Raw genomic sequence first — 56438 nt, 5'->3', positions numbered from 1 at the left:
CAGCTCCTCGTTCTGGCCGGTGAGCTGCCGCAGCTGGTTCTGCAACCGCTCGATCTGCAAGCCCTGATCGGCATCGTCGTCGCCCGACTGCTGGCCGTAGCCCTGCTGACGGGGGGCCGGTTGACCAAACAACTGCGCCCAAACCGGCGAAGCCGTGACGAGCAGCATGGAGACGAGTGCAGCGCCGGCGAGCGAATGAGATCTGGATGACATTTGAGCCTGAAAATGACCGGTTTCGCGCCCCATCGGCGCGCATCACGATGAGGATTTCACTACGCCAAAAATGTGACTTTCGACAGCGACAAAGGCGCCCGTTGAAAACAAAAACGGCGCCTGCCCCGGGGGCAGACGCCGTTTTGTTTGATATCAGACGTCGCTTACGCGCCGGCGTTCAGCACGGTGACCGCACGGCGGTTCTGCGACCAGCACGAGATGTCGTTACACACCGCGACCGGACGTTCCTTGCCGTAGGAGATGGTGCGCATCCGGCTGGCATCGATCCCGCGCGAGGCCAGGAAGGTGCGAACCGACTGGGCACGGCGAGCGCCGAGGGCAATGTTGTATTCGCGGGTGCCGCGCTCGTCCGCATGACCTTCGATGGTGAAGGAGTAGCGGTTGTACTGCTGCAGCCACTGCGCCTGCTTGTCCAGGGTCGCGATCGCCTGCGGCGACAGTTCGGTCTGATCGCTCTCGAAGAACACGCGATCGCCGACATTGACGACGAAGTCCTGCTGGCTGCCCGGCGTGGCGGCATTGGCCATCGCGCCATCGGCACCCAAACCATTCTTGTTGGCGCAGGCGCCCATCGACAGCGCCACGGCCAGCACTGCAGCCAGTTTTAATCCCTGGAGGATACGCATCTGATGCTTCATTCCCGGAGCCTCCACGCTCACGCTTTACCCAACTGTCATTCGGTCTACAGGGCGTTGGTTAAGCGAACGTTCCGTCAACCTTGATGAGGTGTTGCCAAAACCGATCAAAAGCCACAGGCCGCGAAAAAGCAACGACGTGGTTAATGGTTGGCAAATGTGGCGCGACGGTGAAGGTTCTGAGAAAGCAGCTGGTTTTAGGCAGAATCCCGCTGCAGGGACTGCTGAGAAAGTCAGCAATGACCGGCGACCGGACTGTCGCCCCCCTTCGCCTTCAGGTGCGGGGCAACACCGCGGCCTGGGCGATATGGAACTCGGATGAATGGAGATCCGGCGCCAGGGGCTCGCTCTTGCGCTCGAACAGAGCCCGCTGCTCGAAGAGACTGGAGCGGAAATGTGGGTAGCGCATGAAAATGCGTTCGCGCACCGCGGCGTAGTCGGCCGCCATCAGGCATAGCGGCTTGGTCAGCGTTGGATAGGGCCGCGGCTCGCACATCGGCGTCTGCAGGAAAACCTTGCGATAGAACGCGCGATGCTCGGCGCGCACGGTCGCCGTCCCGATATCGGCTTTGAAATAGCCGCAGGCGACATAGCCCAGCCGAACCGTCATATAGGGCAGTTCAGGAAACTTGGTGCGGTTGTTCGGGTCGGCCACGAAGCGGTTCGGGTCGACGATGATCTTCCCCTTGTCCAGCTCGGGACGCAGCAAGTCTCCGAATGCATCGACGGCAGGCGTTTCCGGATTGTCCGGCGTCGCTACGCTAACGCGCAGCGAACTGGCGAGCTCGCCATCAACGAATATCCCGAAAGTCCATGAATTCGGCAAATCATCGAAACGGTCGGCGAGACGGCGATCCGCCCGAGGCTCGATGGCCCCCTCATGGAGATAGGCTCTATAGCGCAGGCTATAGATCGCCTCTTTCTCAGCTTCGGTTTCGGCAAGACGGTAGTCAACCCGGTCGAGAATATCGCTGCGCTTCGAAGCTTCAGTCGCTTGATCGGCCGAAGCCATCATTCCGTCTCCTACGCACCAACGCCATGACTACGCGAGTAAGGAAAGGTTAAAGCTTTCTTAAAAGTTGTCAAAGGTTCTGCCACAATGTGGTTAACCCTTTTGGCCTATTCGGCGCGCGAAACGAATGGAAATGGAAATTCGAGAGTGTGGCCCGCGGCTGGTCAGGCCGGTGCGCGCGTGGCCTCGACATTGGCGCCGGGCTCGATCACGCGACGTCCGTGGGATGCGTCCAGGAGCTGCCTGATCCGGGTCGCAGGCACCGGGCGGCTGAACAGATAGCCCTGCGCCTCGCTGATCGTGCCGTCGGCACTGATCAGCTCGAGTTGCTCGTTGGTCTCGATGCCTTCGACGACAACCGTCATTCCCAGATCGGCACTGAGGCGCGCAACGCCGCGCAGCAGCGTCAACGGACGGTCCGTATCGATCCCTTCGAGGAATGAGCGATCGATCTTCACCTTCTGCAGCGGGAAATTGTGCAGATAGCTCAGGCTCGAATAGCCGGTACCGAAATCGTCGAGCGAAATCCGACAACCTGCTGCGTGAAGCTGCGCGAGGGCATCGTGGGTCCACTGCGTATTACGCAGCAGCGACGATTCGGTGATCTCGATCTCGAGACGACGCGCCGGCAGCCCGGACACGTCGAGGGCGTAGCGTACCTCGCTCAACACATCGCGCTGATGAAACTGCTGCGACGAGAAGTTGACGGCGACGCTGACCGCGTCCGGCCACTTCATGCATTCGATACAGGCCTTGCGCAAAATCCAGCGGCCAAGATCGACGATCAGGCCCATGTCTTCTGCGACGGGAATGATATCGACCGGCGAAACAGTGCCGCGGACAGGATGATTCCAGCGCAGCAGCGCTTCGCAGGTCGAGATGCGTCCCGACTTCAGATTGACCAGCGGCTGGTAGTAAATCTCGAATTCTTCATTGGCGAGCGCCTGGCGCAGATCCAGTTCGAGCACGCGGCGCGCCTCGACCGTCTGGGCCATCTCGTCGCGGAAGAAGCAGAAGGTGCCACGGCCTGAGGCCTTCGCACGATACAACGCCATATCGGCGTTCTTCAAAAGGTTGTCAGCGCTGACATCGGGTTCCGTCAAGGCGATGCCGACGCTGGCGCCGATCTCGACCTGATGATTGTCGACCTCGTAGCGCTCACTGAGCCGTTCGACGATGCGACGCGCCAGATCGGCTGCATCATGATTTGTCTTGATGGCACGTTGGAACACGACAAATTCGTCACCGCCAAAACGAGCCACGAAGTCATCCGCGCGCAACATTTCGCGCAGCCGATCGGCGACCATGCACAACAGCTGATCACCGCATGGATGACCAAGCGTATCGTTGACCTGCTTGAACTGATCGAGATCGACGAACAGCAGGGCCGACAGCGTGGATTGGTCCGAGCTCTTCAGCATGCGGCCGATTTCGTTCCGGAAACTGACCCGGTTCGGCAGCCCCGTCAATTCGTCGAAACGCGCCATGTGGCTGATACGCGCTTCGGAATTGCGGCGCTCGGTAATATCTTCAAGCAGAACGACCGTGCCGCCGCCGACCATCGGCTGAAACTTCCACGACAATGCACGTTCACTCTCGTGGGCATGATCAAGGGTCGTGATTTCGGCTGCCTTCGAGCTTTCAATCTCGGTGATGATGGTCATCGCGCTGGCCGATGACACTGTCCCTGCATTGACGCAGAGCGAGACGACTTCGCGAGCAGTCACGCCGCGCTGCACGAGATCCTCTGAAATCTCCATCATCGCGGTAAAGCGATTGTTGAGCACCGCCAACCGACCATCGGCGCCGAACATGCACAGGCCGTTGGGCATATTGTTCAGCGCCGTATCGAACTGGCCGGCGATGGAGCCGACCCGCTCGGTGGCCAGCAGCGCTTTGACGTAGACGTCATGCAGACGAAGCGTGATCCGGCGCAGGCCGACAAAGAACAGGACGTTCAGAAACGCAAAGCCGATATAGTAGAAGTCACCGTGGATAATCAGCGCCAGCGCCATCGGACCGCACGCCAGCAGCACCTGCAACTGCGCGATCTTCGGACGGCCATAAGTTCGGCCGGCACCGGCCGCGATATAGGCGACGGTGACTGCCGTACCCAGCATATGCGCGACCGGATCATCGCTGCCGAGCAGAACGACCCAGCACCACAGGCCCAACGCGGCTGCATAGAGCGAGCCGCCAACCATGTAATTGAATTCCCAGCGGATCGCCTCGTCAGGCGTCAGCGCGGTCTCGCGCTTTTCATAGCGGCTAAGCTGAAGGGCCCGCAAAGCGCCAATGACGATGATCAGGGCGGCGCATGGCCACAGCAAAGGGTTGCCGGTCTTCACCGCAGTCATGACTGCGCCGGTCCCGGCGCAGACCGCACCGGCCAGCATCGGAATCGGGTTTTCGAACAAGGAATCGACGAGCGCCGTGTAGATCGACGGCGACATCGATTTGCTGTTCGTCCGGTTGTGGTCGGCGAGCTGCATCGGGCGTAAATGCGTCCTGTTCAGGCGCACATTGGTACCGGGTCCTGATGAAGTCTTTCTGAGGGAACATCGTTAGCGAACTGTTTACGCATTCGCATAAACAGCAAATCTGCTCGTGATTTCAGCGCGGTGGGCAAAGTTTGCCGGGAATAGCCGGTAATCCGCCGGTCGCCGCCAATCGTTTGTTTACGATAGCAACGGCGACCAGGCCGGGTCGGACGCGAAGCCGGGCGTCGGGACCTTGAGTTCGTTACGACCCGAAACGTCGACCGTAAACAGGGACGGGCCCCCGCCCGTATCGCGGAAGAACATGATCACGCGGCCATTGGGCGCGAAGGTGGGACCCTCATTATGATAGCCGGACGTCAGCAGCCGTTCGCCGGAGCCATCGGGCTTCATGATGCCGATCGAGAACTGACCACCACCCTGCTTGGTAAAGGCGATATAGTCGCCGCGCGGCGACCAGACCGGGGTCGAGTAGCTGCCTTCGCCGAACGAGATGCGCTGGGCACCGCCGCCGGTTGCCGCCATCGTATAGATCTGCGGCTTGCCGCCGCGATCCGATTCGAAGCAGATCTTCGAGCCATCCGGAGAATATGACGGCGAGGTGTCGATCGCCGGCGTATCAGTCAGGCGCGTCGTGGACTTCGACCGCAGGTCCATGACGAAGAGGTTGGAATTGCCGCCCTGCTGCAGGCTCATGATGACGCGCTGGCCATCCGGCGAGAAACGCGGCGAGAACGACATGCCCGGGAAGTTGCCGACGACCTCGCGCTGGCCTGTCTCGATGTTGAAGAGATAGACCTTGGGATCACCCTGACCGAATTCCATGTAAGTGATCTCTTGCGTCGACGGCGAGAAACGCGGCGTCAGCACCAGATCCGCCCCGCGCGTCAGGTAGCGCACATTGGCACCGTCCTGATCCATCAGGGCCAGTCGCTTGACGCGGCGCTCCTTGGAGCCCGTCTCGTCGACAAAGACCACGCGGCTGTCGAAATAGCCCTTCTCGCCGGTCAGGCGCTCATAGATCTGGTCGGAAATGATATGGGCGATACGACGCCAGTATTCCGGCGAGGTGAAATATTGCTGGCCGGCCAATTGCTGACCCGTGGCGACGTCCCACAGCCGGAATTCGGCCTTCAGGCGACCATCGCCCTGCCGGGTCATGCGGCCAGTGACCAGCGCCTGTGCATTGACGGTCTTCCAGTTCACGAAGTTCGGCGGCGCGTCGATATTGATGGCCTTCTCGACGAAGGCCGCCGGATCGATCGGCGCGAACAGGCCGCTGCGCTTCAGATTGTTGGTGATGACCTGGGAGACGCCGACGCTGACTTCGTTATCCGCACCGGTGCCGGCGGAGAAGTTCGGGATCGCGATCGGCAGCGGCGCGACATTGCCTTCCGTGATCTGCACGCGCGCCTGCCCGAAGGCGGTTCGCGCACTGGTGCCCATCAGCAGACCTGTCGCCGCCATTCCTGTGATGATCTGTCGGCGGCTCGGGCGAAACAACATCGGGGGCAATCCATTCTTGTCGGTCATTATTGCGGGCTTTGCTCGGTATTCGTGATCGTCACCAGGAGTGACGTGCTCATGACCGTCGTTCGGTGAAAACGGGTTCGAAAAACTTCCACTCGTCAAAAAACGCCGTAGGCAGTTTATACGGCGCGCATTCGATGATCGCACGCAGTGCGCTCTCCTGATAGACGCGGAAATACGGCGTCGATGGATTGCTGATGGCAACCGGCGTCGTCTCCAACGACCCATCACGCCTCAGCTTGACGCTGAAAATCGACTCGGTCATCTGCGCTTCGATGCCGCCATAGGGCTTCTTCCAGCAGCGCTCGACCTGCGACTTGAACATTGCGCCCCAAGTGGCGACGTTGTTGCTCGCATTGCCTTTCGCCAAACCCAGAGCCTCGTTCGGATTGAGGTCGGACCCTGTCACCGAATTCCGGGTCGGATCGCGCTTGTCGATCAGCGCCGCGATCTTTGACTGATCGAACACGCGCTCGGCCTTCTTGGCCTCTGCTGCCTTGGCCTGTGCTTCGGCCTTGGCTTTCGCTTCGGCATCAGCCTTGGCTTTGGCCTCAGCCTTCGCTTTGGCTTCTGCTTTAGCCTTGGCTTGCGCTTCGGCCTTCGCCTTGGCTTCCGCCTGCGCCTTGGCGTCAGCCTCGGCCTTCGCTTCAGCCTCTGCCTTGGCGTCGGCAACCGCCGCCGCTTTGGCTTCTGCCTTTGCCTTGGCATCGGCCGCGGCTTTCGCTGCAGCCTCGGCTTTTGCCGCAGCCTCCGCCTTCGCTGCTTCGGCCGCCGCTTTCTCGTCAGTCTTCGGCTGTTCCTTCGGCGCCGTCTCGGTGATTACCGGCGGCTTCTTGTCGTCGATCTTGCCGACCGTATCCTCGACCGGCGGCTTGGCCTCGGCGACCTTCTCCACCTTCGGCTTCGGATTTTCCTTCTTGCCGGTCTTTTGACCGACCATGGACTGGCTTTCGACGCTGATGTCGACCCCGACGGAATCCTCCGGCATCACTTCCAATGCCTTGGAAGAGAACGTGAGAAGTCCCCACCCGATCACGATGACGTGCAGGGCTACCGATGCGATGAGTGTCTTGTCGACCTTCACGATCAGATTTCCAATCCTGCTCCTGCCCAGATCAACCGGCTGTTCCACGAGCTTACGTCCCCTGCTCCGGCAGGATCACGATATTGGCCTTGAATCCGGCAGAGCGAACAGTGCCGAGCAATTTCATCATGTCCGTGTAACAGACGTCCTTGTCACCACGGAGAAACACGGTGTTGTCTGTCTCCGAACGCGTCGCCCGGATCGCCTTGATCTTGGCGTCGAGCTCACTCACCGGCACCAGGGCGTCGCCGACATACATTTCGACCGCCGAATTACAGCCACCGCCGGTGCGCTTCACCGACACGGTGAGCGGCGGAGCATTCTGCGATATCGACTTGCCGCCGCTCGCGATCGGCAGGTCGATATCGATGGTCGAGGTCATCAGCGGCGCCGACACCATGAAGATGATCATCAATACGAGCATGACGTCGACCATCGGGGTGACGTTGATCTCGGCCATGACGGCAGCACGCCGACGCCCGCGCCGACCTCCGCCACCACCGCCCGAGCCCATATTCATCCCCATGACAGGGTGCTCACTTCAAGGTTCAATTCGTCACCCATCAGACGCGCTCGTCGATCTGGCGCGACAGGATCGCTGAAAACTCGTCGGCAAACCCCTCCAGGCGCTGGGCCTGTTTGTTCACTTCTGACGTGAATTTGTTGTAGAAAATAGTCGCCGGGATGGCGGCGATAAGGCCGATGGCCGTGGCAAACAGCGCTTCCGCGATGCCCGGTGCGACCACCGCCAGCGATGTGTTCTTGGACGCAGCGATCGCCTGGAAGCTCGACATGATGCCCCAGACGGTGCCGAACAGGCCGACGAAGGGGCCGGCCGAACCGACCGTCGCCAGCACCAGAAGCCGGCGCTCAAGGCGCTCGACCTCGCGGGCGATGGAAACGTTCATCACCTTGTCGATGCGCATCTGCAGACCGGTGAAGGAGCGCGCCTGGCTTTCGAAAGACCGCTTCCACTCGCGCATCGCCGCGACGAAACACGCCGCCATCGACTGCGTCGGCTTGGCGGAGAGCGCGCGGTACAGATCCTCGATGGACTCGCCGGACCAGAAGGCCTGTTCGAACCGGTCCATGGCGCGGCGTGTGCGCGAATACAGGAACATCTTGTCGATCGCGATCGCCCAGACCCACACAGAACAGCCCAGCAGTCCCAGCATGACCGCTTTCACGATCCAGTGGGCCTGCAGGAACAGCGCGATCAGCGAAACGTCGGATGAAGCCAGCGGCAGGGCTGACTGCGCCACATCGGCCGGATTCATGAACGGTATCCTCTCAACGCAAAAATCCTCAATTTGCCAGCGACTTGCTCATCGCTGGTGCCGCGGCCACGCATCGCGCGCGGCGCGGAACGCCAGTGCAATGTTCTTGTTGTGTCGCATGGAGGGCTTGTCCGAAGCCGAGCCCTAAATTCCCTGCCAACATGTCAAAACAAGGGCTTGCACGCGTATCTGCCGCTTTTACCAGACGCCAGTCATGGTTAATGCGGAGTTACCAAAGCGTGTTTTGGCCGAGAAATGAAGCGGTATTCGCTTGTTCGTGAAGGGCCCGTGACAAAGCAAAACCGCCCGCCTGAATGATCAGACGGGCGGCGATGTCGGCATCGGGCGAAGGGGGCGCTACCGCCTGACGCCTATCAGTTTGGGGCTGTTAGCCCTGCGGCTGATTGTTATCCGATGGCGGGGTCGGCTTCGGGCGGTGCTGCGCCATGAACTGGTCGAACTCTTCCTTGTCCTTGGCGTGACGCAGACGATCGAGGAAGTTCTTGAACTCGTGCTGTTCTTCCTCAAGGCGGCGCAGGGTTTCGACACGATATTCGTCGAAGGCGCGGTTGCCCGAGGTCGGCGGGCCGAAGCCGAAGCCCGATCCGAAGCCTGAGCGCTCCATGCGGCTGCGCATGCGCTCCATCTTGTACTGCATCCGCTCCATCTTGTTCTCGAAACGGCCGTTACGATCCCAGCAACCCATTTTTCTGCTCCCGAGTGTGAAGAAGAGAAGTGCGAGGCCAACCGGCCACCAGATGATAAAACCGAGCACGATCAATACGATGTGCCATGGTGAGCGCATCTGGTAGGACACCCGATCATCGGCGGGTGGACCCCATCGATTGTAATCTGCAGCGTTGGCCATTTTCCTCTCCATCAGCGGCACCATGCCGCTTGTGAATGTAAATAACATTTACATACGTAGCTCACGGCCGGATTTTGTCAAGGCGACCGCAAGGGGAGCGCCGCGAATTATTTTGGGGCGGTTCCCCAAGGACCCGATTTGGGCGCTGTAGTTGTGTCGGACTTGTGGACGTTTTGGTCGGTTGGAAAGCCCAGTCCGCGCAAATAAATCAGCGCGCCGGCTTCCAGCAGGTCGTCCGGCGACATCGGCAGCTTGCGCCGCGCGGCATCGCCGCGGCCAAACAGCGAGGCCACGCCGTGCGCCAGCGACCAGATATGCAGCGCCATCATCATCGCCGGCGGACGCGTCACACCGGGCGGCGTCAAGGCGGCCAAACGTTCTGCCGCCGCACGGATCACACCGAAGGCACGTTCTCCCGCCGCGGCCAGTTCAGGACTGGAATCTACGGGGATTCCGGATTCGAACATCGCCGAATAGAAGGCCGGTTCAGTGCGGGCGAAAGCGAGATACGCCTTGCCGATCCGCTCGAAGGCCGTGACCGTATTCGGCCGGCCATCGTCCCACGCCGCCGTCAGCACCAGCTCGAACTGCTCGAAGCCACGCTGCGCGATGCTGGCGAGGAGGTCGTCGCGATCGCGGAAATGGCGATAGGGCGCAGCCGCGCTGACGCCGGCCGTGCGCGCGGCATCGGCGAAGGTGAAGCCCGCAGGCCCCTTCTCCGCAATCAGCCCGAGCGCTGCCTGCAGCAGGGCCTCTTTCAGATTTCCGTGGTGATAACCGCGCTCGCCGCGGCTGTCTTTGCGCCAGCTCATGTGAATGGCTTTAACATGAGCCGGGCCAAAAGGTCACACCAAAACGGTGTGACCGGCGCAAATTCCCTCAACAAATCAACGCCCGCCGCATGCGGAAATCCTGCGGCAGGCATGCGGCCGTGTTGCGACACGACCGTTTCATCCCCGTCGCAGTGATTTTGCCTCAGCCGAGCCGCTTTGCGGTGGTCTGCATCTCCTCAAATCCCGAGGCGACGGCCTGCACGTCCTCCGGATAATCGGCCATTTCCTGCACCTGGCGGATCTCGATCACCTCGTTGGGCGTCGCCGGGCAGCGACTGGCCCAGGCGATGGCCTCATCGCGCGAGGCGACGTCGATCATCCAGTAGCCGCCGAGCACTTCCTTGGATTCCGCGAACGGCCCGTCGGTCACCACCGGCTTGCCGGATGGAAAGGACACCCGCGCGCCCATCGATGGCGGGTGCAGTCCGTCGCAGGTGATCAGCACACCGGCATCCATCAGCGCCTTGTTATAGGCCATCATTGCGGCGACGCGCTCGACGTCCTCCGGCACGGTACCCGGCGCCGCAGTCTCATAGCCGCCGGGGATCATCAGCATCATGAATCGCATGGTCATTATCCTCGTTGATCTCGTCGCTTATTTCTTGGCGGCTTGCGCGCGCAGGCGCTCTTCCTTCTCGCGCAATTCGGGTGTGAGGGCGTCGCCGAAATCCTCGGCCGCAAACACCTGACGGATCTCAATCTCGTCGCCGGCCGCGAACGGCGCCCGCTTCATCCACGCAATCGCCTCGTCCTTCGAGGCAACGTCGATCAGCCAGAAGCCCGCGATCAGATCGCGCGTCACATCGAACGGCCCCTGCTTCACCACTGGCTCACTGCCGGTGAAGGCGATGCGCGCGCCCTTTGAGGTCGGATGCAGCCCCTCGCCGGCCTGCATTACGCCGGCATTGCACATCTCTTCATTGAACTTGCCCATCGCGGTCAGCAGTTCCGTCGTCGGCATCACGCCGGCTTCGGTGTCCTTGTTCGCATGCACAATCACCATGAAACGCATCGGTCTTTCTCCGTTGGAAGGTTCGACTGCAAGGATGACGAAGCAGCTTTTGCCAGTCCGACATGACCGGTGAAATTATTTCAGACGTCATGACCAATGGATTTTTTCCTTCAACCATGGTCCAGGCTTCTACAATTACCGGATCACAACTGGCCGCCCGTGTGGCTCTCCCGGACGCAATCATCGCTCAACAGCATTTCGAATGATCGACTAGCGCGACGCCCGATCATCTTTCAGCGCATCTGCGAATTCGGTCACGATTGCCTTTATCAGGCGACCGCTGAACCTATCCTTTTGCCACAGCGCCGTCATTTCGACAGGAGATGGCTCCCAACCTGTCAGGACGCGAATAAGCGCACCGGATGTCAGTGCGGCTTCAACCAAAAAGAATGGCAGGTTGGCAATCCCGAGGCCCGCAATTGCGGCGTCCACCAATATCGTCTGCCGGTTGGCCGCAAAGCTGATTTTGGGATGGATAGTCGCGGTCACGCCTTTGTCGTTTCGCAGATCCCATTCGACCAGATCGCGACGGATCGCAAGCGCGGGAATTTCCCTGAGGTCCTGCGGCTCTTTCAAACCGGAGTGTGCCGATAAAAAGTCCGGGCTGGCGACCAGCACTCTCGGCAAGGTGGCAATTCTCCTGAAGATGAGTTCGGAGTCCGCGACCGGCCCCATCCGAACCACCAAATCGTATCCTTCCTCAATCAGCGACACTCTGCGATCGGCAAGGGTTATCTCAATCGCGACATCGGGATGTCTGGCCCCGAACCGGATCAACGCAGGCGCAAGCACTGCAGTGGCGATATCGGGCGGCAAGGAAAGACGAATGTTGCCCGACAGGGCTGCGCGCTCGTCCTGAACCTCGGCTACGGCCTCTTCAGCGAGCGAGAAGGCCGCACGGCTTCGTTCGAAAAGTTGCTGCCCCTGCTCTGTGAGCACGACGCCCTTCTTCGTTCGCCGGACGAGTCGGACGTTCAAGGTATTTTCCAGCACCGACAGTCGCCGGGACAGCGTCGCTTTCGGAATGCCCGTCGCACGCTCGGCCGCCGCAAGCCCTCCGGCCTCGACGATACGAGTGAACAGCGCAAGGCCGTCGAAATCTCCGAAGACTGTCATGTTCCATTTATGAAACATGATGAGGTCATTTTTCAAGCCTGCCGCTGGCTTTGTTTCATTTCTACACTTATGGGCGAGCAATGACGCTCTTTGAGCCAAACGAGGTCAGATCATGCCCAATTACTTCACCCCGGAAAATTCCGCGCTTCTGCTCATCGATCATCAGATCGGCACGATGCAGTTGATCAAGAACATCGACGTCGCCAGAGCCAAGCGCATGTCGCTGGCACTGGCGAAAACAGCGAGCATCCTGAACATTCCGACCGTCCTGACGTCGAGCCAGGAAGATCGCCTGCAGGGGCCGCTGTTGCCGGAGCTGCAGGAGATCCTGCCAGACGCCTTCAAAGCGCGCGTCAAGCGCGAAGGCATCGTCAACGCCTGGACCGACGTCAACTTCAAGGCGGCGGTGGAAGCAACGGGACGAAAGAATCTGATCATGGCCGGTGTCACGACCGATGTCTGCCTTGTCTTCCCGGCGATCGATGCGGTGACCGAAGGCTACAGCGTCCAAGCGGTCATGGACGCTTCGGGGTCTCCATTCGAGCTCTCCGAGGATATGTCCCGCCGGCGCATGCAGGATGCTGGCGTTGTTTTAACAGCGACCAACACGATGATCGCCGAACTCGCTCAGAACTGGGGAACGCCCAATGGGCAAAAACTCATCCAGTTGCTGTTCAGCGAAGTGCTTCCGCCGATCAATCCGTAACGCCATCGCGCCCGCCGAAGCTGGAGCCTCATTGGTTCTGATGGAAGCAGAACCGAGCTCCAGCTTTTTGTTTGAAGCGTTTTCTTGACGCGAACCGGCATCCACTTCGCTCGAAAACGCGATAAGGAGAAAAAACATGACCTCAGCACCAACTATCGCAGGGATCGGTGTCGTCTCGCCTGAAAGCCATCAGGTGCGGTCGCAAGGGCCATTCCAGTTGCGTCGCATCCGTCCCGGCATCGCTCTGGGACAGCCAAACGACGCAGGCTTCGGCGGGCTTGGCGTTATCGACCACGCCCGGCTGCAACCCGGCCTCGTCGTGAGGATGCACGAGCATCGCAATGACGAGATCATAAGCTACATGCGCGCAGGCCGCATGCAACACACCGACTCCGCCGGAAAGAGTGAACTTATATCGCCCGACCGGTTGATGGTGATGAACGCAGGCCGCGGTTTTCATCATGAAGAACGAGTTGTCGGAGACGACCAGATCGAAATGCTGCAGATTTTCGTTCGGCCTGAAGCCGCAGACGAAGAGCCAATCGTTCAATTTGTCGAACTCGATGAGATCGAGCGAAACGATCAATGGCGGTTGCTGACCGGACCGAAAGTATCCGACGCACCGACCTTCGTACGTCAGGCCGTCTATTTGTACGATACCCACCTATCGGCGGGTCGAAGCATCGACCTCCCGTCCAAACCCGGGTTCGATCGTTGGCTATACGTTTTTCAAGGCAGAATATCTGCGGGACAGCACGACGTCGGAACGCACACCGCGCTGATGCTTGCCGCGGATCAGGCCGAGATGAACGTTACCGCCGTCCAGGAAACGGACCTCGTTGTTTTCCTCGTCGATCGGAGCGCTAAGTTCTCGCGTGGAGGGACTATCAGCGGCTGATCCGAATGGATGGTTCGGATCTTGTCCGCACTCGTATGATTACGCCCTTACGACACCTGCTTCTGAAACACCCCGTTCTTGTAACTCGCGCCGAAATACACATCGATCGACCGGATGAGATCGCCCTCGAAGCCGAAGACTTCGGTGTTGCGAAAACTCTTGCCGTCCTTCGCCACGCAACGATAGGTCACGAACGCCGTATCGCCATCGACGGCGATACGCTCAAGATCATGCTGCGCGATCCAGTCGGCAACACGCCAGCAGCGGGCGAAATAGGTCGCCTTGTCGATCCCGTCATCGAACGGGCTCGTAAAGGTGAAGTCGTCCGTGAACGCATCTTCGACGGCCCCGCGGTCATTGCGCAGATAGGCTGCAAACAGGTCTCGGATGGCGTGGGTCTTGTCAGCGCTCATATGGATCACTCCTGCGGAAACATGTGCGCGTAGGGCTCCGCCTCCTTCACCACCCGTGCGAATGATGGACGCGCCAGCAGCCGGCCAAGATAGGCCGAGACGTTGCGATGCGCGTCTCCGAACGGATGCACCTTGTTCGCGTAGTACAACGCCGGAGCCGCGGCGCAGTCGGCGAGCGTGAACGCTGCGCCCATCGCCCACGCGTTCGTCGCCATCTGCTTGTCGATCATGCCGTAGGATGTGGTGAGCAACGCCCGCGCCATGGCCACACCATGCGGATCCTTCTTGTCGGCCGGCACCAGACGGTCGCCGACGATCTTCTGCGTCGGCGTGTGCACGTAGAGATCATAGAAGCGGTCGCGTAACCGCATCTGCAGGCCGGCGTCGCCATCGGGGATGAAACGCGTGCGGCCGGGAAAATGCCGGTCGAGAAACTCGATGACAATGGAGGACTCCGGCACGATCGCGCCGCGCTCATCATCTTCCAGCACGGGGAATTTGCCGATCGGCCACAGTTTCAACAGCGCCGCGCGCTCAGCTTCGTCGCCGAGATTGACCATATGCGGCGTAAACGGCGTGTCGTTCTCGTACAGCGCGACCAGCGCCTTCCAGCAATAGGACGACAGCGGATGGAAATGCAGTGTGAGGGACAAGGGAACCTCCTGTCGGGATGGATGAAATACATCGCCGCTACATGAGCCAGGCGAATGACGTCAACCAAGGACGAATGGGCTCTGCGTATCCCGACAACTACTGGCCCATTTTCGCTACAGAGGAGCCAAAATCCATCCATACAGGCCTTGGGCATATTCAGAGATCGAAAAGTAGAACGATACTAAACTGGCAACCTGTGGAAATGGCCATTTGCCGTTCACACCGCTTCACGCGCGCGTTACCGACTTAGCTGAAAATTAGCTAAGGAGCGTAAGCGTGGCCATTTCCCAAACCTCACAGCGACTCTTCGGAGCGTCTATCGCAGTTCTTATGACCTTCGCGATCGAAGCTCCGGCGCAGGCGCAGAGCCAGCTTCCGCCCGTCGTTGTCGAGCAGGCCAAACCGCGCGCCACGCCGGCACGTCCGCAGCGGTCGCAGGCGGCGCGCTCCGCCGCCAGCCGTCGAACTGCAACGCGGGGCCCGACGGCGCCGGCCGCGACCGCCGCTCCGGCTGCTGCAGCTTTCGAATCCGGCACGGGTCCGGTCCAGGGCTACCTCGCCGGGCAGAGCACCACCGGCATGAAGACCGACACGCCGCTGCGCGAAACCGCGCAATCGATTTCCGTGGTGACCGCCGATCGCATGACTGATCAGGGCGTCACCAACATCCAGGAAGCGCTGCGCTATGTGCCCGGCGTGTTCGCCGACGCCTATGGAATGGACTCGCGCGGCGATTATCCGCGCATCCGCGGTCAGGATCCCAACATCTTCCTCGACGGCACCCGCGTCGTGAACAGCTACAAGTTCAGCGAATGGCGGCAAGACCCCTATATGCTCGAGCGCGTCGAGGTGTTTCGTGGCCCTTCCGTGCTGTATGGCGACACCTCGGTGGCCGGCCTGATCAACCTGATCTCGAAGCGGCCGCGGGCAGACGGCTTCAATGAGATCGGCGTGCAGTTCGACAATTTCGGACGCAAGCAGATCCAGCTGGATACGACGGGCAAACTGACCAAGGACGGCGAATGGTTGTATCGTTTCGTCGGCGTGTTCCGGGACGGCCACTTGCAGACCGATTTCACGCCGGATGACCGCATTCTGCTCGCCCCGTCGCTCACCTGGCGGCCGACCACAAACACCAACTGGACCGTTCAGGGCTTCTACCAGAAAGACAAATCCAGCACGGCGACCGGGTTCCTGCCGCATGAAGGCATGCTCTATCCCGGCCCCAACGGCCTCATCCCGATCACTCGCTTCACCGGCTATCCCGGCTACGATCTGTACCAGACCGAAACCGCCGGCATCGGCAGCATCTTCGAGCATCATTTCAACGACGCGGTGAAGTTCACGCAGAATCTGCGCTACGCCCATGTCGAAGGCATCTACCGCACCGGCTATTCGGACAGCTTCTCGAACCCCGCCGATCCCTTCCTAGATCCCGAGCGGCGGACGGTGGCGCGCTTCATCTCCAATCAGGAGACGATCCGCGACCAGTTGACCATGGACAACAATCTCCAGTTCAAGTTCCTCACCGGTCCGGTCAGTCACAAGGTGCTGGTGGGTGCTGACTATCGCGAGATCAACGAGCGCAGCCGCACCGGCGGCGCTTTCGATCCGACACCGTTCGATCTCTATTCGCCGGTCTACACGACGACGATCGCGCCCGAACTGTTCGACGATCCCCGCGTCCGGCAGAACCAGCTCGGCCTCTATGCGCAGGACCAGCTCCGCTACGGTCCATGGCTCGCCACTCTCGGCATCCGGCAGGACTTCGTCGGCAACCGCGTCGTCGGCAGTCCCGACGAGGACACGCGGGCGACGACCGGGCGCGCCAGCTTGATGTATGAGACGCCATTTGGCTTCAATCCCTATGTGACCTATGCGACGTCGTTCAATCCGGTGTTCGGCGCCAATGTTTGCGCAGATATCTGCAAGGCACAGCAAGGCGAAATCTACGAGGTCGGCTTCAAGTACAATCCATTCCCGGGCACCGCGATCAACGGCGCTATCTTCGACACCGTCGAGAAAAACCGGCTCGCCTCCGACCCGACCAATCCGCTGATCTCGATTCAGACCGGTCAGGTTCGCATCCGCGGCGTCGAGCTGGAAGTCATCACCAAGGTGACGCCGGACCTCAACCTGATCGGCGCCTATACCTATCTCGATGCCAAGGTCGAGAGCGGCGACAATGCCGGGAAGCATATCGAGACTGTGCCGGAACAGCAGGCCTCGCTGTGGGGCACCTATCGGCTGTCCGCGTTCGGCTTGCGAGAGGTCACCATCGGCAGCGGCGTGCGCTATATCGGCGTTTCCTGGGATGGCACCGACACACTGCAGACGCCGGATTACACGCTGTTCGACGCCATGATCAAATACGAGACCGGTCCGTGGCGGCTGCAGATCAACGCCAGCAACCTCGCCGACAAGCGCCACATGACCACCTGCCTTGCCCGTGGCGATTGCTTTCCGGGCATGGGACGGACGGTGCTGGGCTCCGCAACCTATCGGTTCTGAACTCGGCACGTCACGTGAACGAAGAGCGGCCGGGCTTGTCCCGGCCGTTTGCGTTCTCTAAACAGCCCTGCAACGATCAAGACGACAGGGCAGGACATGACCAAGGCTGACGGCAAGGAACAGATTCGCAAGGTTGCACTCGTCACCGGCGCCGCACGCGGCATCGGCCTTGCCGTGGCCAAGCGCTTTCTCGGCGAAGGCTATCGTGTCGCGCTGCTGGATATCGAGCGCGAGCTGCTCGACGCCAGCGTCAAGGCACTGAACGATCCCGACAACACGCTGGCGCTGCATACGGATGTCTCCGACACCGCTGCTGTCGACAAGGCCTTTGCCGCCACGCAGGCCCGCTTCGGCCGGCTCGATGCGCTGGTCAACAATGCCGGCATCGCGAATTTCAAGCCTCTGCTCGAGACGACGCTGGAGGAATGGGAACGCATCATGGCCGTGAACCTTACCGGCCCGTTCCTGTGCACCAAGGCGGCGGTCCCCTTGATGCGCGAGCATGGCGGCGGCGCCATCGTCAACATCGCCTCGATCTCGGCGCTGCGCGCGTCCACCCTGCGCGTCGCCTACGGCACCAGCAAGGCCGGCATCATTCACTTCACCAAGCAGTCCGCCGTCGAACTCGCGCTGCTCGGCATCCGCGTCAATGCGGTGGCGCCGGGCCCGGTGGAAACCGCGATGGCCAAGGCCGTGCATACGCCGGCGATCCGCGCCGATTATCACGATGCGATTCCGCTGAATCGCTATGGCGGCGAGGACGAGCTCGCCGACGCGATCTTCTTCCTGTGCAGCGACCGGTCGAGCTATATCACTGGCCAGATGCTGGCGGTCGACGGCGGTTTTGACGCCACGGGCATCGGCCTGCCGACGCTGCGGCGCGAGGGCATCAACGGCTAGCGAAAGTCAGTGCCCGGATGACGCGCAGCATCATCCGATTACACGACTTCCGGTTTCACGCATCTCCGCCAGCTTAGAGAGATACTAATTCCAGACTAATTGTATGACGCCCCGGACGTCTTTCGGCTGCGTCGCTGCGTGATAAGTCGCCTGCATCACTTGGTAATGGGGTGCGGGCAAATGACATTCAAATCTTCCACACATCTGGGATGGCTGGTCGGGACGGCACTGCCAATGCTGGCGTTGATCACGACGCCATCGCAGGCGCAATCGCCGCAAGGCAGCACAGCGTTGCCAGCCGTGGTGGTGGATCAACCCGTTCGACAGGCCGCGCGTGCACGCGCGACCCGCCCATCGACGGCACGCGCGCGTGCAACGCGCCAGGCTGCTGCGCGCAACAATGCGCCAGTTGCTGCTGCCGCCGCGGCTTCCGGCGTTCGTGCGGAAACCGCCACCGGGCCGGTGCAGGGCTATCTCGCCAATCGCGGCATGGGCGGGACCAAGACCGACACGCCACTGCGCGAGACGCCGCAGTCGATCTCGGTCGTGACCGCCGATCGCATCACCGACCAGGGCGGCCTGTCCGTCCAGGAAACCCTGCGCTACGTGCCGGGCGTGACCGCCGATCCGTTCGGCGGCGATGCCCGCGGCGACTACACGTTGATCCGCGGCCAGGAGCCGAGCCGCTATCTCGATGGCATGCAGGGCTCGCGGCTCAGCCAGGTACTGGAATGGCGCCGCGATCCCTACGCGCTGGAGCGCATCGAAGTGCTGCGCGGGCCATCGTCCGTGCTGTATGGCGGCTCGTCCACCGGCGGCGTGCTCAACGAAGTATCGAAGCGCCCGCAGGCCGAATCCCGTAACGAGATCGGCGTGCAATATGGTTCCTTCGACCGCAAGCAATTGCAGATGGACTCCACCGGCAAGCTGACGAAGGACGGCGAGTGGCTGTATCGCTTCGTCGGCGTGCTACGCGACTCCAACTCGCAGGTCGACTACGTGCCGAACGACCGCATCCTGCTGGCGCCGTCGCTGACCTGGCGCCCGACCAATGACATCTCATGGACCGTGCTCGGCAACTACCAGAAGGACAGTTCCAGCTCGTTCAGCGCCTTCCTACCCATCGAGGGCGTGCTGAAGCCCGGCCCGAACGGCTATATCCCGGTCAACCGCTTCGCCGGCGAGCCGAATTACGATCGCTACAACATCACCACCGGCGGCATCACCAGCCTCTACGAGCAGAGCTTCGGCGATGTGCTGAAGATCAAGCAGAGCTTCCGCTACAGCCACACCGACGGCGATTACGCCATCATGTATCCGGATCTGTATTCCAACCCGACCAATCCATTCCTCGATGCCGGCCGGCGTACCGTGCAGCGGATCTACTACGCCCGTCAGGCCGCCAAGGATGCATTCACCTCCGACAGCAATGCCGAAATCAAGCTGCAGACTGGCGCCGTGTCGCACAAGGTGCTGGTGGGCATCGACTATCTCGGCCTGCACGAGAAAACCCGCAGCGGCAGCGGCCTCGATCCGCGGCCGTTCGATCTGTATGCGCCGGTCTATAGTAGTTTCTCCGCGTCGCTGACCGACGATCCCCAGGCGCAGCAGGGCCAGACCGGCTTCTATGCCCAGGACCAGATGCGGCTGGGCCCGTGGCTGGCGCTGCTCGGCGTACGGCAGGACTATGTCAGCTATAGTGTCGAGGGACTGCCCACCCAGAATGACAGGGCCACCACCGGCCGCGCCGCGCTGATGTATGAGCTGCCGTTCGGCGTGACGCCCTATGTGTCCTGGGCGCAATCGTTCAATCCGATTTTCGGCGCCGGCACCTGCGCCACGTTCTGCAAGCCGGTTCGCGGCGAGCAGTATGAGGTCGGCGTCAAGTACAATCCGTTCGCGGGCACAGCGATCAATGTCGGATTTTACGACACCACCGAGAAGAACCGGCTGTCGGGCGACCCGTCCAATCCGATCTTCTCGATCCAGACCGGCCAGGTGCGGATCAAGGGCGCCGAACTGGAAGTGCTGACCAGCGTTACACCCAATCTCGACCTGATCGGCGCCTATGCCTATACCGACGCGCGGATCGAGTCCGGTGACAATGCCGGCAAGCGCGTCGCCAGCGTGCCGCAGCAGCAGGCGTCTCTGTGGGGCAAATATCGGCTGGCCTCGCTCGGCCTACCAGAGGTCACCGTCGGCGCCGGCGTGCGTTACATCGGCGAATCCTGGGACGGCATCGACGTGCTGCGCACGCCCGACTACACGCTGTTCGACGCCATGGTGCGCTGGGACAGCGGCCCGTGGCGGCTGCAGTTCAATGCGACCAATATTGCCGACACCCGCAACATCGCCACCTGTCTGTCGTTCGGCGACTGCTTCTACGGCATGGGCCGCACGCTGCTGAGCACCGCGACCTACCGGTTCTGAGGCGAACCGGTCCCCGCTTCGCCCGAAAACGCTCTAGAGAACGCGGAGCCCCAGCATAAAAAAGGCCAGCGCGCCGGTGGATGCCGCCGTGCGCACGTGGTTCCAGCCGGTCCAGACCGACAGATAGCGCGTCCACAGACTTGCAGTCTCGGCGCTGTCGGCGGGCGCGGCAGCGAGCGCGTCGTTCAGCGGCACGTTGAAGACAACGGTGACGAGGAAGGTACCGACGGTATAGAGCAGCGCACCCGTGACGAGATAGGGTGACGCCGGATGCGACCAGTTCAGTACCGCGATCACAGCGATGATGACGCAGAGCAGAACCGTGCCCATAAAAGCGGTGAGGAACAGCGGGCTGAGAATCGTGCTGTTGATCGACTGCATCGCGGCAATACCGGCCGGCGCTGGCAGCTTGCCGAGCGCGGTCATCACCGTGACCGAGAATACGAAGAACAGCCCGGCCATCAGGCCGGCGCCTATCGCTGCCGCAAATGTCAGGCCGAACGACATTCGTCCCATCCTCACCTCGACCCCGTCGGCGCGCAGCCTAGCAGTTTTACTACTCCGCGAGCTGCGGCGAAAGTTCGCGCGGGCGTAGCGTGGCGATACTGACGGCAAGCGCACCAACCGCCGTGCAGGCGATGGTCGCGACCATCGGCAGCGAGGTGCCGTCGAAGAACAGCCCGGACACGCCGATCATCACACCGCCACTGACCATCTGCAGCGTACCGCCCAGGGCGGAGGCGATGCCGGCGATGGGGCCGTGGTTCTCCAGCGACAGCACCATGGTGGATGGGATCACCAGACCGAGGAAGGCGAAGGAGACGAACAGCAGCGGAATCAGCACGGCAAGGCTGGTGAAGCCGGCCAGTGTCAGCGCCAGCAGCACGACTGCGAAAAACGCATAGGCCGACACCGCCGCCATCACCACGCGGCCCATGCCGAAGCGGCCACCGAGATAGCCAGCGAATTGAGAGGCGCCGATGAAGCCGATGGCATTGACCGAGAAGGCCAGGCTGTACTGCGTCGGCGTCAGGCCATAGTGGCCGATATAGACAAAGGATGATGTCGCAAGAAACGCGAAGAAGCTCGCCATGCCGAGACCACCGATGAAGGTGAGCCCGAGGAAGTGCCAGTCGCGCAAAAGCTCGCCGAAGCTGCCGAGCACATTGCGCACACTGCCCGAGATGCGCTCATGTGCGGGGCGCGTTTCCGGCAGCAGCGAGGCCACCAGCACAAGAGCAATGACGGCTGCGATGGTCGTTGCAACGAACACGGCGCGCCAGCCGAATGGCACGATCAGCGCACTTCCGCCGAGCGGCGCGAGGATCGGTGATACCGAGAATACCAGCATGACCAACGCCATCAGCCTGGTCGCCTCAGGGCCGGTGTGCAGATCCCTGATGATGGCACGCGGGATCACGCCCATGGCGGCGGCGCCGAGACCCTGGACAAAGCGGAACGCAATCAGCCAGGCCACACCCGGTGCCAGCGCGCAACCGATCGAGCCGGCGATGAACAGCGTCAGACCTGCATAAAGCGGCGCCTTGCGGCCATAGACGTCGGACAGCGGTCCATAAGCGATCTGGCACAGGCCGAAGGCGATGAAGAACGCAATCAGCGTCATCTGCGTCGCCGAGGTCGTGGTGTGCAAATCGGCGGTGATCGCGGGCAGCGCCGGCAGATACATGTCGATGGCGAAGGGACCGACGGCGGACAACAGGCCGAGCACGACGGCGTTGCGGGTAAAGGCGGACATGGGATCTTCTTTTCTTATTCAACGTGGCCGCGACGCATCTTCGATCGCTGATCGTGACACGCCGGCTGAGATGAGGAGCAAGGCACAGCCTCTCACAACACCAATGATCTGACGGGGCGCCTTGTAGCGGAAGAGAACCCTACACGCCAATCAAGCGGTTGGCATCGTGCCCCGCCCCTCACCCGCCGCGACCTCTCCCCGCGCAAGTGCGGGGAGAGGTAAGAAAGCGGCGTACGCCTCACATCACTCCATCGCGCAGTTGATCATCCAGGGCGCACCGAATTTATCGACACACATGCCGAATCCCTTCGACCAGAACGTGGGCCCGAACGGCATCTTGATGGTGCCGCCCTCGGACAATGCCGCGAACACCTTGGCGCCATCAGCAGGATCCTTGATCTGCAGCGCTACCGACATGCCCTGCATCTTCTCGAAATAATCCGGCGGCGCGTCCGAAGCCATGATGACCTCGCCATCGACCGAGATCTGGCCATGCAGCACCTTCTTGGCCATCGACGGCGGCATCTGTTCCGCCGCGGGCGAGCCTTCCACATGCATGATGACGTCGATCTTGGCCCCGATTGCCTTCACATAGAAATTGAGGGCCTCTTCGCAATTGCCGTTATAGTGAAGATAGGGATTGACCTGCATCGTTCTTTCCTCCGGTTAAAGACTCTGGTTTCGGATCGGGATCATCGCGCGCATAGCGGGATCGCGCAGGTACAATCCACCCCATGCCATCACGCCGATGTAAAAGCCAAACAACAGATGCGTGAACAGCGGGCTGTCGACGCGCAGATGTGTCGCCATCGCGCCGCCGAGCAGCCCGGTGAGCAGAATGGCGCCGAAAACGGACGTGCGCGGGATCGCGTAAAACAAGGCGCAGAGCAGCGTGATGACGCCCAGCAGACGCGCCTGATTGACGCTCCCGCTATAGCCGAGCTGCTGCATGGTCTCGGTAACCTCCTTGATCGGCACCAGCTTGATCCCGCCATCCATCACAAGAAAGAGAATGACGAGGCCGCTGAGAATGCGGCCGATCCAGAGCGCGGTACGGGAAACGGGCATGAAATGGTCCTGTGGTTCGAATAGCTGCCGATGTCTCAAAGACGAGCGGCATCGACGCAATCCGACACCGCCATGAAAATTATTTTGGAGCAGCCGCCTTGTTCTTCGCCTGATTCTTGGCCTTGTTCGCGACTTTCGGTCGCGGCTTGCTCTCCAGCATCAGCCGGTCGAGATGCATCCGGATGTGATCCGCCTCCGTCGAGGTATTAGCCAAAGCGATGGCGCGGTTGAAGCTTTCTCGCGCTTCATCGTTGCGGCCGAGTTGCATCAGATATGCGCCTTGCACGCCGAAAAAGTGGAAATAGTTCGAGAGCTTTGCGGCCAATGGCGCGATCATCTCCAGCGCCGCTTCGGGACCGCGCACTTTCGAAACCGCCACCGAGCGGTTGAGCGTGATCACCGGCGACGGCTGCAGAATTTCCAGCGAGCCATAAAGCAACTCGATCTGCGCCCAGTCGGTGTCTTCCGGCTTGGCCGCGCGGGCATGCAACGCGGCAATGGCAGCCTGGATCTGATAGGCGCCGGTGCGGCGATGGCGCATCGCCTTGTCGATCAACGCCAGGCCTTCGGCGATCATCTTGCTGTTCCACAGCGTGCGGTCCTGATCGTCGAGCAGCACCAGCGCACCATTGGCATCGAAACGCGCCGCCGAGCGGGCATATTGCAGCAGCATGAGCGCTGCGAGGCCCATGATCTCCGGCTCGGCCGGAAACAGCTTGAGCAGCAATCGTCCCAGGCGGATCGCCTCCTCGCACAACGGCGCGCGCAGATCGATACTTTCGCCTGACGCCGAATAGCCCTCGTTGAAGATCAGATAGAGCATGGCGGCCACGGCCGCGAGACGCTCGCTGCGTTCCGGCGCGCCCGGCGTCTCGAACGGCACATTGGCCTTGGCGACGGCAGATTTGGCGCGGGTGATGCGCTGTTCCATCGCGGCATCCGAGACGAGGAACGCGCGGGCGATCTGCTTCACTGTCAGGCCCGAGACGATCCGCAGTGCCAGCGCAATCTGCTGCGTCGCCGGGAGTTGCGGATGGCAGCAGATGAACAACAGCCGCAGAATGTCGTCGCGATAATGCGAGCCATCGAGACGCTCGGCGAGTTCGCTCTCGGCATCGTCCAGATCGGATATCGCGTGGTCGTCCTCCGGCAGCGGCTGCTGCTTCGCGCCGCGGCGGATATCGTCGATAGCGACGTTGCGACCGACCATGATCAGCCAGGCCGCGGCATCGCGCGGCGGGCCATTTTGCGGCCAAGTCTTCAGCGCGCGCAGGCAGGCGTTCTGGAACGCCTCTTCCGCGGTATCAAGGTTGCGGAAATAGCGCAGCAGCGCGCCAAGCGCCTGGGGACGCGCCGAGGTCAGCGCCGCATCGATCCAGGCGACATCGGTCATGGCTGGAACGCTCCGTGGAAGACGCCGATCGGGCGAATTTCATAGGCGCCGCCGGGATTGGCGCGGCCGAGGTCCTGCGCAATCTCCAGCGCGCCGTCGAGATTTTCTGCCTCGACCACATAGAAGCCGAGCAACTGCTCCTTGGTTTCAGCAAAGGGGCCATCCAGCACCACCGGCGGCTCGTCCTTGCGCAGCGTTGTCGCCGCGGTGGTCGGCAGCAGTCGCGCAACGGGACCGAGCCGGCCCTGCTGCGCGAGCTTGCCGTGCACAACGGCAAGCTTCGCCATCACGGCGTCGTCTTCGTCCTTCGACCAGCCGCCGACAACGGCTTCATCGTGGTAGCAGAGGATGGCGTAAAGCATGGGGTCTCCTTGGATGAAAGACGGTCGACATCGTGCGATCCCGACAGGTTAGCGGAAATTATTGTTGGGAGCGCGGCGACGTGGAACACGTCATGCGGAGGACCGGCATAACAGGCCGACCGCCTTCTGCAGGAACGCCTCCAGCTCTGCGCGCGGAACACCGGCACGGGACCGGATCGAGAGCATATTCAGTATCGCAGACGCCATCTGCGACAGCGTGGGAACATCGATCGTCTCCGGCAATTCGCCGCGCGCGACGGCGGTCTTGAAACACCAGCCAAAGGCGTCATCGAGCTCGACAAAATTTTCGCGCATCATCGCGCCGATCTCCGGATCGGCGATAGCGTCGGACGCCACCGTCATGACAGCAAAACAGCCGCGCGGCGCGGTATCGCCTGTGGTGTAGATGTCGAGTGCCGCATCGAAGAACCGGCGCAGCCGCTCCCGGATGTCGATATCGGCCTTGAAGATCGCGATGACCCGGACGGTGTAGTCGTCGCGATAGCGCTGGTAGCTCTTGATATAAAGCGCGCGCTTGTCGCCGAAGGCGCCGTAGAGCGACGGCCGGTTCATGCCGGTCACTTCGCTGAGATCGTCGAGCGACGTCGCCGCATAACCGCCTTTGCGAAACAGCGCCAGCGCCTGCCCGATCGCCACATCGGGCTCATAGGCGCGTGGCCTGCCGCGGCGCTTCGGCTCGGTGGCCACCTCCGGCTTCGCCACGACGACGGGCTTTTTCTTTTTTTGTACCATTTCGCATTAAATCCCTTGACCGAATTTATATTATGCGAGACGGTACGAAAATCAACCGGCGGACCGGTCGCAACAGTCCGCCATCTCAAGGAGGCTTCCATGGATCTGTATTTCTCCCCGATGGCCTGTTCGATGGCCACCCGCATCGCGCTGTATGAGGCCGAAGCCGGCGCCGATGCCCGGTTCTTCGAGGTCGATCCACTGAACAAGGAGGTGCGCAACGACGGTTCGGATTTCCGCGACGTGAATCCGCTCGGTCTGGTGCCGACGTTGCGCACCGACGATGGCGTCATCCTCACCGAGAATGCTGCGATCCTGCAGCATGTCGCCGACTGGTTTCCGCACTCCCCCATCGCCGCGGGTTCGGGCATCGACCGCAGCCGGCTGCAGCAGTGGCTGTGTTTCATCGGCACCGAGCTGCACAAGGGGCTGTTCGTCCCGTTGCTGGCCAAGAAGGCGCCCCCGGAGATGAAGGCCTATGCACTACAAAGCGGATTGTCGCGGCTGACCTATCTCGAAAACCATCTCACCGGACGCGGCTTCCTGCTCGACAGGTTCAGCGTCGCCGACGCCTATCTTGTCACGGTGCTGAACTGGACGATGGTGTTGCCGGAGATCGATCTGAACAATTGGCCGGCGATCAAGGCCTATCACAAGCGCCTGCGCGAACGCCCGAGCATCGTGCGCGCGGTCACTGAAGAGTTCGAACTGTTCAAGGCCGAACAGGAACGTCACAAGGCGGCGGCGTGATCACGCCACCGCGCGGCGACCGATGATGGCAAAGCGCAATCGGCTGGAGATCCAGTCGATTGCCGCCACGGCGACCAGGATCATCAGGATCAGAAACGAGACCTTCTGCCATTCCAGCACGCGGATTTGCTCGGCGAGCTGAAGACCGATACCGCCCGCACCGACAATGCCGATGATGGTGGCGGAGCGGGTGTTGGACTCGATGAAATACAGCAGCTGTCCGGCGATGATAGGCAGAACCTGCGGCATCAAGCCGAAACGAATCTCGTGCATTGCGCTGCCGCCGGAGGCCCGAATGCCCTCGACCTGCTTCTTGTCGGCGGCTTCAATGGCTTCCGAAAACAATTTGCCGAAGGCGCCGAAATCCGAAATCGCGATCGCCAGCACGCCGGCAAACGGGCCGAGACCGACGACGTTGATCCAGACCAGCGCCCAGATCAGCGTATCGACGCCGCGGATCGAATCCAGAAACCGCCTGACCGGAAAGCGTAGCCATGCCGACGGAATGACATTGCGTGCCGCGAGCAGGCTGACCGGCAGCGCGAACACCGCGGCCAAAGTCGTGCCTAGCAAGGCGATCGACAGCGTCTCGCCCATCGCCTGCAGATAGGCAGGCAGCGACGAACCGGGATTCGGCGGGATCATCATCATGGTGATCCAGCCGAGTTCGCGCAGGCCGGTCCACATCCGCGCCGGCGAGAAATCGAGTTCATTGAGCCCAAAGATGAACAATGCCAGCGCCGCGACCAGGATGGCGGGCACGCCGGCGCGCGACGCCATCGGGCGGCTGAAGACATCAGGATAGCGCCCGCGCAATGCGGGGGTATTGATGTCAGGCTGCCTACTCATGATCTGGCTTCCTTGCCGAACAGACGGCCGCGCAGCCAGCCGGTCCCGATGTCGATGATGAAAACCGTGACGATGATCATCAGCAGGATCGCACTGACGTCGGAATAATAGAACTTTCTGACAGCAACGACGAGTTCCTGACCGATGCCGCCCGCACCGACAAAGCCCATCACGGACGCGCCGCGCACATTGATCTCGAATCGCAGCAGCGTGTAGCTCGCAAATCCGGCCGCGACCTGCGGCAGCACCGCAAAGCGCATACAGTCGATCCAGCCAGCGCCTGTCGAACGAATGCCTTCTACCGGTTTCATGTCGATATTCTCGACGATCTCGCCATAGAGCTTGCCGAGCGCACCAACGCAGTGGATCGCAATGGCCAACACGCCGGCCATTGGGCCGAGGCCGAAGGCGATGACGAAGATCAGCGCGAACACGATATCCGGCACGGTCCGGCAGAATTCCATGAAGCGGCGCACGGCAAAGCGCAGCCGCACCGAGGGCGCTGTGTTCTCGGCCGCGAGAAAATTGAGCCCGAAGGCCAGCACGGCACCGATCAGCGTGCCGACATAGCTGATCAGCACGGTCTCGCCGAGCAGCGACAGCCACTTCTTCCAGCCCCAGAACCATTCATTGACGTCGGTCCAGACCCGGGTGCCGGCTTCGAGCGTGAAGATACGATCGAAATAGCTGCCAAAATTTCCGATCTTCTCCACAAAGGTCCTGAGATTGACCTCGGCACCAAGCGCCGCGACGAACAGCGCTGCAAAGCAAGCCACCACAACGAACAGCGTGCGCAACCGCCGGCGTGCCACCGCCTTGCGGTAGGCATCGTTCAGCGCAGCAAGCTGCGGAGCCGGAAGAATGGAAACGGCGGCGGACATGATGTGCGGGCCTATCTGGGATCAAACACAGAAAAGGAGCCGGACCATTTCTGATCCGGCTCCCTTCAATGGTCAGGCAATCAGGACGCCTTCTTCTTACGAAGCGCGTCGACGAACTTGATCAGATCGATGGTCGCGTCCCAATCCTTGGTGGTCGCGGCATGGAAGCCCTTCTTCTGGCCGTCCGACAGGCGATCAAAAGCGGCCTTGTCCTTGGTCGGTGCATCGACGAAGGCTTTGGCGATGGCGACCTTGAGCTCTTCCGGCAGGTTGGAGCTATATGCATAGGGGCCGTTGATGATCGGGGCCGACTTGTGGATGATGCGGAAGTCTTCCTTCTTCATCGCCGAGCCGTCGGCGTTCTTCAGCATGCCCTTGGTCAGCATCTGCTGCAGCGTCGAATCGTTGTCGTTGGTCCACTGGTTGGCGGCGACATCGACGGTGCCCTGCGACAGCGCCAGCAGCGCATTTTCGTGGCTGCCGGTGAACACGACCTTGCTGAAATAGGTGTCGGCATCGGAGATACCCATCTTGTCCAGCTCGAAGCGCGGCACGTTGTTGCCGGAGGTTGAATTCGGATCGACCAGACCGAGGTTCTTGCCCTTCAGATTATCGATGGTCTTGTAAGCGCTGTTCGCCTTGACGAAGAACACCGAGTAATAGCCCGTCGAGCCGTCGATGTTGATGTCGTTGGCAAAGGCATCGGTCTTCACGCCGGTGAGGCGGGCGCGCGCGAACGAGGCCGAGCCGTAGCTGGCGATGTGGATGTTGCCGGAGCGCTGGCCTTCGATGACGGCTGCGTAGTCATTGGCGATGCGCAAATTGACCTTCACGCCGAGTTCTTTCGACAGATAGGCGACGAAGGGCGCCCAGCGCTCGGTGACGCCCGACGCGTTTTCTGCTGGGATGATGGCGAAGGTCAGTTCCGGATACTTGGCCTTGTAATCCTGGGCCGAGGCCGAGGTGGCGGCGAAAGCCAGCGCCGCGGCGCTGAGCAGAATGGAGCGACGGTTGATCATGACAGTCCCTGTTTTGATCTGAGGTGAAACGTTTTTTCTTGGTAGAAGGCGCGTCTATCGCGGCGATGCCATCGTTACGATGACGTCACCGCGATACTTTCAACGCACGGCAATCACGCGACGGCAGCAACACCGTATTCGGGAACGCGGGCGGGCGTCGGCACATGCGCCGATCCCATCACCTCGTCGGCTTCGAGATCGTAGAGTTCACGGGCGATATGTTCGGTGAGCGCGGAAGGCCCGCCGTCGAACACGACGCGGCCGGCGGACATGCCGATCAGGCGATCACAATAGGTGCGCGCCAGATCGAGTGAATGCAGGTTGCACATCACGGTGATGCCGAAGTGCTTGTTGATCCGCAGCAGCGCATCCATGACGATGCGGGTGTTGCGCGGATCCAATGATGCGATCGGCTCGTCCGCGAGGATGATGTCGGGCTGCTGCACGAGGGCGCGAGCAATGGCGACGCGCTGCTGCTGGCCGCCGGAAAGCTGGTCGGCGCGCTGCGAGGCGTATTGCGCCATGTCGAACTGTTCCAGCGCCGACATCGCCAGCGCGCGGTCGTCCTCGGGCCACATCTGGGTCAGCGAGCGCCACTGCGGCATCTCGGCCAGGCGGCCCATCAGCACATTGGTCAGCACGTCGAGACGGCCGACGAGATTGAACTGCTGGAAGATCATCGCCGAGCGGGCGCGCCACTTGCGCAGATCGCGGCCCTTGAGTGCGGTAACATCGGTGCCATCAAATACGATACGGCCTTCGGTCGGCTCGCACAGGCGATTGATCATGCGCAGCATGGTCGACTTGCCGGCACCGGAACGGCCGATCACGCCGACGAATGCGCCCGGCTTGATCTCGAACGACGCGTTATCGACGGCAGCCTTGGCGCCGAAACGGCACGTCAGCTTATCCACCACCAGCATGAGGCACTCCAATGACAATAGACATCGCCACCGGTAACGCCCGCGTTTAACAGTGATGTGACATGTGCCCTGCGCATACGGGTTATCGTCGTTGCGGGAAAAACACGCCTGAATTCACGCTGACGTCACGACATCGTCACGAAACCGACCGAAGAGGTGCCCGCGCGCCAGCGCACACTCTAATATATCACCCACCGATTCCTCTTCCGTCGCACGAGCGTCACATGGCCGGAAAACAACTCTCGCTCACGCCAGAGGTCGATCCCACCGCGAAACTCGTTGATACCGAGCTCGGCGCCTATACCGAAGTCGGCGCACGCACGATCCTCAACGAAGTGACGATGGGCGACTATTCATATGTCGTGAATGACGGCCAGATCACCTACACGACGATCGGAAAGTTCTGCTCGATCGCGGCGATGACGCGGATCAATCCCGGCAATCACCCGATGCACCGGGCGACGCAAGCCCACTTCACCTATCGCGCCAGCGCCTATTTCCCCGGTGAGAGCGACGACGCCGACTTCTTCGCATGGCGCCGCGCGCATCACTGCACCATCGGCCACGACGTCTGGCTTGGTCATGGCGCCATCGTCCTGCCGGGCCGTCAAATCGGCACCGGCGCGGTGATCGCCGCCGGCGCCATCGTGACCAAGGACGTCGCCCCCTATACGATCGTGGCCGGCAATCCGGCGCGGCCGGTGCGGCGACGATTTTCGGAAGCCGTGGAAGACGGGCTGATGGACCTCGCCTGGTGGAACTGGGACCACGAGATGCTACGACAGGCGCTACCGGATTTCCGCAAGCTCCCGGTCGAGGATTTCCTGAGCAAGTATAAAGGCGTCAAGGCGCCCAGGCAGATGGCAGTGACATGACTGGACTTTTCATCGACGGCGGACGCACTTTGCTCGGCCAGGACATCGCCGAGACTTCGCTGCAGATTGGGGATGGCGTGATTGCGGACATCGGATCGGATGCGCCCCATGGCGCGCTCGGCCTCGATGCCTCCGATCTGCTGGTGCTGCCGGGAATCGTCGACCTGCATGGCGACGCCTTCGAGCGGCAGTTGATGCCGCGCCCCGGCGTCGACTTCCCGGTCGATGTCGCCTTGATCGACAGCGACCGGCAGGCCATCGCCAATGGCATCACCACAGTGTTTCACGGCACCACGTGGTCCTGGGAGCCGGGCCTGCGCGGCGCGGAGAACGCCCGCAAGCTGCTGGATGCCATCGAGACGCTGCGGCCGAAGCTCGCCTCCGACACGCGCTTCCATCTGCGGCAGGAGACGTTCAATCTCGACGCCGAAGATGAGATCGTCGGCTGGCTGCAGGCCGGCCGCATCGATCTGCTCGCCTTCAACGATCATATGGACATCGCCGGCATCTCAAAGCCGGCGAAGCGCGCGCGGATGGTCGAACGCACCGGCCTCACGAGCGAGGCCTTCGATCAACTGGTCGAACGCGTGCTGTCGCGCACCGATGATGTGCCTGCCTCGATTGCCTGCCTCGCCAAGGCGGCGAATGCTGCCGGCGTGCCGACGCTTTCGCATGATGACGCAACCCCCGCGATGCGTAACGACTTCCGCAAACTCGGCGTCAATATCGCCGAATTCCCAATCAATGAAGAGACCGCGAAGGCCGCGGCCGCGGCCGGCGACTTCATCGTATTCGGCGCACCCAACGTCGTGCGGGGCGGTAGCCATACCGGCTGGACCAAGGCATCCGACATGATTGCCAAGGGCCTCTGCTCGGTGCTGGCGTCGGATTATTATTATCCAGCGCAACTGCTGGCCGCCTTCCGGCTGCTCCATGACGGCATTCTGTCGCTGCCGCAGGCCTGGGCATTAATCTCGTCCGCACCAGCGAAAGCCGCCGGTCTCACCGACCGTGGCGAGATCGCCGAAGGACGCCGCGCTGATTTGCTGCTCGTCGATGACAGCATCGCAATGCGTCCCCGCATCGTCGCCGTGATCGCACAGGGCAACCTCGTGCATCTCACCGATGCCACGCGCCTGCAGCCGGCGCGTGCCCTGCAACGCAAAGCTATTGCCGCGGCGTAACGCGGCTTTATGGTGCGGCCATGAGTGAATTCCCGCGTTACGCGATCTATTACGCCCCCGATGCCGACAGCGCCCTCTCCCGCTTCGGCGCTAAAATCCTCGGCTACGATCCCTTCACCGGCAATGACGTGCTGGTTCCCGGCGACCTCATCATGCAGGCGCCGGACTGGCCGGCTGTCATCAAGGATCCGCGCAAATACGGCTTTCACGCCACGCTGAAGGCACCATTTTCGCTGGCGGCGGAAGCCACCGAAGCCGACCTGATCGCAGCCTTCGATGACTTCGCGCGAATGCCCCGCGCCATCCCGGAAATCTCGCCTGTGGTTCGTATCATCAGCGGCTTCACGGCTGTGGTGCCGGATGCCCCCTCTGCTGAACTTTCCACACTGGCTCAGGCCTGCGTTGAGGGATTCGAGGTGTTCCGCGCACCGATGACGCCCAACTATCGCGCGCGCCGCAAACCGGAGAACCTGACGCCGCGGCAGGTCGAGCAGCTGGATCGTTTCGGCTATCCCTATGTGCGCGACGACTTCCGCTTTCACATGACGCTGACCGGACGGCTTGCTCCCGAGCGCAGCGCCGCGGTACTGGCGATGCTGCAGCAGCGGTTCGCGACACTTGATCTCACCTCACTGCGGATCGACCGCATCGGCCTGTTCCACCAGACATCTGCGACGTCGCGCTTCCAGGTGCTGCGTCACGCGCCGCTGACGGCGACTTGACGCGTCACGAGGATGCCATCTCGTCGGCCCGTTTCCAGGCCGGAAACGGATCGGCGAGCTTGGCCCAACCGGCGATATCCATGCCGGGCTTGCCAGGCACGAGACAGGCATCGAGCCGACGACGGATATCGCTTTCATCCATGTCGGAACCGATGAAGACGATCTCCTGTCGCCGGTCGCCATAGATCTCGTTCCAGTTCTTCTTCAGCGACTGCCGCCAATAAGGATCGTCCGGCCAGCGATCGACGGGGACATTGGCCCACCAGAATCCCATGCCCTCGGTGCGCACGATGGCACCGGCCTGGCTGAGCTCCCCGACCCATTGCGGCCGCGTTGCCAGCCAGAAATGCCCCTTGCTGCGGATCACGCCGGCCCAGCTCTCGCGCAGGAAGGCCTGAAACTTCATGGGATCGAACGGCCGTCGCGCGCGATAGACGAAATTCGTCACGCCATATTCTTCGGTCTCGGGCACGTGGTCGGCAAAACCATAGAGCTCCTTGTGCCAGAGCGGATGCTGCTGCGCCTTTTCAAAATCAAAACGGCCGGTATCGAGCACGCGGTCGAACGGCACATCGGCAAAGTTTGCCTCGATGATATCGGCATCGGGATTGAGCGCACAGATGATCTTGCGCGCGCTGTTGCATTGCTCAAGCGTGGCGTCATTGACCTTGTTGAGCACCACGACATCCGCGAATTCGATCTGCTCCACCAGCAGATCCACCAGCGTCCGCTTGTCACCGTCGAGGGCCTCGCCGCGGTCCTGCAGGAAGTCGGTGGAGGAATAGTCCTTCAACAGGTTCACCGCATCGACCACCGTCACCATGGTGTCGAGCTGTGCCACGTCCGACAGGCTGTCGCCGTTCTCGTCGCGGAAATCGAAAGTCGCGGCCACCGGCAGCGGCTCTGCAATTCCGGTGGATTCGATCAGCAGGTAATCGAACCGCCGGCTTTCGGCGAGCGCCCGCACTTCCTTGAGCAGATCGTCGCGCAGCGTGCAGCAGATGCAGCCATTGGTCATCTCGACCAGCTTCTCATCCGTCCGCGACAGGTTGGCACCGCCATCGCGAACCAGGGCCGCATCGATGTTCACCTCGCTCATGTCGTTCACAATCACCGCCACCTTCAGGCCGTGACGGTTGTTCAGCACATGGTTCAGCAAAGTTGTCTTTCCAGCCCCGAGGAAGCCGGACAAGACTGTGACGGGGAGTTTTTGCATCGAGATCGAACAGTCTTTTGAGGCTACGGGACATCAGGCTCTTCTTATTTGTAATGTTATAACATTACAATCTTCATGCCTGTCAACCCCGCGCCCACCGATCCCGTTGGTGCGCTGTCAGCTTTTCTGATGTGCCGGAAATTCATCTGGCGCGGGTCAGCCCACGCTCATTGCCTCGACGTTAGCCTGCCCGCGCGATTGTCTCGGCATCCACCGGCTTGGCAAAGGTCACGCGGTTTCGGCCGCTGGCTTTCGAGGCGTAAAGTGCCCTGTCGGCAGCAGGTGTGAGATCGCAGGGATCGTCACCCTCGCGGCCGATGGCTATACCGACACTGGCGCCAACGGTCAGTTCCAGGCCATCGATGATGAACGGCTCCGAGAGCGTCCGAATGATGCGGCGGCCCAGCAACATTGCCTCCTCGCGATTGCCGACGACGGATTGCACCACAACGAATTCGTCACCGCCCATGCGCACCGCGAAGTCGCCGTCGCGCAAAATTCCGCTGAGCCGGCTCGCGACCGCCTGCAGCAGCGCATCGCCTACGGGATGGCCATGCACGTCGTTGACCTCCTTGAACCGATCGAGGTCGACGCTGTGAACGGCAATGAGACAGCCCACCGCCCTGGCGCGCGCGGCGATGATCGCGAGGCGCTCCTGAAAGCCAAGCCGATTGGCCAGGCCCGTCAGCGCATCGTGCCGCGCGAGGGTCGAGAATTCGTGCTTGAGCGAGATCTGCTCGATATTCTGCCGATAGATGAAACGCACGGTCTCGAAGCTGCCGAGCAGGAACGCAATCAGGATCACCGCATAGAAAGCCAGATTGCTATCGACGCGGGCGAGCGCCGCGAACGCCGTCGGCAAGGCGACCAGCATCAAGGCAGGCAATGCGATCCCCGGCCGGACGGAAATCCGACAGACGATGCCGGCCGCATAGCCGAACACCAACGCGGTCGCCAGGAGTTGATGAGCCGGATTCTTCGCCCAGAAGGTTGCTGCGCCGAGTATTCCGATCAGCCCTGCGAAGACGTAGCTGCTCCACGCGTAAAGCCGCTCCCATCGCTCGGCCGCGGCGATTGTGAAGCTGCGTTGACCCTTACTGCGATGATAGACGCCTTCGGTGGCCACGCGGAAGATCGTGACGATCACTCCGGCTGCACTCAACCCGTAGAACCATGGATTCGCAGAACTAATGGCGACGTGACACGAGACAATGGCCAGTGTGAAGCCGGCGATCGAAAGCGGCACACGCGTCTGGAAGAGCATGTCGATGAGTTCGATCCGGACATGGTCCGGAACGCCTACGAAAATTGATCTCCAGAATTTGACCACGTCGCTTCTCCCCGAAGCACCCGATACCGCCAAAGTCTGAAATTTTCATCGGCGAACTCGGTCAAAATCTAACTGAGTTAACCGGCAGTTACCAATCGCACGCTTGTCCGCCAGGCGCAGAGCCTCTTCCGCTGGATGCAGAGAATTCGAGCTTATCGAGTAGAAGACTGGCGAACTCCGGACCAGTCACGGCGCGATGGGACCCGAAGCTCGCCATCGCGCCTTGTCCTGATCGATCAGAAGCCGAGTGCGAGGCCGTCCTTGCGGTGGTCCGAGGCGCCGAGCAGCACGCCACGCTCGTAATCGATCTGGATGGCCTGGCAGCCACCGATGCCGGTATCCATCATCTGCAGCGTATGGCCGCGGGCGGCCAGATCGTTGCGCACCGCTTCCGGGATGGTCTTTTCAAGCTGCAGCAGGTTGTTGGTCGCGAACGAGCGCGGCGCCTCGGCAGCGGCCTGGATGTCCATCTTGCGGTCGATCACATCGGATATGAACTGGGCATGGCCGGTGGCCTGATAATGGCCGCCCATCACGCCGAACGGCATCACCGCGCGACCGTCTTTCATCAGCATGCCCGGGATGATCGTGTGCATCGGCCGCTTGCGCGGGCCAAGCGAATTCACGTGGCCGGGCTTGGCACGGAAACTCCAGCCGCGGTGATGCAGCAGGACGCCGGACTTCTTCGCATAGATGCCGCTACCGAACGGGCCGAACAGCGAATTGATCAGTGACACGGCGTTGAGATCGCGGTCGACCACGGTCAGATAGACGGTGTCCTTGTGGATGACCGAGTCCCAATGCTCTTCCGGCGAAGCGTGCTTCATGTCGATCTTGGCGCGGAGGTCGCCGATGAACTTGTCCGACAGGAAGCGCTCAACATCGACCTGCCCGTAAGCAGGATCGCAGAAATAGGCATCGCGCGTGCGATAGGCCGCCTTGGTCGCCTCCGCGAGAACATGGATACGGTCGGCCTCACTCAGATTGGCGATGTCATAGCCGGCCAGCACGCGCAGGATCATCAGTGCGGCGAGTCCCTGGCCGTTTGGCGGGCATTCGGCGACATCATAGCCGTGATGATTGGCCGAGATCGGCGTCACATAGTCGGAGCGCTGCTCATTGAAATCATCGGCCTCGTGCACGCCGCCGACGGCGCGCAGCGTGGTGATGATGTCGTCGGCCACCTGGCCTTGGTAGAAGCCGTTGCGGCCCTCGCGCGCGACCCGGCGCAGCGTGGCAGCGAGCGCCGGCTGGACGCGCTTGTCGCCGACCGCGGGGGCATGGCCGCCCGGCAGGTACTGCGCGGTCGCGTCGGGATGCAGTTCTAGCTTGCGGCGCCATTTGGCCCAGTCGGCGGACACGCGCGGGGTGATGAGGAAGCCGTTCTCGGCGGCATCGATGGCTGCGGCAAACACGTCGGCCAGCGGCTTCGAGCCATGATCCTTGCTCAGCGTGCACCAGGCATCGATGGCGCCGGGCACGGTGACGGTCTCGACACAGGTCTCGGGAATGTCGCGGTCACCGGACGCCGCATATTTCTCGGAATCGATCTTGGCCGGCGTACGGCCTGAGCCGTTCAGCGCGATCGGCGCGCCGCCCTTCCGCGAATAGAGGGCAAAACAGTCGCCGCCAATGCCGGTCATCGCCGGATCGGCCACGCATTGCACGGCGACTGCCGCCAGCGCCGCATCGATGGCATTGCCGCCCGACTTCAACATCTCCACCGCGGCCAGCGTCGCCAACGGATGCGAGGTTGCGGCCATCCCATGCTCGGCAACGGCAACGGAACGGGCGACGGCCATGAAATCACGCATGAGAGTCCTCTATCGGTACGAAGCCGCCTGGCGCAGATCGCGCGACGAGGCGGGAGAGATGCGGTCGAGCGCCGAGCAGATCGGCCCCCAGGCGCGCGGGGATGGCGTGTGGTTTAGCGTGTGAATCGGCAGTGCGGTAGCCGTTATGACAACAATGAGACTGGCAGCCGCTACCGCGAATACGATATCGCGCCGCAACCCAGCCGTGCAAATTTGAACGTAATGCGCGCGTGACCCACGACCGGCCTTCAAGCGCCGGATCAGCGCAACGCCGGGTAATGCCGCGAGCAGGGCCAGGAGGCAGCAGATCATGTCGCGTGCCTCCCGGTTATCACCTCAGAATTTGTGGCAGCAGGAGTTGGCGGGAGTTCCCGTCGGCGCCTCGGTGCTGAGCACGCTCCGGCCATTGCGCTCCGGCGCGATATCCTGCGCCGGATTGGCCGCGAAGAAGCCGTTCGGCTTCAGCATGAAGCCGGCATATTCCACCGGCATCACCGGGAAGTCCTCGGGCTTGCAGACATGGGTGTGACCGAATGAGTGCCAGAGCACGATGTCGGTGTTCTCGATGTTGCGGTTCTGCTCGATGTAACGCGGCAGGCCATCGCCGCCGGCATGGACGTTCGGGTAATCGCCGCTGGCGTATTTTTCGGCAGGATCATAGGCGGTAACCCAGACATGCTTGGTGGCGAAGCCGCCCCGCTTGCGCACGAAGCTGCCCTCCTGCGCCAGCATCAACGGGCTCGGCATCACGGAGAGCTTGTAACCCGTGGGATTGCCGACGCTGTTCTTGCTGTTCGGGTTGGTGACCTTCCAGTAACGGCCGCTCTGCCCGTCCGCGATCGCCGCCGCGTCCCGCTCTCGCGACAGTGTGCGGCTCTTGAGATCGAACGCATTGCCATGCGGATTGTCAGTACCCCACGGGCGTTGCGCGAACTCGTGCTCGGTGACGGTGTTACCGCCGCCATCAAGATCCATATGCATGCGGACATTGAAAAAGTGTTGATGCGTCGGGCCGCCCAAATTCTCGTCGACCATGCCGCCCCAGGCATATTTCTGGCCCGGCGCAACTGCCGCCGTCTGGATGATGCCGGTGAGCTTGGCCTCGAGTTGGATGGTCCCGTCCTGGTAGAGGTACCAGTAGAATCCGTAGTCGTAGTTTCCAACAGTCGCGAAGAAGCTAATGACGAGGCGCCGCGAGCGGCGCACTTCGAACAGCCCGTTGCGGAATTCGTAGTGCTTCCAGAGGATGCCGTAATCCTCTTCATGCATGCAGACCGCATTCTTCATGGTGAACGGCTTGCCCTGTTCATCGGCCGCCGGGATATCGAAATAATGGATGTTGCCGAGGCAATCGCAGCCGAGCTCCAGCGCGTTGGCGAGCATACCCAGGCCATATTCGCCGGCATCGAAAGCTGACTTCCAGTAATGATTGGCCGTCGGATCGGCGTAAGGCACCACCATTTCGGTGACGCTGGCGCGATGGATAATGGAGCGCTTCCTGTCGCCATCCTGATAGGCGAGCTGATTCAGCACCAGACCTTCGCGCGGTGTGAATCCGACGCGAAAACTCCACTTCTGCCACTCCACATTCCAGCCATCGACCTTGAAGCTCGGCCCTTCCGGCTGCTCGATATTCAGCGGCTTGATGTCGGTGCGCGGATTGGCGTTCTCGTCGGCGCCGTAATTGCGCTTCTTCTTCGGGATCGGAATCACGACCTCGTCGTCGAGCAGATCGACCACTTTCTGGTGGATCAGATCGACGACGGCCACGACACCCTCAACCGGATGCGCATAGGCGTTGTCCTTGATGTCCTCGCGGAAGAACGTGACGGCACGCACGATACGGCGGCCACGCTCGAAATCGCGGTCAAAAAAGCCCGACGAGAACGGATCGACCTGCGCCATCTCCATATCCTTGTCGGACATGCCACGACGGCGCATCGCGTTACGCCAGCCCTCGTCGGACTTGACGATCTGCTCGCACAGCATGAACTCACCGATCATCACCGGTGGCTGACCATAGGGCGCTTCGGAATTCGGCAGCAGCTTGCTTTCGACGATCTTGCTGGCGGTCAAATCGACGATGTATTCGGTCGATGCGCCGGTTGCGGAGTCCAGCACGACGATGAAGGCGAAGCGCGGAAGCGACGTGCCACTGGCATAGGCGCGCAGATCAGCCTTACTTGGCTCTTCCAGCCGCACGATGGGAAAGCGAGCCCGCGCCGACAGTTTGGCATCTCTCCTTACGAGATCGCAGGCCGCGCCGATTTCGTCGAGCGAGAGCGGGTTGAGCGGATGGAACGGCACCGGCGCAGCCGTTGGCTGAACGATCGCATCGCTCTCGATCTTGGTCATGACCGTCATAGGCAGAACTCCTGAAGGCGCTTGGCGCCGCGAGGGATTGGAAAATATTGGGCGTCAAAAGCATTCATTGCAGTCGCTCGCGGCCGGGGGCCGCCGAAAACAATGCACGGGTATAGGGATGCTGCGGATTGTCGAAGATGTCGGCCGTCGGGCCGCTTTCGACGATCTCGCCGGACTTCATCACCATGATGCGGTCGCACAGCTCACCGGCAACGCGGAGGTCATGGGTGATGAACAGCATGGCGAGGCCAAGCCGGCTGCGCAGATCGGCGAACAGTTGGAGAACCTGCGCTTGCACGGTGACGTCGAGCGCCGAGACGGCTTCATCGGCAATCAGAATCTGCGGCTCGGAGGCCAGTGCGCGCGCAATGCAGATGCGCTGGCGCTGACCGCCGGAGAATTCATGCGGAAAGCGATCGAGTATCTGCGTATCCATGCCGACAAGCTCCAGCAGTGTCGCGACCCTGGCGCGTGCGACTTCGGGCGTCGCTCCAAAATTGACGACTCCTTCGATCAACGATCGTCCGACCGAGAGGCGCGGATTGAGCGACCGATAAGGATCCTGAAACACGACCTGAATGTAGCGGCGATGCGGACGCAGCGTCTCGTTAGATGCACGCGCGATATCGGTGCCAAGCAGGCTGATCTCGCCCGATGTCGGCTTCATCAGCCGCGACACGCAGCGCGCCAACGTCGACTTTCCGGAACCGGACTCGCCGACCACGCCGAGGATTTCGCCGCGACCCAAAGTGAATGCAGCTTCCTTGACCGCCTGCGTCACCCGGCCCCGGCCAAAGAAACCGCGGTGGCCATAGGTCATCTTCAGCGCCTTTACTTCTAGCACCGTCGGCGACGGGTCACGAATCTCGGCGGACTTGCGAATGCCCTTGGGCACGGAATCGATCAGCAGACGTGTGTAAGGCTGCGTGGGATTCTTGAGGACAGCGTCGGCGCTGCCGCTCTCCACGACCACGCCTTTCTGCATCACCACGACCTGATCGGCGATATCGGCAACGACGCCGAAATCGTGGGTGATGAAGAGCACGCCGATATTCTTGCGTTTCACCAGATCCTTGATCAGCACCAAGATCTGCTTCTGCGTCGTGACGTCGAGCGCCGTGGTCGGCTCATCGGCGATCAGCAGGATCGGTTCGAGCAGCATGGCCATGGCGATCATCACGCGCTGGCGCTGACCACCGGAGAGCTGATGCGGATAGGCCTGCATCATCTGCGCGGCATCGGGCAGCAGCATGTCATCCAGCGCCGCAAGAACGCGCTTATCGACTTCGGTCTTGGTATATCTTTTGTCGGAATGCCATTCGATCAGCTCGGCAAGCTGTTCGCGCACGGTCATGACCGGATTGAGCGCCGTCATCGGCTCCTGAAAGATCATACCGATGCGGCTGCCGCATAGTTCGCGCATCCGGTCGTCCGTGGCCGCGATCAGCTCTTCGCCGAGTAGCTTGATCGAGCCGGCGACGGGCTTCAGCCCTTCAGGGAGCAGGCCCATGACACTGAAAGCCGTGACCGACTTGCCGGAACCGGATTCACCGACGACGCAGACGATCTGCCCGAGCGGCACGGTGACATTGATATCTCGGACGATGCGGCGTGCCTCGGCATCATGCGTCAGCCCGACAGCGAGACCCGCGACTTCCAGGACGGCCTCGCTCATTTGACGCCTCCCACCGAACGCGCCAACCGGGGATCGAGCATATCACGCAGGCCGTCGCCGAGCCGATTGATGCCGAGCACGGTGAGCGCAATGCAGATACCGGGGAATAGCATCAAGCCGGGCCTGATCTGAAAGTACAGCCGCGCATCGGCCATCATGTTGCCCCAGCTCGGAATCTCGTCGGGCATGCCGATGCCGAGGAAGGATAACGAGGCCTCGATCAAAATCGCCGATGAGGCAATATAGGTGGCCTGCACGATCAGAGGCGCAAGAATATTGGGAACGATATGTCTGATAACCAGCACTGGCAGCCGCGTGCCCATGCTGACGGCGGCCTCGACATAGGCCTCCTCGCGTACCGTCAACACGACGCTACGTACCATGCGTGCCACACGCGGGATCTCGGGAATGGCGATGGCGATACAGATGGTCACGAGATTGGCGCCGAGCCCGCCGATCAGCGCAATAGCCAGCAGGATCGCGGGAATCGCCATCATACCGTCCATCATGCGCATCAGCACATTGTCGATCCAGCGCACCATGCCGGCGATCAGGCCAAGCGCACTACCGGCCATAACCGCGATAACGGCCACCACCGCGCCCACAATCAGTGACACACGGCTTCCATAGATCAGCCGGCTCCAGATATCGCGGCCGAGATTGTCGGTGCCGAGCCAGTTGACCGCGCTCGGCGGACGCAGCCGCAACCGCGGCTTGAGCGCAGCCGGGTCCACAGTCCACAACGCACTGGCGAAAACCGCGACCAAAGCGAGCAGGATGAGAACACCGAGACCGAACAGGATCGCCCGGTTACGCAGCAGCTTGCGGGCGAAGGTCCACACATCGACGGGCGAAGATGCGGGCGCGATGACGGTGGTGGCGGTCATTGCGCGCTGATCCTCGGGTCGAAGAATGTGTAACTGATATCGACCAGGAGATTGATCGCCACATAGGCGCCGCCGAACACCATGATGATGCCCTGGATCACCGGATAGTCACGCGCCAGAACCGAGTCGACGGTGAGACGACCGAGGCCGGGCAGATTGAACACGCTCTCGGTGACGACAACGCCGCCGATCAGCAGCGCCACGCCTATACCGACGATGGAAACGATGGGCACCGCGGCATTGCGCAGCGCATGTTTGAACACCACGATGCGCTCCGGCAGGCCCTTGGCGCGTGCGGTGCGGACGAAATCCTCGTTCAGAACTTCGAGCAGGCTGGTGCGTGCGACACGGGCGATGAGCGCGACATAGACGAGGCTGAGCGTCAGCGTCGGCAGCGCGAGGTGCCAGAAGAACCGGCCAATTCCTTCGGACAGCGGTGCATAGCCCTGTACGGGAAACAGGCCGAGCTGCATCGACAGCAGATAGATCCAGAAATAACCGATGGCGAAGGTCGGGACAGCGAAGCCGGTCACCGAGGTCCACATAGCGAAACGATCGAACCAGCCACCGCGACGCCATGCCGCGAGTACACCAGTCGGCACGCCGACGAGCACCGAGAAAATGATGGTGGTGAGCGAGACGGCGAATGTCGGACCGACGCGCTGGGCGATCAGCGTCGAGACCGGCTGATTGGAGACGATGGAGATTCCAAGATCACCCTGAAGAAGCCGCCACAGCCAATGCAGGAACTGCACCGGCAATGGTTGATCGAGGCCGAGCCGCGCTCGAATCGCGGCGATCGCTGCCGGATCGGCATTGTCGCCGGCAAGCTGCGCCACGGGATCGCCGGACGAGAAGCGCAAAAGAAGGAACGCAATCAGCGCGACCACCGCAAGCACGGGGACGACCGATACGGATCGCTTCAGGAGGACGCCGGCGACTGCCATCGTGTTATGCCGTCTTCTCGACGTTCCAGAACAGCGGCGCCGGCGCCCTCACGATGTCCTTGAGCCCTTTGCTGTGCGACACCGGCTGACGGAACTGGCCGCCCGGAATATGCGTCATCACATCATAGGCGCGCTTCTGGATCGTCTCGGCGACGGACTTCTGGGCGGCGGCTTCAGGCTCTAGCGCAAATTTGTTGCGCAGGCTTTCGATATCGGTGTCTTCCGGCCAGCCGAAGAAACCGCCATTCTTCCCGCGGGTGTCAAGCACCGTGCTGGCCAGCGGGTTCATCAGTTCAGTCGTGGTGGTGACCCAATGGGTCATCGACCAGCCGCCATTGGCGGTCGAATCCTGCTTGACGCGGCGCGCCAGCAGCGAGCCCCAGTCCATGGTCTGCACCTCGACATTCATGCCGATGGCACGGAGTTTCTGCGCGGTGACGGTGCTGGAGCCGGACAGCAACGGCGAGTCCGTGCCCTGCAGCATCACGACCTTCTCCCCCTTGTAGCCGCCCTTCTTCAGGAGATCCTTGGCGCGTGCGATATCCGGTTTGGTGTTCCAGCCAACCTCGCTTGCCAGCGGCGTAGTGACGCCGAACATTGCAGCGGAGGCCTGATAATATTCGGGATTGCCGACCTGCGCATCGAGCCAGTCGGCCTGGTCGCTCGCATACATCACGGCCTGTCGGATTTCCTGCCTGTTGAACGGCTCCGTGAGCCAGTTCATGCGCACCACCGACATGAATCCGAGTGGATTGTAGTCGGCGACGGTAACGTCCTTTGCGGCAATCAGCGACGGGAGGATGTCGTGCGGCGCGGCTTCGAGAAAATCGATCTCCTTATTGATCAGCGCATTCGCCGCCGTCTGGAAGTCCGGCATGCTGATCCACTCGTAGCGATCGATCTTGACAATCTTGCCGCCAGCAAGGCCATCGGACGGCTCGTCGCGCGAGACGTAATCCGCGTTGCGCTCATAGACGGCGCGGTTGCCCGGGCGAAACTCCGACGCGATGAAGCGGAACGGGCCGGAACCGACAAACTCCGTCACCGGCTGATCCGGCGCCTGCGCCGCTAGGCGCGCCGGCATAATGAAGGGCATGATGCTGGACGGCTTGGCCAGTGTCTGCAGGACCTGACCATAGGGGGACTTCAGCACCATCTGGAACGTCCGCTCGTCGACAGGCTTCAGTTCCGCGACGAAACCCATCATCCGCGAGCCCATGGTGTCGCGCTTGGCCCAGCGCTGCAGCGACGGGATCACATCGGCCGACGTCACCGGCGCGCCGTCGTGGAATTTCAGGCCGGAGCGCAGCTTGAACGTATAGGTCAGCTTGTCGGCCGATATCTCATAGGCCTCCACCATCTGCGGTCGGATCTGGAATTTCGAGTCGGTGGAGAACAGCGTGTCATAGATGTTCAGGCCGTGGTTGCGGCCGGTCCATGCGGTGTTGATCAAGGGATCGGTGGCACGCAGCGGCGCGTGCATGACAGCGCGGATGACCTTGCTTGATTGCGCGCGCGCGATACGCGGCATCATGCCTGCGGCAAGAGCGGCGGCGCTGACCTTGAGCAACGAACGACGGCCGAAATCATTGAACATGGCGGTCTCCAGGCAATGAGAGTGATGCGAAAACGTCAGAAGGGAGATTTGGACAGCGTTTCGCCGATGGCACGGAACGCGGCGAGCCAGCGATGGTCGATGGCGATATCCATCGGCTTCGGCTGTGCCGCGACCTTGACGATCACCGTATCCGTGGTGGGATCGATATAGATCCACTGGCCATGGATGCCGACGGCCGCCAGATCGAGCCGTGCGGGATCGATGGTGTACCAACATGCGCGATAGCGACCGCTCGGGAAAACGAAGGCGAGATCGCCATTCGCAAAGGCCTGCGTGTCGCCATTGAGATGGATGTCGTCGATCCAACCACCGGGCACCACCTGCATGCCGTTGGCGAGACCGCGATTGCGGATCATCTCGCCGAACCGGGCGAGATCGCGCAACGTCGCACAGATGCCACCTGCGGAGCGCGACGCACCGTGTGTATCGAGCGTGATATAGGCGTCGTCTTCCGCACCCATCGGCGCCCAGATATATTCTGAAAGAATCTGCGCATAGGGCTTGCCGCAGGCCTTCTCATAGACCCAGCCCAGCACGTCGGTATTGGTGGACACGTAGTGAAACACCTTGCCGTGCGGCCCGCCATTCGGCCGCAGCGTCGCAAGGAAGCTGCGCTGGTCGCCCTGCGCAGTACCATTCGGCAGAACATCCCAGCCGTTGCAGAGGCGATATTTGACGACATCTCCTTCCGGATCGTCGTAGTCCTCGTCGAATTTGATCGCGACCGTCATATCGAGCAGGTTGCGGACCGTGCAGCTGCCATAGACCGACTCCGCGACTTCCGGAATGTAGTGGGTGATCGGCTTATCGGGATCGAGCAGACCGCGCTCGACCAGCACGCCTCCCAGCGTGCCGCAAATCGATTTGCTGACCGAGCATACCAGATGAGGCGTATGCGGGGTCATGCCCTCGCCGTACCATTCGCTGACTATCTTGCCGTGCTGCATCACCAGCAATCCGTCCGCGTAGGTCTGCGCCAGCGTTTCGGCGACCGTTGTCTGCTTTCCGTCGGCAACAAAGGCCACCGTGGTGAGATCGCGAACCGACGACGTCAGTGCGCTCGGCGTTGAGGAGCGTCGGATATCCGCCGTCGGCAGCACCTGCCGCGTATTGCGGAAGCTCCACTGGCTGTAGGGGTATTTCCGCCAGTTGAATCGGGTCACCAGCGCCTCGGTCAACGGAGGCGCACCCTTCATGACGTCACTTGGCTTCATCTCGACCTCGTATGGCACTGCAGCATGATGGCGAACCAACCGACCCGGCGGGCAGTTCGGACGTGGGATCATCTGCGGAGGTCGGTTCGGCCGTTATCAAGAATCGGCAAATCTTCCGAAAATCAGCCCATGCCTTTCCGGCGGGACTGGCATAGGCTTTGCTTAGATTAACATCTGCACCCTGATTGAGCGGCCAAGAGTGGATCCGGCATGTTGTTGTCTCCTGATGTCTCTGCTGGTGGAAGCTCCGGAATAGCTGCGGATTCCTGGCTATTCGACACCGCGAGCGATGACGTCGATACGCATTGCGCCAATCTCGGCCGCTGGCGGCTGGATTACGATCAGATCAGTTGCGGCGCTTTTCGCGGCACTTTCACAGAGGTACGGCTGCCCGGACTTCAGGTGTTCAGGGAAACCACAAGCCAGAAAGTGCGCCAATACGGACTACTCGGCTCCGACAGCTTCGGCATCGCGCTACCGTGGAATACCCAGACCGACATCAATTTCAACGGCGCCTGCATGTCGCCGGGCAACGTCATCACGTGCTTCGATGCAGAAGTCGACATGTGCACACCGCCGGAGTTCGAGTTGCGTGGCGTAGTGATGGACGCGGCGCTGATGGAAAAGACACTGGCTGCTTTGCAGATCGAACTGCCCGACGGCCTCTGGCATCAGTTGAGGGAATTGAAGACGGACCCGGATGCGATCGACCGCGTCCGGCAGTTGCTGGTCTATGCGCACCAGATCGTCGCGCAGACACCGCAGATTCTGGACGACGTTGCCGCCCGTCAGCATCTCGAAGACAATTTGCTATCAGAAATTATCGACCTGTTGCCGACGCTGCAGCCCTGCGACGACCTGCGTGGTGGCAATGCACGGAAGCGTCTGGTCGAACGCGCCTGCGCCTTGATGCTCGCGCGGCCGGACGAGCCGATGTCGATCCTCGATGTCTGCAAGGGCGTCGGCGCCAGCCGCCGCAAGCTGAACTACTGTTTTCAGGACGTGCTCGGCAGCAATCCGATCCACTATCTCCGAGCGGTGCGGCTCAACCGCGTCCGCCGCGAACTCAAGCAATGCAGCGATGAGCAGATCGGTGTGTACGATATCGCGGTGAAGTGGGGCTTCTGGCACTTCAGCCAGTTCTCGCTCGACTACAAGCGCCACTTTGCGGAATTGCCGTCCGAAACCCTGCGCCGAGCGCGAATGCTTCACTCCTAGCGCGCTGGCCCCGCGGGCGAACGCCGTGTCGTCGAACGCGCAGTCTCATATTCATCGCGCGTGCGGGCGACCAGCGTCGCTACGGGCTCGATTGCAGCAACACCAGAGACAGAGTGGCCTGCGCTCCAGACGTCGCGCCATCGCTTGACCCCGGACGTCGCCTGCCGGCCATAGAGCGCATCGGCGCGTTCTTTGGTCATGTCCGTCGGCAGATCTTTCGGATCAAGGCCCGCGGCGACAATCGAGGGAACCAGCGTATTGGTTTCCAGGCCTGTGAAAGCCCGTGACAGCAGGACATCGTCGAGTTCGGACGTGACGAGCATCTGCTTGTACTCGTCCACCGCCATGCTCTCCTCGGTGGCGATGAATTTGGTGCCCATATAGCTGAGATCGCAACCCAGCACTTCGGCGGCAAAAATCGCCCGCCCGTCGGACACGCCGCCAGCCAATACGATCGGCCCTTCATAGAAAGAGCGAACCGCGCGGACAAAGGAAAAACCATTGACCCAGCCGGTCTGCCCGCCGGCACCCGCGGTCAGTAAGACGAGCCCATCGACTCCCGCTGCAATGGCTTTCTTCGCATGCCGGATCGAGGCGACATCGGCAAAGACCATACAGCCTGCCTCATGCAGCGGTGCGACGACGGCGTCCGGCGGTCCGACGCTGGTGATCACCATCTCGCAGCCATGCCGGATCACCGTGGCAAGATCATCCTGCAAGCTCTCGCGGCGGATGATGAGATTCGGACAAAACGGCGCGTCGTCCGGCCCGAGCGCACCGAGAATGCGCGCTATCCAGCTATCGAGTTCATCGTCGGTTCGGCAATTGGCTGTTGGAAACGAACCGATCACGCCGGCCTTGCACGCCGCAATAACGAGATCCGAACCCGACACGCGAAACATCGGCGCCGCGACCAAAGGCACCGACAGGCGCGGCCGAATGGTTTCGGCAAAGCGCGCCGCACTCGCTTTGCCGCTAAGATCGTTGATTGCGTAGCGGTCGTCCGAAGACAGCTGCATTTGTTTCCATCTCTCTCATTTTTCGGGAGGATAGCCGGAATTCCCTGGCGACCGCTATAAGCCGGACGGAATGTCCGGCATGACGCGGCTACTGCCCGGCATGGTGTTCGCCAATGATCATTTCAGGCTGATGGCGGATAACAGCTATCGGCTCAACCGGCGCATACTCAACACGCTGATCGACGTGGGGATCGCGATGTTCCACGAGCCTGCCTGATCACGCATCCGATTTCTTAACCGATTGATCACCATAATCGGCCAAGCTGCGCCATTGCGCGGCATGCCGCCGCGCGCGCTTGGACCGGATACGGCATGTTCCAGATGTTCCTGCGGGCTCGTGCCCAGAACTATCTTCGCAGCCTTGTCGGCGAGCGTGAGTTCAGGGCGCGTTCGGCTGAACGCGATGCCGAAACTGATCGCGAGCGGCTGGATTACGTCCTTTCGGCCCTCGATAGCGCACTCAGCAATGCCGAAGCCGAGCAGGCCGGCCTCACCCGCCGCGTCGACGATGTGCTGGCGCGCGCGGCTGTAACCTTCGGCAATGGGGACGATGAGTATCTGACCCGGGAGAAGCTCGACAGCGATCACCTAGACCTGTTCGAGACCGAAATTTCAAACGGCCAGCGCCGGTTGCGCGACCTTGCTGTCAGCATCTCGCACTTCAAGTTCCTGAAGACCGCCATGCTGTCGCGGTTTCCGGATTACAGAGGCCCCGCGTCGCGGGCGTCATCGTAACGGCAGATGCCTATTCGCTTCGGGCGGAATCCTTGGCATCGCTCCAACGCCGCTTGAAGCCCGCCGCATCCGGCGAACTGCCATCGCGATTGCGCCGCCGCTCACCGCTGAATGTCCGCATGTGGTCGTTCACAAATGACATCAGTTCGTTGCGGAAACGCTCAGCCGAGAATTTCTCGGCCTGCATCCGGCAGTCAGCACGAGAAAATGAGCTTTCATTCGCTACAAAGGCACGGACGCATTCCGCAATCGCCTTCGGCTCGTTGGAATCGAAAAACATGCCGGTGCGCAATTCCGGAGAGGCAGAGACCGTCTCGCGCGCGCCGCCGCGGCCGAACGCCAGAACCGGCGCACCTTCGGATTCCGCTTCGACAACGATGATCCCGAAGTCTTCCTCGGCGGCAAAGACGAAGGCACGCGCCGTCGCCATCAATTCGCGCAGCTTCTCATCACTGACGAAGCCGACGAATGTCACGTTCGGGCCGGCGATTGCCTTCAACCGCTCCGCATCCGGGCCGTCGCCTGCAACGATCAGCTTCTGATCCGGCAGTTCGGCAAAGGCCTGGATCACGGCTTCGATCTTCTTGTAGGGCACCAGACGACTTGCCGCGAGGAAGTGGTCCCCCGTGGGCAGATCGGGCGGCAGCTTCGACATGGTCACCGGCGGATAGATGACCTTGGCGTCGCGGCCATAGACCTTCTTGATCCGCTTGGCGACGAAATTGGAGTTCGCCAGCATGGCGTCCGGACCGTGGGCCGTGCGCACGTCCCAGATCCGGATGCGGTGCAGCAGCGCCCGCGCCAACGCGCTCTTGATGCCAGCGGTGTAACCGCTTTCATTCAGATAAGCGTGCTGCAGATCCCACGCATAACGCATCGGCGAATGTACATAGGACACGTGAAGCTGGTTCGGTCCGGTGATCACGCCCTTGGCCACCGCATAACTGCTGGAAATAACCAGGTCGTAGCCCGACAAATCGAACTGCTCGATCGCGATCGGCATGAGTGGCAAATATGACCGATGACGTTTGCGGATGAACGGCATCTTCTGCAGGAAGCTGGTGCGCGCCTTCTTGAAGCCGATTTTGGCGCGATCTTCCGGCGTCAGCACATCGAACAGCGTGAACACATCCGCTTCCGGATAGCACTGCAATATCTCGCGCAGCACCTGCTCGGCACCGCCCAGCGTGTAGAGCCAATCGTGGACGACAGCGACGCGCATAGGACCTCAACGGCGGAAACGGCGAATGTGGGCTGACCTGAAAATAGACCAATGCGCCCCTTCTACAATCCACTCCTACAACTTGCGTTAATTCGATTGCGAACTGTCGGTAAAAATTAAATCAATTCAGATGTGTTCTGATAACCTCTGGGGAAAATGCTACCCGGTTCGCGGACGCGGACGGCACCATATCCATCCAGAGCAGACGAGCGCGCATTCTGGCGCACCATCCGCGCCGTTCAGCATAACGAGAGTTTTTGCGCATGATGACGTTACGCCAGGTTGAAGTGATCCGCGCCGTCATGGTGACGGGCACCATTGGCGGCGCTGCCAAACTCCTGAATGTGTCCGCGCCAGGCATCAGCCGCCTGGTCAAATACACCGAGAAGTCGCTCGGCATCCGCTTCTTCCAGCGCCAGAACGGACGCTACTTCCCGACCCCTGAAGCGCAGAATATTTTCGAGCAGATCAACGGTGTTTACAAGAAAGTCGACGATCTCACCGAGATCATCTCGAAGATCGGCCACGGAACACTGTCGGAATTGCGCATCGGATCGGTTCCCAGTATCTCGCAGGTGATGGTGCCACGTGCCATCGAGCAGGTGCGGCGGCGTTATCCCGGTCTGCGGATCGACATCAACATTCTCAAGCTTGAGGAGGCGATCGACTATCTGCTGCTCGGTCGCGGCGACTGCGTCGCCATGAGCTATCGGCTCGAACATCCCGGGCTCGACTTCATGCCGCTGGCATCCGGCGAATTGTTCTGCATCGTGCCGGAGGGACACGAACTCGCAGGTCGCAAGCAGGTGTCGGCCAAGGAGATCATCCGGTATCCCCTCATCGGCATCGACCCCAACGACCCCTACGGTCGGATCATGGCCGAGATCTTCGCCCGCAATAAACTCAAATACGACATCACCATTCGAGCGAGATTTGGCACCACGGTCTGTGCCCTGGTGAAGGCAGGATTGGGCATCGCGGTCATCGACCAGTTCACGGTGGCCCATGGCGGCTATCCCGGCGTCGAGGTGATCCGCATCGTCGAACCCACCCGGTTCGATACCTACATCGCCGTGAAACGCGGCGCGCCGCTGTCACTGCATATCGAGCATTTTATCGACTGCCTGCGCACCGAGATGCGCGCAGTCGGCTCTCACAAAATTGCCGCTGCAAAGCCGGCCTCGCGCGTCCGTAAAAAATAACATCATGTTATGTTTGTTGTATAACAGGGTAATTGTGTTAGATCGCCCCCGCGCTATCTTCTGTCCCGTTTCTGATGATGATTGACAGTATTGGCCATCCGTTCATGACCTCTTCGACGCCCCATACCCCGGCGACGGGCCAGCGCTTCCTTACTGGCCTGCTCGGCGCGCCGATCGCGCATTCTGCGTCACCGGCGATGCACGAGCGGGCCGCCGAGGCCATGGGCGCCCGCTGTCACTATCAGCTGATCGAAATCGCCGGTGCCGACCGCGGCGATTTGCGCGCCGTTCTGGACGGCGTCCGTCGCCTCGGTTTTGCCGGCATAAACGTGACCTTCCCCTATAAGGAAGCCGTGGTCGATCTGCTCGACGAGCTCTCGCTCGGGGCCAAGGCCATCGGCGCCGTCAACGCGGTCGTGGTCCGCGACGGCAGGCTGACTGGCCACAACACCGACACCACAGGCTTTGCCCGCGCAGCCAGACAACTGGTCGCCAGTTCCAACCACGGCCCGGTCGCGGTCATCGGCACCGGTGGCGTCGGCAAGGCCATCGCCTTTGCATTGGCCGATCTCGGCGTTTCGGAGATCCGGATTTTCGATACGGACACGGCCAAGGCCCAGCATCTCGTTTCCCTGCTCCACAACCGGCAAAGCATCCGCGTGGCGGACAGCGTCGATGACGCGGTTCGCGGCGCAGTCGGCATCGTCAATGGCACACCCATCGGCATGTTGCCCAACCGCGGCACGCCAGTGCCCGATGCGCTGCTGCATGCGGAAGCGTGGGTTGCGGATGCCGTGTATTCCCCGCTGTGGACGCCGCTGCTCAACGCGGCCAAGGCCAAAGGCGCGCCGGTCATGACCGGCCGCGATCTGGCGATCTACCAGGCCGCCGATGCCTTTGAGTTGTTTACAGGATTTGCGCCTTCACCGACTGAAATGGGAATTGCTTTCGACGCCGTCATGGTCAAAAGGTACCCGACACCAAACGCAGCCTGAATGAAGCGGCCGCTCATAAGGCCGCGCCCACAAACACAACAATAGCAACAGGAGGATTCCATGAAGCCAGTGTTTTTGGCGAGCGCCCTGCTCGCGACTGTATTGACCGGTGCTGCCATCGCGCAGTCCGGAGCCCCTATTAAACTCGCCAATGTCGCCGAATTGTCCGGCGGCGGCGCCACCGTCGGCACCAACTGGAAGAACGGCATCGATCTCGCGATCGAAGAAATCAATTCCAAGGGCGGTGTACTCGGCCGCAAGCTGGAAGTGACCCACGCAGACTCGCAGTCCAACCCCGGTGTCGCCCGCGCACAGGTTCAGAAGGCACTCGACGCCGAGCCTTATGTGCTGCTCGGGCCCGGCTATTCCGGTTCGGTGAAGGTCACCGCGCCGCTCGCCGCCGAAGCCGGCATCGCGCAGATCATGGGCGGCGAAGCCGCTGAACTCACGACAGCCGGTAACAAGTTTCTGTTCCGCACCTCGTTCGGCCAGCAGTCGTCGATGCCCAAGGTCGCCAAATACATCAACGACGAATTGAAGGCGAAGTCGGTCGCCATCGTTTGGGTTAACAATGACTTCGGCAAGGGCGGGCGCGATTCCATCAGCAAGGAATTCGCCAAATACAATATCAAGGTCGCGGCCGATCTCTCCACCGAAGCCGGCCAGGCCGACTTCGCGGCCGATGTCAGCAAGATCAAGTCGGCAGCGCCGGATGCAGTCTTCGTTTACGTCAACGAAGAAGAGAGCGCGCGCATACTCAAGGAGTTGAAACGCCAGGGCATCAATGTGCCGCTGGTCGGCGAAACCACGCTGGTCGGACAGAAGGTCGTCGAACTCGCCGGCGACGCGGCCAATGGCGCGCGCGGCCATGTCGGCCTCACCACCGACGCGCCGGTCGAACTGATCAAGGCGTTCCGCGACAAGTTCGTGAAGAAGTACAACTACGTCCCAGACCATAACGGCCTCAAGGGCTGGCTCGCGATCTACATGATCAAGGCCACCACCGAGAAGATGGGCAAGGTCGATTCCAAGGGCTTCGCCGATGCCCTGCACGGCTTCACAATCACCGCCGCCAAGGAGCCGGGCATCCTGATGGACGCGACCTTCGACGCCAATGGCGACATCGATAGACAGGGTTTCCTCGTCGAGATCGTCGAGGGCAAGCAGGTCGTCAAGCAGGTGCTGCCAAAGCTCGGCAACTGAGGCCTCGCGTACTTAAGCTCTCCCCGCTTGCGGGGAGAGGTCGGAGCCGAGCGGAAGCGAGGCTTCGGGTGAGGGGGAGCGAGTGTTTTACTTGCAAGAACCCCTCACCCCAGCCCTCTCCCCGCAAGCGGGGCGAGGGAGCGCGCGGCCGGTGCTTTAGCTGCCGGCCATTTGGAGAACCACATGTCCAACCTTCTCGATCTCCTCATCGCAGGTCTTGCCACCGGGGCGATCTACGCCATCGTCGCCGTCGGCTTCACGCTGCTGTGGCAGACCTCGCAGACCATCAATTTCGCACAGGGCGAATTCGTCATGTTACCGGCCTTCCTGATGCTGGCGGTGATGCATGCTGGCGCACCGTTCTGGCTGGCGATCCTGATCGGCATTGCGCTATCGCTGCTGCTGCTCGGGCTTGGCTTCAAGATGCTGCTGGTCGATCCGATGCTACGCCACGGCGTGCTGCCGCTGGCAATTGCGACCATGGCGCTGGCCATCGGCATCAAGGAAGCCGCCAAGCAATTCTGGAGCGCAGAGGCCTCGCCCTTTCCCTCGATCATTCCGGGCGGCGATATCACGATTTTCGGCCGCGTCGTCGCCCTGCAGAGCATTGGCGTGCTGGTGCTGGCGATCCTCGCCGTGCTCGGCCTGACAACGCTGCTGAACCGCACCTCGATCGGTCACCAGATGCAGGCTGCCGCGCAGAATCCGACCGTCGCGCGCATCATCGGCGTGCCCGTTGAACGCATGATCCTGCTGACCTTCCTCATCAACGCGTTTCTGGTCGCGCTGGCCTCGCTGCTCATCACGCCGATCTATCTCGCCAAGTTTTCCAACGGCGAAGTGCTCGGCCAGGCCGCATTCATCGCCGCCATAGTCGGCGGTTTCAATCAGGTCCGCGGCGCCATTGCCGGCGGCCTGTTGATCGGCGTCGTCGACAATCTGTCAGCCGCCTATGTCTCCACCCAGTATCGCGCCGCCGTGCCATTGGTTCTGCTGATCGCGATCATTCTGTTTCGGCCGCAGGGCATGCTCGGCCGCCCCGAGGAGCGCACCGTATGACCGCGGCCAAGTGTCTCAAGATCGGCTTGGGCATCGTTGTCATTGCCGCGCTGATCATCGTTCCGATGAACTTCAACCGCTACGGCCTGTTCATCCTGAGCCAGTGGGCCGTGATGACCATCGCCGCCATGGGGCTCAATCTGACGCTGGGCTATGCAGGGCAGGTCTCGCTGGCGCAGGGCGCCTTTGTCGGCATCGGCGCTTATACTGCTGCGATCATGACCTCCAGCGGCATGCCGCTGATCGGCGCGCTCGGCATCGCCATCGTGCTGTGTTTCGCCATTGGCTGGATCCTCGGTTATCCCGCCCTGCGCGTACAGCATCACTATCTGGCTTTCGTCACCCTCGCCTTTTCGACGCTCGCCTTTCTCGTGTTTCGGAACGAGGACTGGCTGACCAAGGGCATCTACGGCATCAGCAATATCCCTCGCCCGGAGATTTTCGGCTATCCGACGCGGCGGCCGTTGCCGTTCTATTATGTCTGTCTGGGATCGCTCGGGCTCGTCTCACTGGCCGTCTGGTGGCTGATCCGTTCGCCTTGGGGCCGCGCTTTCATTGCGCTGCGCGAAAATCCCGTTCGTGCGCTCTCGCTCGGCATCGACACACGGCGCTATACGCTGATGGCCTTTGCGATCGGCTCCGCGCTCGGCGGTGTTGCCGGCACGCTCTATGCGCCGCTGACCCAATATGTCGATCCCGTGCCGTTCCACCTGTCGCTGTCTCTCGATCTCCTGATGATGGTGATCGTTGGCGGCTCCGGTTTCTTCTTCGGGCCCTTCCTCGGCGCGATGATCGCCGTGCTGCTGCCTGAATGGCTGCGCTTCACGCAGGGCTACTATCTGATGCTCTATGCCATCGCGGTGATCCTACTGCTGATCTACTCGCCGACCGGGATTCTCGGCATCCTCGATCGTTACATCTCCGAACGCCGCACCAAGGCAGCCTCAGCATTGCGCGCGGTCGCCAAAGCGAAACTGGAAACGGCGCCATGACCGCGGTTCTCGAAGTCAGCAATATCCGCAAGAGCTTTGGCGGCATCACCGCCGTGAACGGCGTCTCGTTCGATGTCCAGGAAGGGGAAATCCTCGGCCTGATCGGCCCGAACGGCTGCGGCAAGTCCACTTTGTTCAACTGCATCCTCGGCCAGCTCACGCCAAGCGCCGGCGAAGTGAAGGTCGACGGCAAGGTGGTCACCGGCATGCGGCCGTCAGAGCTGAACGGCCTCGGTGTCAGCCGCACGTTTCAATTGCTGCAGGTATTCCCGAAGCTGTCGGTGCGCGAAAACCTGATCCTCGCCGGCCAGGAGCACCAGGGCAACATGTTCTCGCGCCTGCTCGGCCCATCCGATGCCGGACTGACCGAGGCGGCCAACCAGATGATCGGCTTCTTCAAGCTCGACCATCTCGCCGATGAGCCCGCGGGCGGCCTCTCTTATGGCCAGCAGAAACTGCTCGATGCCGCGATGGCCTTCATGGGCGGACCGCGCCTCGTACTGCTCGACGAGCCTGCCGGCGGCGTCAACCTGACCATGCTCGCGGATCTCAAGGACCGCCTCGCGGCGATCAACCGGGAGA

Annotated in this window: 57 protein-coding genes (2 of these 57 cut by a window edge); 19 read left to right on the top strand and 38 right to left on the bottom strand. The window is 61.5% G+C overall.

Annotation, left to right across the window (positions count from 1 at the left end; genetic code table 11):
- From ybgF to AB7813_RS25540, 12 genes are all read right to left on the bottom strand, one after another.
- Window positions 1-213: the 5' end (the start) of a tol-pal system protein YbgF gene (gene ybgF, locus AB7813_RS25595; protein WP_441228707.1), read on the bottom strand. The gene continues 810 nt to the left of window position 1, outside the view; only the first 213 of its 1023 coding nucleotides appear in the window; its start codon is at window positions 211-213; its stop codon lies off the left edge, out of view.
- Between the two features lie 164 nt (window positions 214-377).
- Complete coding sequence (gene pal, locus AB7813_RS25590; protein WP_068733555.1) at window positions 378-872, bottom strand: peptidoglycan-associated lipoprotein Pal; 495 nt, start codon at window positions 870-872, stop codon at window positions 378-380.
- Between the two features lie 271 nt (window positions 873-1143).
- A complete protein-coding gene (locus AB7813_RS25585) occupies window positions 1144-1884 on the bottom strand; it encodes an N-acyl amino acid synthase FeeM domain-containing protein (protein ID WP_374725695.1) in 741 nt (246 codons plus the stop codon).
- Between the two features lie 161 nt (window positions 1885-2045).
- A complete protein-coding gene (locus tag AB7813_RS25580) occupies window positions 2046-4373 on the bottom strand; it encodes a putative bifunctional diguanylate cyclase/phosphodiesterase (protein ID WP_089261975.1) in 2328 nt (775 codons plus the stop codon).
- A gap of 186 nt (window positions 4374-4559) precedes the next feature.
- The gene (tolB, locus tag AB7813_RS25575) at window positions 4560-5885 is read right to left on the bottom strand and encodes a Tol-Pal system beta propeller repeat protein TolB (protein ID WP_068733785.1); all 1326 of its coding nucleotides are present in this window, start codon (window positions 5883-5885) and stop codon (window positions 4560-4562) included.
- Window positions 5886-5961: 76 nt separating this feature from the next.
- A complete protein-coding gene (tolA, locus tag AB7813_RS25570; protein WP_441228706.1) occupies window positions 5962-6993 on the bottom strand; it encodes a cell envelope integrity protein TolA in 1032 nt (343 codons plus the stop codon).
- Window positions 6994-7045: 52 nt separating this feature from the next.
- On the bottom strand, window positions 7046-7519 hold the full coding sequence (locus AB7813_RS25565; RefSeq protein ID WP_093759405.1) for a biopolymer transporter ExbD: 474 nt from the start codon (window positions 7517-7519) through the stop codon (window positions 7046-7048).
- Window positions 7520-7556: 37 nt separating this feature from the next.
- Window positions 7557-8270 carry a protein TolQ gene (gene tolQ, locus AB7813_RS25560; RefSeq protein WP_068733549.1) on the bottom strand — a complete coding sequence of 238 codons (714 nt, stop codon included), beginning with the start codon at window positions 8268-8270 and terminating at the stop codon, window positions 7557-7559.
- A gap of 388 nt (window positions 8271-8658) precedes the next feature.
- On the bottom strand, window positions 8659-9138 hold the full coding sequence (locus tag AB7813_RS25555) for a DUF2852 domain-containing protein (RefSeq protein ID WP_231077979.1): 480 nt from the start codon (window positions 9136-9138) through the stop codon (window positions 8659-8661).
- 107 nt (window positions 9139-9245) lie between these two features.
- Window positions 9246-9950: a TetR/AcrR family transcriptional regulator gene (locus AB7813_RS25550; protein WP_441228705.1), complete on the bottom strand. Its 705-nt coding sequence runs from the start codon at window positions 9948-9950 to the stop codon at window positions 9246-9248.
- A 163-nt stretch (window positions 9951-10113) separates the two neighbouring features.
- Window positions 10114-10539, bottom strand: a complete 426-nt coding sequence (locus AB7813_RS25545; RefSeq protein WP_089261981.1) for a YciI family protein — start codon at window positions 10537-10539, stop codon at window positions 10114-10116.
- A 27-nt stretch (window positions 10540-10566) separates the two neighbouring features.
- On the bottom strand, window positions 10567-10983 hold the full coding sequence (locus tag AB7813_RS25540; RefSeq protein ID WP_089261983.1) for a YciI family protein: 417 nt from the start codon (window positions 10981-10983) through the stop codon (window positions 10567-10569).
- 62 nt (window positions 10984-11045) lie between these two features.
- On the opposite strand from AB7813_RS25540, the gene AB7813_RS25535 reads away from it, so the two are divergent.
- Window positions 11046-11189, top strand: a complete 144-nt coding sequence (locus AB7813_RS25535) for a hypothetical protein (RefSeq protein WP_231077982.1) — start codon at window positions 11046-11048, stop codon at window positions 11187-11189.
- A gap of 4 nt (window positions 11190-11193) precedes the next feature.
- Here AB7813_RS25535 and AB7813_RS25530 read toward each other — a convergent pair whose 3' ends face one another.
- Window positions 11194-12135 carry a LysR substrate-binding domain-containing protein gene (locus AB7813_RS25530; protein ID WP_441228704.1) on the bottom strand — a complete coding sequence of 314 codons (942 nt, stop codon included), beginning with the start codon at window positions 12133-12135 and terminating at the stop codon, window positions 11194-11196.
- A 76-nt stretch (window positions 12136-12211) separates the two neighbouring features.
- Here AB7813_RS25530 and AB7813_RS25525 point away from each other — a divergent pair, with 76 nt between their 5' ends.
- The gene (locus AB7813_RS25525; protein WP_231077984.1) at window positions 12212-12805 is read left to right on the top strand and encodes an isochorismatase family protein; all 594 of its coding nucleotides are present in this window, start codon (window positions 12212-12214) and stop codon (window positions 12803-12805) included.
- 136 nt (window positions 12806-12941) lie between these two features.
- On the top strand, window positions 12942-13703 hold the full coding sequence (locus tag AB7813_RS25520) for a pirin family protein (RefSeq protein ID WP_231077985.1): 762 nt from the start codon (window positions 12942-12944) through the stop codon (window positions 13701-13703).
- Window positions 13704-13750: 47 nt separating this feature from the next.
- Here AB7813_RS25520 and AB7813_RS25515 read toward each other — a convergent pair whose 3' ends face one another.
- Complete coding sequence (locus AB7813_RS25515; RefSeq protein WP_441228703.1) at window positions 13751-14116, bottom strand: nuclear transport factor 2 family protein; 366 nt, start codon at window positions 14114-14116, stop codon at window positions 13751-13753.
- A 5-nt stretch (window positions 14117-14121) separates the two neighbouring features.
- A complete protein-coding gene (locus AB7813_RS25510) occupies window positions 14122-14769 on the bottom strand; it encodes a glutathione S-transferase family protein (protein ID WP_231077987.1) in 648 nt (215 codons plus the stop codon).
- A gap of 331 nt (window positions 14770-15100) precedes the next feature.
- On the opposite strand from AB7813_RS25510, the gene AB7813_RS25505 reads away from it, so the two are divergent.
- From AB7813_RS25505 to AB7813_RS25495, 3 genes are all read left to right on the top strand, one after another.
- Window positions 15101-17281: a TonB-dependent siderophore receptor gene (locus AB7813_RS25505; protein ID WP_441228702.1), complete on the top strand. Its 2181-nt coding sequence runs from the start codon at window positions 15101-15103 to the stop codon at window positions 17279-17281.
- A gap of 96 nt (window positions 17282-17377) precedes the next feature.
- A complete protein-coding gene (locus AB7813_RS25500) occupies window positions 17378-18181 on the top strand; it encodes an SDR family NAD(P)-dependent oxidoreductase (protein ID WP_441228701.1) in 804 nt (267 codons plus the stop codon).
- 180 nt (window positions 18182-18361) lie between these two features.
- Window positions 18362-20611 carry a TonB-dependent siderophore receptor gene (locus AB7813_RS25495; protein WP_441228700.1) on the top strand — a complete coding sequence of 750 codons (2250 nt, stop codon included), beginning with the start codon at window positions 18362-18364 and terminating at the stop codon, window positions 20609-20611.
- Between the two features lie 33 nt (window positions 20612-20644).
- Here AB7813_RS25495 and AB7813_RS25490 read toward each other — a convergent pair whose 3' ends face one another.
- The 7 genes from AB7813_RS25490 to AB7813_RS25460 all read right to left on the bottom strand — a co-directional run bounded on the left by AB7813_RS25490 (window position 20645) and on the right by AB7813_RS25460 (window position 25943).
- Complete coding sequence (locus AB7813_RS25490) at window positions 20645-21127, bottom strand: anthrone oxygenase family protein (protein WP_439062271.1); 483 nt, start codon at window positions 21125-21127, stop codon at window positions 20645-20647.
- 40 nt (window positions 21128-21167) lie between these two features.
- Window positions 21168-22367, bottom strand: coding sequence for a multidrug effflux MFS transporter (locus AB7813_RS25485; RefSeq protein WP_441228699.1), 1200 nt, complete (start codon window positions 22365-22367; stop codon window positions 21168-21170).
- Window positions 22368-22610: 243 nt separating this feature from the next.
- A complete protein-coding gene (locus tag AB7813_RS25480; RefSeq protein WP_175366413.1) occupies window positions 22611-23018 on the bottom strand; it encodes a VOC family protein in 408 nt (135 codons plus the stop codon).
- A gap of 15 nt (window positions 23019-23033) precedes the next feature.
- A complete protein-coding gene (locus AB7813_RS25475; protein ID WP_441228698.1) occupies window positions 23034-23435 on the bottom strand; it encodes a DoxX family protein in 402 nt (133 codons plus the stop codon).
- A 79-nt stretch (window positions 23436-23514) separates the two neighbouring features.
- Window positions 23515-24828, bottom strand: a complete 1314-nt coding sequence (locus AB7813_RS25470; RefSeq protein WP_441228697.1) for an RNA polymerase sigma factor — start codon at window positions 24826-24828, stop codon at window positions 23515-23517.
- Window positions 24825-25190: a YciI family protein gene (locus AB7813_RS25465; RefSeq protein ID WP_092139199.1), complete on the bottom strand. Its 366-nt coding sequence runs from the start codon at window positions 25188-25190 to the stop codon at window positions 24825-24827. The genes AB7813_RS25470 and AB7813_RS25465 overlap by 4 nt, the downstream gene beginning before the upstream one ends.
- 90 nt (window positions 25191-25280) lie before the next feature.
- Window positions 25281-25943, bottom strand: a complete 663-nt coding sequence (locus tag AB7813_RS25460; RefSeq protein ID WP_309947460.1) for a TetR/AcrR family transcriptional regulator — start codon at window positions 25941-25943, stop codon at window positions 25281-25283.
- 99 nt (window positions 25944-26042) lie between these two features.
- Here AB7813_RS25460 and AB7813_RS25455 point away from each other — a divergent pair, with 99 nt between their 5' ends.
- Complete coding sequence (locus AB7813_RS25455; protein ID WP_441228696.1) at window positions 26043-26693, top strand: glutathione binding-like protein; 651 nt, start codon at window positions 26043-26045, stop codon at window positions 26691-26693.
- Here the strand turns inward: AB7813_RS25455 and phnE (AB7813_RS25450) are convergent, their stop codons facing one another.
- From phnE (AB7813_RS25450) to phnC, 4 genes are all read right to left on the bottom strand, one after another.
- Window positions 26694-27542 (bottom strand): phosphonate ABC transporter, permease protein PhnE, encoded by an 849-nt coding sequence (gene phnE, locus AB7813_RS25450; protein WP_441228695.1) that lies wholly within the window; start codon window positions 27540-27542, stop codon window positions 26694-26696. It abuts the gene before it with no gap.
- Window positions 27539-28423 (bottom strand): phosphonate ABC transporter, permease protein PhnE, encoded by an 885-nt coding sequence (gene phnE, locus AB7813_RS25445; protein WP_441228694.1) that lies wholly within the window; start codon window positions 28421-28423, stop codon window positions 27539-27541. Before phnE (AB7813_RS25445) ends, phnE (AB7813_RS25450) begins: the two co-directional genes overlap by 4 nt.
- An 80-nt stretch (window positions 28424-28503) precedes the next feature.
- Complete coding sequence (gene phnD / locus AB7813_RS25440; protein ID WP_441228693.1) at window positions 28504-29442, bottom strand: phosphonate ABC transporter substrate-binding protein; 939 nt, start codon at window positions 29440-29442, stop codon at window positions 28504-28506.
- A gap of 113 nt (window positions 29443-29555) precedes the next feature.
- Window positions 29556-30365 carry a phosphonate ABC transporter ATP-binding protein gene (phnC, locus tag AB7813_RS25435; RefSeq protein WP_441228692.1) on the bottom strand — a complete coding sequence of 270 codons (810 nt, stop codon included), beginning with the start codon at window positions 30363-30365 and terminating at the stop codon, window positions 29556-29558.
- A 224-nt stretch (window positions 30366-30589) separates the two neighbouring features.
- Between phnC and AB7813_RS25430 the strand changes: the two genes are divergently transcribed.
- From AB7813_RS25430 to AB7813_RS25420, 3 genes are read left to right on the top strand one after another with little or no spacing between them, the layout of a single operon-like run.
- Window positions 30590-31240 (top strand): chloramphenicol acetyltransferase, encoded by a 651-nt coding sequence (locus AB7813_RS25430; RefSeq protein WP_441228691.1) that lies wholly within the window; start codon window positions 30590-30592, stop codon window positions 31238-31240.
- Window positions 31237-32424, top strand: a complete 1188-nt coding sequence (locus AB7813_RS25425; protein WP_441228690.1) for an alpha-D-ribose 1-methylphosphonate 5-triphosphate diphosphatase — start codon at window positions 31237-31239, stop codon at window positions 32422-32424. The genes AB7813_RS25430 and AB7813_RS25425 overlap by 4 nt, the downstream gene beginning before the upstream one ends.
- Window positions 32425-32444: 20 nt before the next feature.
- Window positions 32445-33146 carry a DUF1045 domain-containing protein gene (locus AB7813_RS25420; RefSeq protein ID WP_441228689.1) on the top strand — a complete coding sequence of 234 codons (702 nt, stop codon included), beginning with the start codon at window positions 32445-32447 and terminating at the stop codon, window positions 33144-33146.
- A 4-nt stretch (window positions 33147-33150) separates the two neighbouring features.
- Here AB7813_RS25420 and zigA read toward each other — a convergent pair whose 3' ends face one another.
- The 10 genes from zigA to AB7813_RS25370 form a co-directional block, all read right to left on the bottom strand.
- Window positions 33151-34362 (bottom strand): zinc metallochaperone GTPase ZigA, encoded by a 1212-nt coding sequence (gene zigA / locus AB7813_RS25415; RefSeq protein ID WP_089262025.1) that lies wholly within the window; start codon window positions 34360-34362, stop codon window positions 33151-33153.
- A gap of 181 nt (window positions 34363-34543) precedes the next feature.
- Window positions 34544-35692, bottom strand: a complete 1149-nt coding sequence (locus tag AB7813_RS25410; protein ID WP_093759426.1) for a GGDEF domain-containing protein — start codon at window positions 35690-35692, stop codon at window positions 34544-34546.
- A 236-nt stretch (window positions 35693-35928) separates the two neighbouring features.
- Window positions 35929-37506 (bottom strand): gamma-glutamyltransferase, encoded by a 1578-nt coding sequence (gene ggt, locus AB7813_RS25405; protein WP_441228688.1) that lies wholly within the window; start codon window positions 37504-37506, stop codon window positions 35929-35931.
- A 9-nt stretch (window positions 37507-37515) separates the two neighbouring features.
- Entirely contained in the window at window positions 37516-37818 is a 303-nt protein-coding gene (locus tag AB7813_RS25400) for a hypothetical protein (RefSeq protein WP_441228687.1), read from the bottom strand.
- A 24-nt stretch (window positions 37819-37842) separates the two neighbouring features.
- A complete protein-coding gene (locus tag AB7813_RS25395) occupies window positions 37843-39861 on the bottom strand; it encodes a primary-amine oxidase (protein WP_441229000.1) in 2019 nt (672 codons plus the stop codon).
- A gap of 73 nt (window positions 39862-39934) precedes the next feature.
- Window positions 39935-41545 (bottom strand): dipeptide ABC transporter ATP-binding protein, encoded by a 1611-nt coding sequence (locus AB7813_RS25390; RefSeq protein ID WP_441228686.1) that lies wholly within the window; start codon window positions 41543-41545, stop codon window positions 39935-39937.
- Window positions 41542-42432, bottom strand: a complete 891-nt coding sequence (locus AB7813_RS25385; RefSeq protein WP_441228685.1) for an ABC transporter permease — start codon at window positions 42430-42432, stop codon at window positions 41542-41544. Before AB7813_RS25385 ends, AB7813_RS25390 begins: the two co-directional genes overlap by 4 nt.
- Window positions 42429-43379 carry an ABC transporter permease gene (locus AB7813_RS25380; RefSeq protein ID WP_441228684.1) on the bottom strand — a complete coding sequence of 317 codons (951 nt, stop codon included), beginning with the start codon at window positions 43377-43379 and terminating at the stop codon, window positions 42429-42431. Before AB7813_RS25380 ends, AB7813_RS25385 begins: the two co-directional genes overlap by 4 nt.
- Before the next feature lie 4 nt (window positions 43380-43383).
- Entirely contained in the window at window positions 43384-44976 is a 1593-nt protein-coding gene (locus tag AB7813_RS25375) for an ABC transporter substrate-binding protein (protein ID WP_441228683.1), read from the bottom strand.
- Between the two features lie 35 nt (window positions 44977-45011).
- Window positions 45012-46211, bottom strand: a complete 1200-nt coding sequence (locus AB7813_RS25370) for a serine hydrolase domain-containing protein (RefSeq protein WP_441228682.1) — start codon at window positions 46209-46211, stop codon at window positions 45012-45014.
- 210 nt (window positions 46212-46421) lie between these two features.
- Between AB7813_RS25370 and AB7813_RS25365 the strand changes: the two genes are divergently transcribed.
- A complete protein-coding gene (locus tag AB7813_RS25365; protein ID WP_441228681.1) occupies window positions 46422-47429 on the top strand; it encodes a helix-turn-helix domain-containing protein in 1008 nt (335 codons plus the stop codon).
- On the opposite strand, the gene AB7813_RS25360 is transcribed toward AB7813_RS25365, so the two are convergent.
- The gene (locus AB7813_RS25360) at window positions 47426-48448 is read right to left on the bottom strand and encodes an NAD(P)H-dependent flavin oxidoreductase (protein WP_441228680.1); all 1023 of its coding nucleotides are present in this window, start codon (window positions 48446-48448) and stop codon (window positions 47426-47428) included. The two genes, AB7813_RS25365 and AB7813_RS25360, sit on opposite strands and share 4 nt — an antisense overlap.
- Window positions 48449-48527: 79 nt before the next feature.
- On the opposite strand from AB7813_RS25360, the gene AB7813_RS25355 reads away from it, so the two are divergent.
- Both AB7813_RS25355 and AB7813_RS25350 read left to right on the top strand, forming a co-directional pair.
- Window positions 48528-48665: a hypothetical protein gene (locus tag AB7813_RS25355; RefSeq protein ID WP_441228679.1), complete on the top strand. Its 138-nt coding sequence runs from the start codon at window positions 48528-48530 to the stop codon at window positions 48663-48665.
- A gap of 95 nt (window positions 48666-48760) precedes the next feature.
- A complete protein-coding gene (locus AB7813_RS25350) occupies window positions 48761-49183 on the top strand; it encodes a hypothetical protein (RefSeq protein ID WP_184513628.1) in 423 nt (140 codons plus the stop codon).
- A 10-nt stretch (window positions 49184-49193) separates the two neighbouring features.
- On the opposite strand, the gene AB7813_RS25345 is transcribed toward AB7813_RS25350, so the two are convergent.
- On the bottom strand, window positions 49194-50405 hold the full coding sequence (locus tag AB7813_RS25345; protein ID WP_093759432.1) for a glycosyltransferase: 1212 nt from the start codon (window positions 50403-50405) through the stop codon (window positions 49194-49196).
- Window positions 50406-50668: 263 nt separating this feature from the next.
- On the opposite strand from AB7813_RS25345, the gene AB7813_RS25340 reads away from it, so the two are divergent.
- The 6 genes from AB7813_RS25340 to AB7813_RS25315 all read left to right on the top strand — a co-directional run.
- The gene (locus AB7813_RS25340) at window positions 50669-51607 is read left to right on the top strand and encodes a LysR family transcriptional regulator (RefSeq protein WP_320446899.1); all 939 of its coding nucleotides are present in this window, start codon (window positions 50669-50671) and stop codon (window positions 51605-51607) included.
- A 104-nt stretch (window positions 51608-51711) separates the two neighbouring features.
- Window positions 51712-52602, top strand: a complete 891-nt coding sequence (locus AB7813_RS25335; RefSeq protein WP_441228678.1) for a shikimate dehydrogenase — start codon at window positions 51712-51714, stop codon at window positions 52600-52602.
- A 60-nt stretch (window positions 52603-52662) separates the two neighbouring features.
- Entirely contained in the window at window positions 52663-53805 is a 1143-nt protein-coding gene (locus AB7813_RS25330) for an ABC transporter substrate-binding protein (protein ID WP_439079458.1), read from the top strand.
- A gap of 183 nt (window positions 53806-53988) precedes the next feature.
- The gene (locus AB7813_RS25325; RefSeq protein WP_068733471.1) at window positions 53989-54864 is read left to right on the top strand and encodes a branched-chain amino acid ABC transporter permease; all 876 of its coding nucleotides are present in this window, start codon (window positions 53989-53991) and stop codon (window positions 54862-54864) included.
- Window positions 54861-55856, top strand: a complete 996-nt coding sequence (locus tag AB7813_RS25320; RefSeq protein WP_441228677.1) for a branched-chain amino acid ABC transporter permease — start codon at window positions 54861-54863, stop codon at window positions 55854-55856. Before AB7813_RS25325 ends, AB7813_RS25320 begins: the two co-directional genes overlap by 4 nt.
- A protein-coding gene (locus AB7813_RS25315) for an ABC transporter ATP-binding protein (protein WP_439057239.1) crosses the window boundary here: on the top strand, window positions 55853-56438 show its 5' portion. The gene runs 158 nt beyond the window's last position; the window shows 586 of its 744 coding nt (coding positions 1-586); it begins with the start codon at window positions 55853-55855; its stop codon lies off the right edge, out of view. The genes AB7813_RS25320 and AB7813_RS25315 overlap by 4 nt, the downstream gene beginning before the upstream one ends.

The organism is Tardiphaga sp. 20_F10_N6_6 (assembly GCF_052076045.1).
GTDB classification, from domain to species: domain Bacteria; phylum Pseudomonadota; class Alphaproteobacteria; order Rhizobiales; family Xanthobacteraceae; genus Tardiphaga; species Tardiphaga robiniae.
This window is presented reverse-complemented; position numbering and strand designations above follow the sequence as displayed.

Bases quoted from the DNA above. Each gene is read 5' to 3' on its own strand.
- AB7813_RS25485 (WP_441228699.1), bottom strand. From the start codon at position 22,367: ATGTCCGCCTTTACCCGCAACGCCGTCGTGCTCGGCCTGTTGTCCGCC.
- AB7813_RS25520 (WP_231077985.1), top strand. From the start codon at position 12,942: ATGACCTCAGCACCAACTATCGCAGGGATCGGTGTCGTCTCGCCTGAA.
- AB7813_RS25505 (WP_441228702.1), top strand. From the start codon at position 15,101: ATGACCTTCGCGATCGAAGCTCCGGCGCAGGCGCAGAGCCAGCTTCCG.
- AB7813_RS25470 (WP_441228697.1), bottom strand. From the start codon at position 24,828: ATGACCGATGTCGCCTGGATCGATGCGGCGCTGACCTCGGCGCGTCCC.
- AB7813_RS25340 (WP_320446899.1), top strand. From the start codon at position 50,669: ATGATGACGTTACGCCAGGTTGAAGTGATCCGCGCCGTCATGGTGACG.
- AB7813_RS25475 (WP_441228698.1), bottom strand. From the start codon at position 23,435: ATGCCCGTTTCCCGTACCGCGCTCTGGATCGGCCGCATTCTCAGCGGC.
- phnD (WP_441228693.1), bottom strand. From the start codon at position 29,442: ATGATCAACCGTCGCTCCATTCTGCTCAGCGCCGCGGCGCTGGCTTTC.
- phnE (WP_441228694.1), bottom strand. From the start codon at position 28,423: ATGTCCGCCGCCGTTTCCATTCTTCCGGCTCCGCAGCTTGCTGCGCTG.
- AB7813_RS25535 (WP_231077982.1), top strand. From the start codon at position 11,046: ATGACCGGTGAAATTATTTCAGACGTCATGACCAATGGATTTTTTCCT.
- AB7813_RS25370 (WP_441228682.1), bottom strand. From the start codon at position 46,211: ATGAAGCCAAGTGACGTCATGAAGGGTGCGCCTCCGTTGACCGAGGCG.
- pal (WP_068733555.1), bottom strand. From the start codon at position 872: ATGAAGCATCAGATGCGTATCCTCCAGGGATTAAAACTGGCTGCAGTG.
- AB7813_RS25515 (WP_441228703.1), bottom strand. From the start codon at position 14,116: ATGAGCGCTGACAAGACCCACGCCATCCGAGACCTGTTTGCAGCCTAT.
- AB7813_RS25495 (WP_441228700.1), top strand. From the start codon at position 18,362: ATGACATTCAAATCTTCCACACATCTGGGATGGCTGGTCGGGACGGCA.
- AB7813_RS25565 (WP_093759405.1), bottom strand. From the start codon at position 7,519: ATGGGGATGAATATGGGCTCGGGCGGTGGTGGCGGAGGTCGGCGCGGG.
- AB7813_RS25325 (WP_068733471.1), top strand. From the start codon at position 53,989: ATGTCCAACCTTCTCGATCTCCTCATCGCAGGTCTTGCCACCGGGGCG.
- AB7813_RS25360 (WP_441228680.1), bottom strand. From the start codon at position 48,448: ATGCAGCTGTCTTCGGACGACCGCTACGCAATCAACGATCTTAGCGGC.
- AB7813_RS25345 (WP_093759432.1), bottom strand. From the start codon at position 50,405: ATGCGCGTCGCTGTCGTCCACGATTGGCTCTACACGCTGGGCGGTGCC.
- AB7813_RS25385 (WP_441228685.1), bottom strand. From the start codon at position 42,432: ATGACCGCCACCACCGTCATCGCGCCCGCATCTTCGCCCGTCGATGTG.
- AB7813_RS25555 (WP_231077979.1), bottom strand. From the start codon at position 9,138: ATGGCCAACGCTGCAGATTACAATCGATGGGGTCCACCCGCCGATGAT.
- AB7813_RS25420 (WP_441228689.1), top strand. From the start codon at position 32,445: ATGAGTGAATTCCCGCGTTACGCGATCTATTACGCCCCCGATGCCGAC.
- AB7813_RS25580 (WP_089261975.1), bottom strand. From the start codon at position 4,373: ATGCAGCTCGCCGACCACAACCGGACGAACAGCAAATCGATGTCGCCG.
- AB7813_RS25430 (WP_441228691.1), top strand. From the start codon at position 30,590: ATGGCCGGAAAACAACTCTCGCTCACGCCAGAGGTCGATCCCACCGCG.
- zigA (WP_089262025.1), bottom strand. From the start codon at position 34,362: ATGCAAAAACTCCCCGTCACAGTCTTGTCCGGCTTCCTCGGGGCTGGA.
- AB7813_RS25425 (WP_441228690.1), top strand. From the start codon at position 31,237: ATGACTGGACTTTTCATCGACGGCGGACGCACTTTGCTCGGCCAGGAC.
- phnC (WP_441228692.1), bottom strand. From the start codon at position 30,365: ATGCTGGTGGTGGATAAGCTGACGTGCCGTTTCGGCGCCAAGGCTGCC.
- AB7813_RS25480 (WP_175366413.1), bottom strand. From the start codon at position 23,018: ATGCAGGTCAATCCCTATCTTCACTATAACGGCAATTGCGAAGAGGCC.
- AB7813_RS25585 (WP_374725695.1), bottom strand. From the start codon at position 1,884: ATGATGGCTTCGGCCGATCAAGCGACTGAAGCTTCGAAGCGCAGCGAT.
- AB7813_RS25330 (WP_439079458.1), top strand. From the start codon at position 52,663: ATGAAGCCAGTGTTTTTGGCGAGCGCCCTGCTCGCGACTGTATTGACC.
- phnE (WP_441228695.1), bottom strand. From the start codon at position 27,542: ATGAGTAGGCAGCCTGACATCAATACCCCCGCATTGCGCGGGCGCTAT.
- AB7813_RS25375 (WP_441228683.1), bottom strand. From the start codon at position 44,976: ATGTTCAATGATTTCGGCCGTCGTTCGTTGCTCAAGGTCAGCGCCGCC.
- AB7813_RS25365 (WP_441228681.1), top strand. From the start codon at position 46,422: ATGTTGTTGTCTCCTGATGTCTCTGCTGGTGGAAGCTCCGGAATAGCT.
- AB7813_RS25390 (WP_441228686.1), bottom strand. From the start codon at position 41,545: ATGAGCGAGGCCGTCCTGGAAGTCGCGGGTCTCGCTGTCGGGCTGACG.
- AB7813_RS25465 (WP_092139199.1), bottom strand. From the start codon at position 25,190: ATGCTTTACGCCATCCTCTGCTACCACGATGAAGCCGTTGTCGGCGGC.
- AB7813_RS25550 (WP_441228705.1), bottom strand. From the start codon at position 9,950: ATGAGCTGGCGCAAAGACAGCCGCGGCGAGCGCGGTTATCACCACGGA.
- AB7813_RS25335 (WP_441228678.1), top strand. From the start codon at position 51,712: ATGACCTCTTCGACGCCCCATACCCCGGCGACGGGCCAGCGCTTCCTT.
- ggt (WP_441228688.1), bottom strand. From the start codon at position 37,506: ATGCGTGATTTCATGGCCGTCGCCCGTTCCGTTGCCGTTGCCGAGCAT.
- AB7813_RS25355 (WP_441228679.1), top strand. From the start codon at position 48,528: ATGACGCGGCTACTGCCCGGCATGGTGTTCGCCAATGATCATTTCAGG.
- AB7813_RS25380 (WP_441228684.1), bottom strand. From the start codon at position 43,379: ATGGCAGTCGCCGGCGTCCTCCTGAAGCGATCCGTATCGGTCGTCCCC.
- AB7813_RS25455 (WP_441228696.1), top strand. From the start codon at position 26,043: ATGGATCTGTATTTCTCCCCGATGGCCTGTTCGATGGCCACCCGCATC.
- AB7813_RS25400 (WP_441228687.1), bottom strand. From the start codon at position 37,818: ATGATCTGCTGCCTCCTGGCCCTGCTCGCGGCATTACCCGGCGTTGCG.
- AB7813_RS25490 (WP_439062271.1), bottom strand. From the start codon at position 21,127: ATGGGACGAATGTCGTTCGGCCTGACATTTGCGGCAGCGATAGGCGCC.
- AB7813_RS25525 (WP_231077984.1), top strand. From the start codon at position 12,212: ATGCCCAATTACTTCACCCCGGAAAATTCCGCGCTTCTGCTCATCGAT.
- AB7813_RS25350 (WP_184513628.1), top strand. From the start codon at position 48,761: ATGTTCCAGATGTTCCTGCGGGCTCGTGCCCAGAACTATCTTCGCAGC.
- AB7813_RS25545 (WP_089261981.1), bottom strand. From the start codon at position 10,539: ATGCGATTCATGATGCTGATGATCCCCGGCGGCTATGAGACTGCGGCG.
- AB7813_RS25320 (WP_441228677.1), top strand. From the start codon at position 54,861: ATGACCGCGGCCAAGTGTCTCAAGATCGGCTTGGGCATCGTTGTCATT.
- AB7813_RS25395 (WP_441229000.1), bottom strand. From the start codon at position 39,861: ATGACCAAGATCGAGAGCGATGCGATCGTTCAGCCAACGGCTGCGCCG.
- tolQ (WP_068733549.1), bottom strand. From the start codon at position 8,270: ATGAATCCGGCCGATGTGGCGCAGTCAGCCCTGCCGCTGGCTTCATCC.
- AB7813_RS25540 (WP_089261983.1), bottom strand. From the start codon at position 10,983: ATGCGTTTCATGGTGATTGTGCATGCGAACAAGGACACCGAAGCCGGC.
- tolB (WP_068733785.1), bottom strand. From the start codon at position 5,885: ATGTTGTTTCGCCCGAGCCGCCGACAGATCATCACAGGAATGGCGGCG.
- AB7813_RS25500 (WP_441228701.1), top strand. From the start codon at position 17,378: ATGACCAAGGCTGACGGCAAGGAACAGATTCGCAAGGTTGCACTCGTC.
- AB7813_RS25460 (WP_309947460.1), bottom strand. From the start codon at position 25,943: ATGGTACAAAAAAAGAAAAAGCCCGTCGTCGTGGCGAAGCCGGAGGTG.